Source organism: Micromonospora sp. DT48, from assembly GCF_049844495.1.
Lineage (GTDB): Bacteria > Actinomycetota > Actinomycetes > Mycobacteriales > Micromonosporaceae > Micromonospora.
This window is the reverse complement of record NZ_JBNCLE010000009.1, coordinates 255,793-307,752: the sequence shown is the minus strand read 5'-3', so window position 1 is coordinate 307,752 and position 51,960 is coordinate 255,793. Positions and strand designations below refer to the sequence as shown.

At 69.9% G+C, this 51,960-nt stretch carries 38 protein-coding genes, 2 tRNA genes and 1 pseudogene (1 of these 41 only partly in view); 25 read left to right on the top strand and 16 right to left on the bottom strand.

Features of this window, described 5'->3' with window-relative positions:
- Nucleotides 1-245 precede the first annotated feature (245 nt).
- The 4 genes from ACLQ2S_RS13430 to ACLQ2S_RS13415 are packed head-to-tail and all read left to right on the top strand — an operon-like array spanning nt 246 to nt 8,296.
- A complete protein-coding gene (locus ACLQ2S_RS13430; protein WP_425701781.1) occupies nt 246-1,298 on the top strand; it encodes a hypothetical protein in 1,053 nt (350 codons plus the stop codon).
- On the top strand, nt 1,261-2,448 hold the full coding sequence (locus ACLQ2S_RS13425) for a hypothetical protein (protein ID WP_425701780.1): 1,188 nt from the start codon (nt 1,261-1,263) through the stop codon (nt 2,446-2,448). The genes ACLQ2S_RS13430 and ACLQ2S_RS13425 overlap by 38 nt, the downstream gene beginning before the upstream one ends.
- A complete protein-coding gene (locus tag ACLQ2S_RS13420) occupies nt 2,445-5,717 on the top strand; it encodes a hypothetical protein (protein WP_425701779.1) in 3,273 nt (1,090 codons plus the stop codon). The genes ACLQ2S_RS13425 and ACLQ2S_RS13420 overlap by 4 nt, the downstream gene beginning before the upstream one ends.
- 14 nt (nt 5,718-5,731) lie before the next feature.
- Entirely contained in the window at nt 5,732-8,296 is a 2,565-nt protein-coding gene (locus tag ACLQ2S_RS13415; RefSeq protein ID WP_425701778.1) for an RNaseH domain-containing protein, read from the top strand.
- A 65-nt stretch (nt 8,297-8,361) separates the two neighbouring features.
- On the opposite strand, the gene ACLQ2S_RS13410 is transcribed toward ACLQ2S_RS13415, so the two are convergent.
- Nucleotides 8,362-9,657 (bottom strand): protein NO VEIN domain-containing protein, encoded by a 1,296-nt coding sequence (locus ACLQ2S_RS13410; protein WP_425701777.1) that lies wholly within the window; start codon nt 9,655-9,657, stop codon nt 8,362-8,364.
- A gap of 461 nt (nt 9,658-10,118) precedes the next feature.
- Here ACLQ2S_RS13410 and ACLQ2S_RS13405 point away from each other — a divergent pair, with 461 nt between their 5' ends.
- Together ACLQ2S_RS13405 and ACLQ2S_RS13400 are read left to right on the top strand one after the other, a co-directional pair.
- Nucleotides 10,119-10,277, top strand: a complete 159-nt coding sequence (locus tag ACLQ2S_RS13405) for a hypothetical protein (RefSeq protein ID WP_425701776.1) — start codon at nt 10,119-10,121, stop codon at nt 10,275-10,277.
- Between the two features lie 59 nt (nt 10,278-10,336).
- Entirely contained in the window at nt 10,337-12,541 is a 2,205-nt protein-coding gene (locus ACLQ2S_RS13400) for an N-6 DNA methylase (protein WP_425701775.1), read from the top strand.
- A 221-nt stretch (nt 12,542-12,762) separates the two neighbouring features.
- On the opposite strand, the gene ACLQ2S_RS13395 is transcribed toward ACLQ2S_RS13400, so the two are convergent.
- The gene (locus ACLQ2S_RS13395; RefSeq protein ID WP_425701774.1) at nt 12,763-13,002 is read right to left on the bottom strand and encodes a hypothetical protein; all 240 of its coding nucleotides are present in this window, start codon (nt 13,000-13,002) and stop codon (nt 12,763-12,765) included.
- A 1,126-nt stretch (nt 13,003-14,128) separates the two neighbouring features.
- Nucleotides 14,129-14,734: pseudogene (locus ACLQ2S_RS13390) on the bottom strand (tyrosine-type recombinase/integrase); the annotation flags it as partial.
- Nucleotides 14,735-14,910: 176 nt separating this feature from the next.
- On the opposite strand from ACLQ2S_RS13390, the gene ACLQ2S_RS13385 reads away from it, so the two are divergent.
- Nucleotides 14,911-15,558: a hypothetical protein gene (locus tag ACLQ2S_RS13385; protein WP_425701773.1), complete on the top strand. Its 648-nt coding sequence runs from the start codon at nt 14,911-14,913 to the stop codon at nt 15,556-15,558.
- 76 nt (nt 15,559-15,634) lie between these two features.
- Here the strand turns inward: ACLQ2S_RS13385 and ACLQ2S_RS13380 are convergent, their stop codons facing one another.
- The 7 genes from ACLQ2S_RS13380 to ACLQ2S_RS13350 form a co-directional block, all read right to left on the bottom strand.
- Nucleotides 15,635-15,796: a hypothetical protein gene (locus ACLQ2S_RS13380; RefSeq protein WP_425701772.1), complete on the bottom strand. Its 162-nt coding sequence runs from the start codon at nt 15,794-15,796 to the stop codon at nt 15,635-15,637.
- The gene (locus ACLQ2S_RS13375; RefSeq protein WP_425701771.1) at nt 15,796-16,584 is read right to left on the bottom strand and encodes a DUF1152 domain-containing protein; all 789 of its coding nucleotides are present in this window, start codon (nt 16,582-16,584) and stop codon (nt 15,796-15,798) included. The genes ACLQ2S_RS13380 and ACLQ2S_RS13375 overlap by 1 nt, the downstream gene beginning before the upstream one ends.
- Nucleotides 16,585-16,811: 227 nt before the next feature.
- Nucleotides 16,812-18,179 carry an SDR family NAD(P)-dependent oxidoreductase gene (locus ACLQ2S_RS13370; protein ID WP_425701770.1) on the bottom strand — a complete coding sequence of 456 codons (1,368 nt, stop codon included), beginning with the start codon at nt 18,177-18,179 and terminating at the stop codon, nt 16,812-16,814.
- A 21-nt stretch (nt 18,180-18,200) separates the two neighbouring features.
- Nucleotides 18,201-18,273: transfer RNA gene (locus tag ACLQ2S_RS13365), tRNA-Ser, on the bottom strand.
- 12 nt (nt 18,274-18,285) lie between these two features.
- Nucleotides 18,286-18,358, bottom strand: a tRNA-Ala gene (locus tag ACLQ2S_RS13360).
- Nucleotides 18,359-18,517: 159 nt separating this feature from the next.
- Nucleotides 18,518-18,784: a hypothetical protein gene (locus tag ACLQ2S_RS13355; RefSeq protein WP_155221980.1), complete on the bottom strand. Its 267-nt coding sequence runs from the start codon at nt 18,782-18,784 to the stop codon at nt 18,518-18,520.
- A 468-nt stretch (nt 18,785-19,252) separates the two neighbouring features.
- A complete protein-coding gene (locus ACLQ2S_RS13350) occupies nt 19,253-19,489 on the bottom strand; it encodes a hypothetical protein (protein ID WP_155221981.1) in 237 nt (78 codons plus the stop codon).
- A 132-nt stretch (nt 19,490-19,621) separates the two neighbouring features.
- Here ACLQ2S_RS13350 and ACLQ2S_RS13345 point away from each other — a divergent pair, with 132 nt between their 5' ends.
- The 6 genes from ACLQ2S_RS13345 (at nt 19,622) to ACLQ2S_RS13320 (ending at nt 27,409) form a co-directional block, all read left to right on the top strand.
- Nucleotides 19,622-19,987: a hypothetical protein gene (locus ACLQ2S_RS13345; protein WP_196222638.1), complete on the top strand. Its 366-nt coding sequence runs from the start codon at nt 19,622-19,624 to the stop codon at nt 19,985-19,987.
- 208 nt (nt 19,988-20,195) lie between these two features.
- A complete protein-coding gene (locus ACLQ2S_RS13340) occupies nt 20,196-21,368 on the top strand; it encodes an ABC transporter ATP-binding protein (RefSeq protein WP_309223882.1) in 1,173 nt (390 codons plus the stop codon).
- Nucleotides 21,365-23,182, top strand: coding sequence for an ABC transporter permease subunit (locus tag ACLQ2S_RS13335; protein WP_155221983.1), 1,818 nt, complete (start codon nt 21,365-21,367; stop codon nt 23,180-23,182). The genes ACLQ2S_RS13340 and ACLQ2S_RS13335 overlap by 4 nt, the downstream gene beginning before the upstream one ends.
- On the top strand, nt 23,179-24,585 hold the full coding sequence (locus ACLQ2S_RS13330) for an aldehyde dehydrogenase family protein (RefSeq protein WP_309223883.1): 1,407 nt from the start codon (nt 23,179-23,181) through the stop codon (nt 24,583-24,585). The genes ACLQ2S_RS13335 and ACLQ2S_RS13330 overlap by 4 nt, the downstream gene beginning before the upstream one ends.
- A gap of 152 nt (nt 24,586-24,737) precedes the next feature.
- Nucleotides 24,738-25,877 (top strand): ABC transporter substrate-binding protein, encoded by a 1,140-nt coding sequence (locus ACLQ2S_RS13325; protein ID WP_196222639.1) that lies wholly within the window; start codon nt 24,738-24,740, stop codon nt 25,875-25,877.
- A gap of 218 nt (nt 25,878-26,095) precedes the next feature.
- Nucleotides 26,096-27,409 (top strand): aspartate aminotransferase family protein, encoded by a 1,314-nt coding sequence (locus ACLQ2S_RS13320; RefSeq protein ID WP_309223884.1) that lies wholly within the window; start codon nt 26,096-26,098, stop codon nt 27,407-27,409.
- Nucleotides 27,410-27,481: 72 nt separating this feature from the next.
- Here ACLQ2S_RS13320 and ACLQ2S_RS13315 read toward each other — a convergent pair whose 3' ends face one another.
- Nucleotides 27,482-28,549 carry a LacI family DNA-binding transcriptional regulator gene (locus ACLQ2S_RS13315; RefSeq protein WP_196222640.1) on the bottom strand — a complete coding sequence of 356 codons (1,068 nt, stop codon included), beginning with the start codon at nt 28,547-28,549 and terminating at the stop codon, nt 27,482-27,484.
- 177 nt (nt 28,550-28,726) lie between these two features.
- Here ACLQ2S_RS13315 and ACLQ2S_RS13310 point away from each other — a divergent pair, with 177 nt between their 5' ends.
- Genes ACLQ2S_RS13310 through ACLQ2S_RS13295 form a run of 4 tightly spaced genes read left to right on the top strand, consistent with a single transcriptional unit; the run spans nt 28,727 to nt 33,717 of the window.
- Nucleotides 28,727-30,325 (top strand): 5-guanidino-2-oxopentanoate decarboxylase, encoded by a 1,599-nt coding sequence (locus ACLQ2S_RS13310; protein ID WP_425701769.1) that lies wholly within the window; start codon nt 28,727-28,729, stop codon nt 30,323-30,325.
- Nucleotides 30,322-31,830 (top strand): aldehyde dehydrogenase family protein, encoded by a 1,509-nt coding sequence (locus tag ACLQ2S_RS13305; RefSeq protein WP_425701768.1) that lies wholly within the window; start codon nt 30,322-30,324, stop codon nt 31,828-31,830. The genes ACLQ2S_RS13310 and ACLQ2S_RS13305 overlap by 4 nt, the downstream gene beginning before the upstream one ends.
- Complete coding sequence (locus tag ACLQ2S_RS13300; protein WP_425701767.1) at nt 31,823-32,974, top strand: aminotransferase class V-fold PLP-dependent enzyme; 1,152 nt, start codon at nt 31,823-31,825, stop codon at nt 32,972-32,974. The genes ACLQ2S_RS13305 and ACLQ2S_RS13300 overlap by 8 nt, the downstream gene beginning before the upstream one ends.
- Complete coding sequence (locus ACLQ2S_RS13295) at nt 32,950-33,717, top strand: SDR family NAD(P)-dependent oxidoreductase (protein WP_425701766.1); 768 nt, start codon at nt 32,950-32,952, stop codon at nt 33,715-33,717. The genes ACLQ2S_RS13300 and ACLQ2S_RS13295 overlap by 25 nt, the downstream gene beginning before the upstream one ends.
- A gap of 25 nt (nt 33,718-33,742) precedes the next feature.
- Here the strand turns inward: ACLQ2S_RS13295 and ACLQ2S_RS13290 are convergent, their stop codons facing one another.
- Nucleotides 33,743-34,681 (bottom strand): phosphotriesterase family protein, encoded by a 939-nt coding sequence (locus ACLQ2S_RS13290; RefSeq protein ID WP_204002905.1) that lies wholly within the window; start codon nt 34,679-34,681, stop codon nt 33,743-33,745.
- Nucleotides 34,678-35,868, bottom strand: coding sequence for an aspartate aminotransferase family protein (locus ACLQ2S_RS13285; protein ID WP_196222641.1), 1,191 nt, complete (start codon nt 35,866-35,868; stop codon nt 34,678-34,680). The genes ACLQ2S_RS13290 and ACLQ2S_RS13285 overlap by 4 nt, the downstream gene beginning before the upstream one ends.
- 258 nt (nt 35,869-36,126) lie before the next feature.
- On the opposite strand from ACLQ2S_RS13285, the gene ACLQ2S_RS13280 reads away from it, so the two are divergent.
- From ACLQ2S_RS13280 to ACLQ2S_RS13260, 5 genes are all read left to right on the top strand, one after another.
- Nucleotides 36,127-37,260 (top strand): alanine racemase, encoded by a 1,134-nt coding sequence (locus ACLQ2S_RS13280; RefSeq protein WP_155221992.1) that lies wholly within the window; start codon nt 36,127-36,129, stop codon nt 37,258-37,260.
- Nucleotides 37,257-38,846, top strand: coding sequence for an N-acyl-D-amino-acid deacylase family protein (locus ACLQ2S_RS13275; RefSeq protein WP_196222642.1), 1,590 nt, complete (start codon nt 37,257-37,259; stop codon nt 38,844-38,846). Before ACLQ2S_RS13280 ends, ACLQ2S_RS13275 begins: the two co-directional genes overlap by 4 nt.
- On the top strand, nt 38,843-40,243 hold the full coding sequence (locus ACLQ2S_RS13270) for an aldehyde dehydrogenase family protein (protein WP_425701765.1): 1,401 nt from the start codon (nt 38,843-38,845) through the stop codon (nt 40,241-40,243). Before ACLQ2S_RS13275 ends, ACLQ2S_RS13270 begins: the two co-directional genes overlap by 4 nt.
- Nucleotides 40,236-41,657, top strand: coding sequence for an amidohydrolase family protein (locus tag ACLQ2S_RS13265; protein ID WP_425701764.1), 1,422 nt, complete (start codon nt 40,236-40,238; stop codon nt 41,655-41,657). Before ACLQ2S_RS13270 ends, ACLQ2S_RS13265 begins: the two co-directional genes overlap by 8 nt.
- Nucleotides 41,658-41,828: 171 nt before the next feature.
- Nucleotides 41,829-44,195: a transketolase-like TK C-terminal-containing protein gene (locus ACLQ2S_RS13260; RefSeq protein WP_425701784.1), complete on the top strand. Its 2,367-nt coding sequence runs from the start codon at nt 41,829-41,831 to the stop codon at nt 44,193-44,195.
- A 160-nt stretch (nt 44,196-44,355) separates the two neighbouring features.
- Here the strand turns inward: ACLQ2S_RS13260 and ACLQ2S_RS13255 are convergent, their stop codons facing one another.
- The gene (locus ACLQ2S_RS13255) at nt 44,356-45,486 is read right to left on the bottom strand and encodes a helix-turn-helix domain-containing protein (RefSeq protein ID WP_425701763.1); all 1,131 of its coding nucleotides are present in this window, start codon (nt 45,484-45,486) and stop codon (nt 44,356-44,358) included.
- Between the two features lie 126 nt (nt 45,487-45,612).
- Here ACLQ2S_RS13255 and ACLQ2S_RS13250 point away from each other — a divergent pair, with 126 nt between their 5' ends.
- The 3 genes from ACLQ2S_RS13250 to ACLQ2S_RS13240 are packed head-to-tail and all read left to right on the top strand — an operon-like array spanning nt 45,613 to nt 49,120.
- On the top strand, nt 45,613-46,956 hold the full coding sequence (locus ACLQ2S_RS13250; protein ID WP_155221998.1) for a flavin-containing monooxygenase: 1,344 nt from the start codon (nt 45,613-45,615) through the stop codon (nt 46,954-46,956).
- Nucleotides 46,957-46,976: 20 nt separating this feature from the next.
- Entirely contained in the window at nt 46,977-47,780 is an 804-nt protein-coding gene (locus ACLQ2S_RS13245; protein WP_425701762.1) for an SDR family NAD(P)-dependent oxidoreductase, read from the top strand.
- On the top strand, nt 47,777-49,120 hold the full coding sequence (locus ACLQ2S_RS13240; protein WP_155222000.1) for an MFS transporter: 1,344 nt from the start codon (nt 47,777-47,779) through the stop codon (nt 49,118-49,120). Before ACLQ2S_RS13245 ends, ACLQ2S_RS13240 begins: the two co-directional genes overlap by 4 nt.
- A gap of 128 nt (nt 49,121-49,248) precedes the next feature.
- Here the strand turns inward: ACLQ2S_RS13240 and ACLQ2S_RS13235 are convergent, their stop codons facing one another.
- Nucleotides 49,249-50,676 carry an MFS transporter gene (locus ACLQ2S_RS13235; RefSeq protein WP_309223886.1) on the bottom strand — a complete coding sequence of 476 codons (1,428 nt, stop codon included), beginning with the start codon at nt 50,674-50,676 and terminating at the stop codon, nt 49,249-49,251.
- A gap of 449 nt (nt 50,677-51,125) precedes the next feature.
- A protein-coding gene (locus tag ACLQ2S_RS13230; RefSeq protein WP_309223887.1) for a protein-L-isoaspartate O-methyltransferase family protein crosses the window boundary here: on the bottom strand, nt 51,126-51,960 show its 3' portion. 203 nt of this gene lie beyond the right edge of the window; 835 of the gene's 1,038 nt are visible here — the last part of the coding sequence; its start codon lies beyond the right edge, outside the window; it ends in the stop codon at nt 51,126-51,128.

Here is a 51,960-nt window from a genome sequence, read left to right as displayed (position 1 = left end):
CACCGAAACCACCCCAACCTGGCGAGACGACTAAACCACAACACACGCAAAATACGTGAATCAGACGTCCTCTTAGACCCGCGAAAGAGCTCCTCCTGCCGGCTCCGCCGAGAACCAGCGAAGCTGATCTAAAGGGGTGCGCTTCAATGATGCGCGAACGGCGGCGCTGCGCCAGATGATGTAAAGGCCTCCGACACGCATGGGTGCAGCTGGATTGTCGGTGGTGGCTCCTACCCTCAGGACTCGTGAGCCTGACGTCGGTCATCGCTGATGATGATCACCCGTTGACTCGCTGGCTGGGTGTACACCTTCGGCGTACGGCGGCGGTTCGTGCCAGTTACACCGCTGCGTTACCCGTGCGGCGGGTTCAACGACCAGTGGCGGCGGGTCGCACCGTCGTGCGGTGGGATCTGTTGGGCGTAGCGGTGGATTTCCGCCTGCGCTGCGCATTCGTGCTGCAGGCGCCGCCATCGGCCGTCGCGGGCGTAGCCTTGGCCGGCGCGGTCGGCGGGCCCGGAGCACGGCGTGTCGGCGAAGCCCTAGTCGACGAGTACCTAAAGCACCTGCGCACTTTCGAGCCCCACATGCGCGGGCGCCGCTGGCTACTGGAGCGAGAGGCTGAGGCGCGCCTGGACCGGATGTGTTTTGCTCTGGCCTGGTTCGACCGGGTCTTCCGAGATGGCGCAGTCGCCCCCGGGCCGCTGGCTGGGATGGCTGGCGACGGCGACTTGGACGCGTTGCTGGCATGCGTTCCGGACTACGCGGTCATGGACCTGCAGGTGCAGGTGAGGCTGGCCGAGCGTGCTCTCGGAGGGCTGCGGGATGCTGCGGAAGTGGCGGTCTGCCGGGCTGCGCCGACGTTCGCGGGCAGTGGAGATGTTGGTGGCGCCGATGCGGATCTGGTCGTCGGTAGGCGCCTGATAGAGATCAAGTCGATCTCCCGACCGGAGGTGCTTACGGACAAGGCGATCTGGCAGTTGGCGGGGTACGTACTGCTGGACTACGACGACGAGTATCGGTTCGACGAACTGGCGTTCTACATGTCGCGAGTCGGCTGGTTGGCGACCTGGAGGGTCGATGAGTTCTTCGGGTTGCTGGGCGCGCGATCGCCGCTGCACCAGTTGCGCGATGAGTTCGCCCAGCGGTGTGCGGCCGCTGGTCCGGCGAGGGTCACTGGCGTTGACGGACACGGTGTGCGTCGTGACCGAGGCCGAGAGATGGATCTTGTTGTGCACGATCGCCAGAAGGGGCGGAATCGAGATGACGACACGGGGTGGGCTCGACGCCAGCGTGCTTGATCGTCGTGCCCGGATCACCTCGGCCGCCCTGCGGGCGGCATACGCCTGGTCTGTGCGCGGCCGCGAGCCGCGGGCGTTCGAGGAGGTTGCACGCATGACCGGGGTCGTGATGTTCGAGTTGGGGCCCGGTCGGGATCCGGTGACGCCGCTGGACCTGGTGCGTTGTCTTCGTCGGCCATTGGGCGCGTTGCTGCCCCCGATTCCAAATGACGATGACGGCCGGTACGGCGACGGCGTTGACGAGGTGGTGTTGCTCGACGACAGTGATGCGCTGGCCGACGCTGCGTACGAGATCGGGTCCGACTACGTCCGTGAGGTAATCAGCGGACTCGACCCGGGGCGGGACTGGCTGCCATCGTGGTCATGGATGCGGGCCAACGACGTCGAGAACGAGCTGTTCGCAAGGCTCATCGCCACCGCCGACGAGGCCGCGTACCGTACGGCCCGGCAGTTCGTGGTCGAGCGTCCCGCCGGTCCTGAGCAATTGCTGGTGGAGGAGTGCAACCGGCGGCAGGCGCACAGAGTGGCCCGCTACGTGCCGGTGACCGACGGACAGTCCCACCACAGCGGTGAACGCCGATGGTGGTGGCCCTGCCGGGTTTGCGGATGGCCGATGGACGTGCGGGGGCGGCTGGTGCGCTGCCGCTATCCCCCCCACACGGCGACGTACCAGGTGACCGACCGGGGCAAGGGTGGCCCGGGGCTGATGGCCGTGGACCGGCGACTGCCCGCCGGTGTGGGGCGCGGGCTACCGGAACGGCACGACGCCGACGGTGCGGTGCAGGTGGAGGAGCCGGTCTGGCGGTTCGTCGTGGTTCCGGGGGCCACCGAGCTGCGGCTGGCTGGACTGCTCACTGGGGCCGGGGCGACGGTCCAGTTGTATCCGGGCTGCGACCGCTACGACCTGGACATCGCGGTGGGTGGCCGACGCTGGGACGTCGACGTGAAGGAACACGCGACCGTGGAAGGGCTGCTGCGGCACATCAGGGAGAACCCACCATCGGCGCGGCACGTCGTCCTGCCCGACACCCACGCGGGGCAGATCCACGCGCTGCGGGAGGCGTTGCCCACTTACACGATCCTCACCGAGGGGCAGTTGGTGAGCCAGGTCAAGGGCGCGGTGCGGCGCCAGAAGCGGAGCGCGTCGTGATTCGCCAGCGGCAGGACGGGGGTCTGGAGCAGAACAGCCTGCTGCTGCTCCGCGCGGCGGTCGGGCTGGCCGCAGCGCATTTTCCGCTCAAGGCGGACGCAGGCACAATCCTCGTGTCCAGCCGGGACGTAGCGTTTCTGCTCGACGGGCACGTCGACGTGTGGCCCGCCTGGCGCACCCTGAGCGGGGATGACACGCAGCGGATCGTGCGCTTGCTGCGGATGCGGCGGGCGGAGCACGCCGACGGCGAATGGGTGCGCCGTGCGCTGCGGCAGGGCCTGGACGAGGACGCGCTGCCCGCCTGCCGGTTGGTCACCGACGCTGACGACGCGCTAACCGTGGCCTGCGCGCCGGGGATGTCGCTGCGTGACTACGTAGACGGAGCGCTGCGTGAATTGGAGCGGCGCAGCGCGGTCGGCCGGGGAAACACCCCGGTGGCTAGCCCCGGCAGGTACCACACCACCGTCCGAGTTGCGGCCGGTAGTGGCGCGGCCCAGGTCGTGGACCAGCGATACGTCCTGCCGGCCTACCCCTCCACGGCGGAACCGGCGGCTCCAGTGGTGCGCACCTCCCCGCCGGTGAGCGAGATCATGATTCCCGCGCATGAACTCGTCGAGCTAGCTGGCAAGATCGACGCCGCGCGTGGTGGTGCCGGCTACCGCGCCCGCTATGTGACGAAGCTGTGCCAGCGACTCCGGACCGCCGACGGGACGGTGTCAATCGACGGAATCCTCGGGCTGCCCGCCGGCGAGACCCGATTGCTCAACGCGCCGACCGGCATCGGCAAGAGTGTGATCATGGGAGTGGTCGCCTGCTGGATGGCCGCCCACGAGATGGTCGTCACCATCGTGGTGCCCACGAATGCGGACGTGCTCAAGCTCGCCCGAGCCGTGGAACAAGACCTTGAGTCCCTGGGCCTGGATGCCACGGCTACTGCGTTGATGTCGCCATCGGCAACGTTCGAGGTGGCCCAGAAGGTGGTCCGCACGCGCCCCACCTGGGACCCCGACGGCGAGTGGACGTTGGACCGACTCGGCTACGGGTGTGCGCTGGCCGCGGCTGCGGAGATCGAAGGACTAGTCGACGGTTGGACGCCTGGGGCGGAACCGTGCACCAGCCTGCAGCCAACTGGCGAGGAGACCACGACCCGTCGGGCCTGTCCGTGGCGGACGACGTGCGGGAAGTTCCGCCTCGCTCGCGCCGCGGTCAACGCCGCGGTGATCCTGACCAGTCACGCCAACTTCCACAGCGGCCGGCTGCACCTTCCGGTCCGCGACGAGCATGGACTGACCGACCGAATGACCGTCGAGGAGTTGGTGTTCCGCCGTAGCCACCTAGTCGTGATAGACGAGATCGACGCCTTCCAGAGCAATGTGGTGTCGCAGGCCGCCCGCGGGCTGGTCCTGGACCGCCGGGGCAGCACCCGCACTCCGCTGCATGAGCTGGAGGCCGAGTACGTGCGGGCAGCCGGCCGGATTAACCGGGAGGTCGAGTCCAGCGTCCGGGACATGGTGCACCACTCGAAATTCCTGGCCTCGTTGTACACCGCCGCGTTGTACTTCGGCACCATCGGCGTCGAGGGCACCGCAGGAGCTGCGACTGGCCGGTACTGGCTGGTGCCCCGCCGCTGGGACGGCGCCCTCACCGCGCAGCTATACGACCTGGCCGAGCACGAACCGCTGACACCGGACATGGTCAGCGGGTTCCGGTCGCTGTTCCCAGGAGAGGAACCGCCACAGGCCGACGAACCCGCCGAGTTCGCCGCAGTGCGGCAGATCCTGGCCACCGTGACCGAGGTCGGCAGTGGCGCGACCAGGCTGCAGGACAGCCGGGAACAGCTCGACGAGCTGCTGATCGAGCGCATCCGCGACGAGCAGGACAGGGCCAAGGCCATCAACCGGCTGCTGCAACGTGCCATCCTTGACCGGCTGCGCCAGCACCTGCGCCAGTTCGTCTTCGACGCTCCGCATCTGGCCGCCGCGGGTGTCCCAGCCGCCCGGGAGATTGCCGAGACGTTCGGTCCCTATAGCCGTTGGCGCGCACTGCCCAACGGCCCGCTCGGTCGGCTGCTGTTCGCTTTCAGCCACCACATCGACCCAACCGGGCGCCTGCCCATCCGGCTCAACGCGGCCGCATTCGGCGGAGACCCGCACGTCTACACCACCACCCTCGCCGACATCACCGCGCTGTGCCGAGCCGGGACGCGCCGAGCAGTGCTGGGACTGTCTGCCACGGCGTTCTTCCCGCAGGCGCCGCACCACCACGTCCACCTCGAACCACACTGGTGGGTCACCGACGACGATCCGCAAGGTGTCCAGATCCTGCCCGCCTACGTCAACGAGCAGATCGGCAACGAGCAGGTGCTGGTGCGGGTGTCGGGCACCGAGGGAGCGCGGCGTCAGGAGGCACTGCGCCGCCTCGCCGAACTGCTGTGGCGCACCCGCCTGGAACCGGAACTGCGACGCCTAGCGGATGAGGACCCGGATCGGCGTCTGGTGCTGCTGGCCACCACCTCGTACGACGGGGCGCGGGCGGCCGCGGAAGGTCTGGTCCGGGCTGGTGCCGACCCCCGCCGCATCTGCCTTGCGGTCCGCCCTCAAGAGGCACCGGACATTGGCGACACCGGCGACGACCGGCCCGACCAGGCCGGGTGGCGTGAACTGGCCGCCGACCGACTCGAAGAGGCTCCCGGCCTGGGCGTGGACGTCCTCATCGCCCCGCTGGCCCGGGTTCAGCGCGGCGTCAACATCATCGGCGCCGGCGATCGGTCCGCGCTGGGCTCGATCTGGCTGCTGGTACGCCCGGTGCCGATCATCGACGAGCCCACCGAGCTCGTCGCCCACGTCAACGCCCACCCGCTCGCCCCGGATGCCAACGACGGCGTCCTGCGCGACCTGGAGCACCGGCCCGCGGACGTCCTCGACGCCCGTAAGCAGGTCGCCGGCCACTACTTCGAACAGATCGTGACCAGCTTGCCCTACTTCCGTACCATGCCCCGTGAGGTCCAGCTCTCGGTCACTGCGGAGATCATGAACGGCATCGTGCAGCTCGTCGGTCGCGCCCGGCGCGGCGGCACGCCGGCCACGATCTACCTCGCCGACGGCGCCATGCTGGACCCCAGCGGCGGGCCGACGTTCGGCACGCTCGTCCGCAGGCTACGCGACCACTGGGAGCAGACCGGCCAGCTGCCCCGAATGCGGGAGCTCTACGGCACCACGCTGGCCGAGTTCTTCCGCTACGCCGACGACGAAGCCAAGCTCCTCGCCTGACGGAAAGGAACACCATGCTCGCCACCCTGGGATACCGCATCCCGGCCGAGCACGTCACCGACCTCCTCGGACAGGTCACCGTCTATCCGTGGGGCGACGACTTCGCCAGCGCCTGGCAGCGCCTGCCCCGCACGCCGCGCCGTGGCGGCGCACCCGCCACCCCGCCTTACCGGCAACTGCTCACCGGATTGACCGCCGTCCACGGCCAGCCAGTACGCATCATCGACGACTGGCAGCTATCCGACGACGACCGCGCCGCCGGTATCAAGGGCATGATCCTCACCACCGATCCGATCAACTCCTTCCGCCTGGCCACCTGCCTACGCACCTTCGAGCGGCAGCTCCGCAAGGGCGAGGACCTCAACACCCTCGCCCCTGCACTGCCGTTGGCCGACACCACCCGGACATTCCGCGACCACATCACCGTCGCGGAGTCTGGCACCGCCACCGCCCCCGGCTGGCTGTTCGACTCCGCCATTTGGGCGATCATGGCCCGGGTCGGCTCACGGAAGCTGCCCTTGGACGACAACGGGCCGCACCTCACGCTCCGCATGGACACCGATGGGTCACTGCTCGCCTGGGACGAACTCGTCAGCAACCAGTGGGGCACCGACTACACGGGCTACGCGATGCTGCGCGTCACCGCCCGCATCATCACCCTGCCTCGCGTGTCAGACCTTGCCGTCGTCTTCGACGCCCACCTGTCCAGGATCAACAACCAATGGCGCGGATCCAAAAACGCCTGGATCGACCGCGACAAGCCAGACCTGCCGGTCCTGCGGGTGCCCGTCAAGAACGTGCCACCCAAAACGGACGGCGGCCGGTGGATCACAGAAGTCGCCAACCACGCCGCCGCGATCGCGCAGGCGTGCGGAATGGAGCGACTCGACCTCGACCAAGACCTCCCACCACGGCCCGGACGCACCCGGCCGCTGGTCCCCGGACCTCGCGTCCACCCCGTCGGCAAGGGTCCCGGCGCGCGACTCATGCTGCGCCTAGCCGAACACATCACCAGAACCTGCCCACAGCTCGAACCGCTGGAGTGGGCCAAGGACAAGCACACCAAGGTCAAGACGCCTCGACGCCAGGTCCTCACCGACCCCAAGGACAGGGGCACCGAGACCACCCTGCGGGTAACACCCGACGTCATCACCGGCGCAGTGGCGGCTGCGGGATCGCACCGGCTCCGCCTGCTGTGCCTGTACGCGACGTCCGCGGCCCGCCACCGCATGGCCACCCAACTGGCCGCCGTCGCACCGGCAGCGGCAGTAGCCCTCGACGATCAAGCCGTCGATGTGCATCCCGGCCTCGTCGTCTCCTTCCACCGGGTCACCGAACTGCTTGAACATGGCAACCGCGACCGCGTCGCACTGGCGAGCGACATCGAGGTGATCGCGAAACAGGAGACCGGCACGGTCGTTGCATGGGCTGAGACCGAGTACGACCCGAAGACCGGCAAGGCCACCGACGACGCCAAGAACCCGGTACGCCGTCTCCTGTCCCGCCTCGACATAACCGTCCAGTTCCTCGCCACACCCCCACCACCAGCCACCCCTGACCCCCCAGGTCGCCACGCAGGCAAGACCACGACGGCGACCACTGCCAAGGCCGACCATCCCGCAATGGCGGCCGCAGCTGACCTGCTGCTGCGCAGCGCCGGCGTTCTGCATCCGGACCTAGCTCGCGACATCCTCCACGACTTCCTTGATGGCACCGGACACTCGTCGGTACACCTGGTGGGGCTGCACTCCCGCCTGCAGCACTCCGCCGGTGACGGCGCGGCCCCGAAATTCGTGACTACCGCAACCGCGATCCACGCCCACCAGGACCCGCAACGGTTCTGGCAGGTACGCATGTGGAGCGGCACCGCCAACCGGTGGGTACCGCAACCTGCCGGCATCGCGCATTTCCACGCCGGACCGATCGGCTCGGCCCAGCACGGCCGCCGCGGCGCCAAGGCCGTCCAAGCCCGTCTCCACATCGAGTCGATCCTCGATGCGCTACCTGCCGGCCCCGTAGTCATCATGGTCGACGCGACGGCGTTGCGATCCATCTACCCCGGACTGCAGAACCACCACTTCGGCGTCGGCGTGCTGCCTGCAGTCAGCCTTACCGCTCAGCGTGATGTCGCGATCGTTCGATGCAACACGAGCCGTGAGGTGCCCCGGCCGGTCCACCGCCACGGCGGCCACCAGCCCGGTGATCCCCGTCAACCGGCCGCCCCCGATCGATACGTGTATCAGCTAGCCGACAGTAACGTCTGGCTGTTCCCCAAATCGTCGCGGATTTATCGCGCCAAAGGCGGCAGCATCGGCGCCAGATACACGCCTTGGACTCTTCCCGAGAACCTCAGACACCTGGTCAGGGACGACTGGCACGCCTATACCGGTACCGAGATTGCCGTTCCGCAGACCGGCATCTGGACCGAGCGGTCCCTCGTCCTGCTCACCGCCCGCCTATGCGACCACACGCTGACCTGGGACGACCGCACCCTTGCACCCATGCCGCTGCACCTGGCCATCCGCGCCGACCTCACACACCCCGACTACAGGACCGAGGACGAGGAGACGAACACGTAACGAGCCCCTGCTTGGCATCGCAGCAGCGCGCCACCGCCACCGTAGGCGGACGCCAGCAGCCCGCATCAGTCCTGTCGGTCGTCCTCCGCCGGCGTGAAGTCGTAGTCACGAGCCGAGAGCGCGCCGCCGTCCGGGTTCCAGGTGAAGACCCGGAACGTCCCGCTCGCCGGGTCGACTTCGCCGTCCGGCCTAAACACGACATCGGACAGGATGCCGAGCACGCAGTCTCCGTCGTGTTCCCGCGCCCACTGCACCTCGCGCCGTGAGACGATCACAGCCGCACCCTTGGTCTCGGTGCCCTTGGCTTCAAGCCACAGCGTCCGGCCGTTCCTGGTGGCGATGGCGTCGTAGGGATTGCCGAACCGGACGTCCCGCACAATCCAGCCACGGTCACGAAAGTGCGCCATCAGCCGGTCCTGGGCGGCATCTTCGACTTTCCGGCGCCGCGCGGGATCCAGCTGCCAGCCCTGCCGAGGCGAACCGCGAGTCGGCAGGGGAGCCGGATGGCCGAGGTGGTCCGCCCAGAGCTTTTCGAGCTTTGCTGCGACGCGCGGCGGCAGTACCCATCCGCTGCTCTGCGGTCGCCACGCGCCGCCCTCCGGAATGTGGTTGACCAAAAGTGCGTGCGGCAGCCCGTCCTCCGGCAGCACGAGCGTGTCCCAGTCGATCAGTACGTAGTTGGCGTCCTGTTCCGCGCGCTTGTCGTCCCACTGCTCAGCAGAGAAGATTCGGCTGGCGGCAGTGCCGCTGCCGATGATGCCCCGGGGCTCTGGTCCCTGTCGCAGGAAGAAGATGCGGTCGCCCGGTTCGATGCCGGCCTTGCGATTCCCGGTGGCCCATCGATCTCGCAGGAGCCGGCCCGGCTCGACCGCTTCGACGTCACGGGGGTAGACGTTCTCCGCCCAGCCGTCCGGGTTCCACCGCTCGGGGTTCCACGTCACCACCATTGTGGTCCGCTCGCGCCCATCAATGCTGGCGCGTTCGGCCGCCGAGAGCATATCCAGCCTTGCGGTGTCGAAGTAGCTCACTGGATTGCGGTACCGCGGCGCCGGCGCGCCCTTCAACGCATCATGGACTGGGTCGCCGGGGCGCAGCACGCGCCCGACCAGCGCCCACTTCGTCACGCCGTCAACATCGTGGCGGGTTCGACCGTCAATCTCCGCGACGACCTGCACACGGCCATCAAACGATAGCGTGGCGATTCGCTCACCGTCTACGCGGCTCCCGAGACTCCACAGACCGCGGTTGACCTCCCAAAGTTCGTCGTCGGTCGCGGTCGCCTTCCATCCCACCCAGCTGCGCGCGAGCGAGTCACCGGGCGGCAGATCGCGCACCCCGGTGAGGACGAAGTTTACGGCCATCCGCGCATCTTGTCGCGCTGGTCGGCTGGACGCCAGAGCCGGATGGGCAACTGCAATCAGCGTAGGCGCGCTGGCTGCTGTCCAGGTGCGCCGCTGCTTACCCTCGCCGTCGGCTCAGCGCTCCGGCGAGGCTCCGATCAGTCGGTACGGCGAGCAGCCAGGTGGCATCATCCACTGCGGCGACCACCCCGAGCATCATCCTCAGGGATCTCGCCAACCCCTAACCGAGCAGTTCGCCGAGCCACACCAAGCTGCCTTTGGAGACGTCAGAGGTGGCCCTGACGACGCAGGGTCGGCGACCTACACGGACGTCTCCCTGGGAGGAACAACGCTTCCACCTCGACTACCGCAGTCCGCCTGTTCCTACGAAACAAAACCGGCCTTCTTTGTATCCGCGTGCGTCACGATGCCCTACGTGGACTTACGGTCAAACCCAACGGACCGCAGGGAGGAGGTCAGCTATGGACTGGCTGGCATGGTTGATCGAGGGTTGGCCAAGGCTCTACTTGTTCATGGCCATCGGGGTACTGGTGGTGTTCGTCGGCTGGGTGATCACGAGTGAGCGGCGCACGCGGCATTTGGTCCAGTTGATCCGCGCATGGCGGACCGGCCGGCGATGACCGGACGACCCAGCGTCAGAGCCGGTGATGACAGGAACGTAGTCACGGAGCGGCGGTGGATGACCCGCGCGGAGGTGGCGCAGGCGGCTGGGGTGGAGGAGCAAGCAGTCAGCCTCTGGGCCAGCCGGCACCCCCAGTCCTTCCCCCACCCGATCAGGGAGGGTCGCTGGCTGCGTTACCAGGTCGATGCGGTGGCTGAATGGTTGGACGGGCGCAAGATCCATCAGAGGGCTCGGCGCGCGGACGATCCTCGTGACATCACTTACGGGCAGCGCTTCCGCTCGGCGGCCGGGCTGGCCGCCGCGCCCAATGTCCGATATGGGGTGAACCGGTCGCCGGTCGAGCCGGTGCAGCGGTTGCGGGCCTGGGCGGATCAGCTGCCAGTGGCCACGGACCCGGCAACCTTTGAGACGGTTGTGTTGTCGCTCCTGTGCGTGCGAGAGGTAGATCCTGTCGGTTGGACTCAACTACAACGAGCATCGTGCGCAGGCATCCAGGCCAAGATCATCGAGGTGACGCAGCGGCTTCCGCAACCGCTGACGGCGGCGACCGAGAAGCTGCGCGGCTTGCCGGCTGACTGGTGGCCGGGCCAGTTATCGAGATTGGTCCAGGAGCTTTCGGCGGCTCCAATGCCGGCCGCCGACGCGTTCGACGTTCTGTTGGACCAGTTCGCCCGTCGCCGGCATAGCAGCCCGGACGAATACTTGGTACCCGCCGCCTTGGCTCGATTGATGGTGCGCCTTGTCGATCCCCGGCCAGGGCAGCGAGTACATGATCCGTGCTGCGGTCCCGGGACGTTGGTTGTGGAGGCCGGCCGCCACCTGGCCAGGATCGATGAGTCGGCCGTGGGTGGCGAATCGATTGTGCTGACCGGTCGGGCGACAACCGAACGGACTTGGCAGTTGGCCACCCTCAACACCGCGATCCACGGCGTGCGATGTGATCTGGGCGATGGGCCGCCAGCCGACGCCAACGAGGTGGACGCTGGGCTGGGCGAGTATGACGTTGTGCTGCTGAATCCGCCCTTCGGCAAGGCGGAGTGGAGTGTTCCGGCATCGCGCCGCGGGGAGAGGTGGTTGTGTGGTCGACCGGCACCGTATGACACCGCCTCAGCCTGGTTGCAGGCGGTGGCAGCGGCGCTGGGGCCGCGGGGTCGGGCCGCGGTGATCATGCCGAGCCCGTTCGCGTCCGGCCTCAGCAGCCAGGGGGCAGCGGTGCGCAGGGGTTTGGTCGAGCGCGGTTTCGTGCGGTGCGTGATCACGTTACCCAGGAACCTGTTCCGCGAGACCGCGCTTCCGGTCACGGTGTGGATCCTGGCGCACCCCGGACAGGCGCCGCGCGAGGACATTCTGCTGATCGACGCCCGGAAGGCGACGCGGGATGACCGGAGCTACCGGATGCTGACCGAAGCCGGGTGCGCCGCCATTCTCCACGCCCACCGGCGATGGTTGGCCGGCTCGGCTGCCCTATCCCAGGGCGGTTCGCTGGTCACCGCGATCGCGGTCACTCGGGACGAGGCTCGCGACCATGAGTACGCCCTACACCCCGGCACCTATCAGCCTCGGCGTCCGCATTTGGCGGCATCGGCGCTGGCCAACCAACGGGCGTCGGCCGAAGTCCTCGATCTCCGCGGACCAGCACCGACCGGAGACCGCCCCGACTACCAACCGGCACCCGGGGCGGAAACAACCTGGGACAGTCTCATCGGTGCCGTGCCTGCTGACTGGTGGGTAGGCCCACTGTGGCAGCGATGTGAGATCCAACCAGGCCCATCGACTACCCGGTTTCGCGACTCGGACTACCTGCCGGACGGTGTTCCGGTGGTCATGGCCGGAGGCATCCGCGACGGTGGCATCGAACCAAACCTGAAGAAGCGGGTGAGCGACCAGGCCGTCCGGCGGCTGCAGCAGCTATACCAGCTGCGGCGCGGAGACATCCTGCTGGTCCGGGTCGGTGATACCAAACGGTTCGGCACCGTCACCGAAAAAGAAGCCGGCTGGCTGATGGGCGACACCTGCATACGGGTGCGCCCTGGTTCCGGGGTCATGCCGGAGTACCTGGCCTGGTACCTCGGCCGACCTCAGGTGCAGGGATGGCTAGAGGCCAACACCTTGCACGGATCCCGATCCAGCATCAGCAAGAAGAGCCTCAGCCGATTGCCGCTCGCGCTACCACCCACCGCGACCCAACAGAGCCTCGTCGTAGCCGGAAACCGAATCGACATGTGGGCGCCAGTTGTAGTTCGTCGTGACCGACAATCATGACTTGATGGTCAGTGTCGGCGTACGGGTTCCAATGCAGAACCAGGCACGCCAAATGTGCAGAGGTTCTGGGCGGGAAGCCCTCTGGGCGCAGCGACGACGGCCAGCCGAGCAGGCCTTATCCGACACTCACGCCTAGTAGTTGACGAGCGTGAGGCTGGGTGCTCGGCTCGCGGCTGAGCCATGAGCGGGCGCCCAGGCCGCCCCTCACCGTCTCTGCCGGGTCACATAACGGCACGGCACTCGGGGCAGGTCACGCTACCCTCGTCCGTGCTTGCCCCGTCGCTACCGTTGTCGGTGTCTTCGCCGCAGCCGATCCTGTCCCGTCGCGATCCAAGGATAAGCAGGTGAACGACCACGTCCTCGTCGAGGTCGCCCTCGTCATCCCCCGAGAAGTGGCCGTGCGGGTCGATTTCGTCGGCGTCGGCCTCTTCGCCGCAGATGGGGCAGGACTCGCTTGCCATAGGTTCGCCCTCTCTCGTTCGGAACTTGTTGCCGGGTCGCAATGGTCCCACCTTTGAGCCATACGACGGTTACCGCCCACGGTGGTGTGGTGGTGCACCGACGGCGAGGCGTTCGGCACGCTTCCCAGGGCCGTCTCATACATCGGCAGATCCGGGCGCATGGGAAGTCGGCGCCGATCACTATGTGTAGCGGCGACGACTCTGGCGCCTCGGAAGCCTGCTCGCCGCTCGGCCTTACGGATGTCGATAGCTGCTGTTTACTCGATGGCGTATACGGCTCTGCACTGCGACTCGTACGCCGACAGCCGGCACCTGTCCTCTGACATGAACCGCTACGGCAGCGGGATACGCGGCGCTGGCAGCACCTGACCAAGCCGACGCTGACGGACTGGTATCGGCTGATGCAGCGTGGGTGTGCCTCGTCATCCTGCACTCCGTCAAGGACGAGCTGTGGTGGACCGCGGCCCAGCCTGAGGTTCGTGGTGGTGGATCTCTGCTTATGCGTCGAGGACTGGGTCGCCGAGGCGGCGTTGTTCGCGCTCGCCGCTGACGTACCGAGAACCGGCCCTGCGGAAGGGGGTACAACAGCTCGGCTGAAGGTGGCGGTGGCTGGGAATCGGTTGGTCACGATTGAGCAGTCGCTGGTGCAGCTGATGCTCGTCACGCCCTGCTTAGCGGGGCAGGGCTCTTCGGCGGCAACCAAGGCCAGCTCGGCCGCAGCGTTTGGGAGCGTGCTGACGCAAAGAGCGCCCGGTGGAGTTTGAGCAGTTCTATCCTAGGACGCACTACAAGTAGTGTTTCTCGTCATCCGTGCAGCTGTACGGGACGGCAGGGCGGGTCCTTGACCGTTCGCCGTAACGAACCCGGTAACGGTGACGGCCCACCAGGGGAGGAGTGGCCGACATGAGATGGCATTGAGACGTGACGCCTGCTGCCGTTCTGTCCGGGTATGCGGACGTATCGAGCTGTTCCGACATGGCGTGACAGAATCGTTGTAAAACTGGGGGTCAAGGGGTCGTCGGTTCGAATCCGGCCGTCCCGACAGCACGAAAAGAGGCCGTCAACCAGGGTAAAAGCCCTGGTCAACGGCCTCTAATCTGTATGTGGATAGTAGGGATTTGCTGATCTAGACGGCGCGTAGCTGGGGACCACCTGGGGACCGACGGGCCTTCAGGTGAGCGCTGAGCGCGGTTCCCGCATCGGTGATCGATTGCCGGTCGGGGTGTAGGTACCGCTGGGTGGTGGTCAGCGACCCGTGTCCGGCAATCTTGCGGAGGACGTGAACGGGTACGCCAGCATCGGCCATCCACGTGAGGCCGGTGTGCCGCAGGTCGTGTCGGCGTAGGTGTTCGTATCCGAGCGTGGTGACCACCTCATCCCAATGCGTTGCGTCGCGCAGCACGGCGGTGCTGATCCGGCCACCGCGTGGACCGGTGAACAGCCGGGAACCGGGCTTGGTCGCGGCGTCCAGGCGGTGAGCGACGATCGGCCGTACCTCTTCGATCAGTGGTACGGTCCGGGCGCGTTTTCCCTTGGTGCCCTTGTCGATGAGGCCACCGGGGCTGGGTGCGGTCTGGCGGCGTACCGTCCACATCCAGGTTTCCCGGTCGATGTCCTCGGCCCGTACGCCGGAAACCTCGCCGATTCGAGCGGCGGTACAGGCGGCGAATATCACCACGTCGGCCCACCCGGTGAAGTGATTCGCGGACCGGTCGACCAGTGCAGCGGCGAGAGCTGATGCCACTACGCGACCCTCGCACACCCGCCCTCGAACCCATCCGGATCTGCCGCTTCGGCGCGTAGGCAGGCCGCGTAGCCGTCGCCGCCGGTAGCCGAGACTCGCTGGGCGCGGAGGTTCGGCTCTGCGGAGGAGGATGGGTCGATCTGGAGGTCGTTACGCTGCTGTGGGTGAGCTACGACCTGTACTTCTGGCCGTCCGGGGCAGCAGAGTATCCCCGCCGGTTGGCTGATCGGCTCGCCGACGAGCGGGCCGATGCTCTGGTAGCGGATGAGCGCGTTCTGGCTTTCCGCGCCGAGTTGCTACGCCGCTGGCCGGACCTTGTCGACATGATTGCTCCGTGGCACCACGATCTGGGCGGCCGGCAGCCATGGGGTCGCGCTGACCTCGCCGATCGATTTGTCGGGGTGACTCTGCCCTACGGTTGGGAAGGCACCAGCGCACTGCCGTTTCTGGCCGGTGCCTACGGGCTCGACTCGTACGACCCGCAATCGGAACAGTTGCTGACGGCACGGTCGCTGTCCCCGGACGGCACGGTCCGGGGCGAGGTTGTGGCGCAGGTCTGCGGATGGGTGGCCGAGGAACACGTCGTGCAGCTGCTCCGGCAAATCAGCTCCTACATCGGCTACGCGTATGACGACCTGGACGAGGCAGCGCTGACCGGTGCGCTCGATGACACGAAGCGGCCGACGGCTGGTTCGAATACCCGCTGGCAGGCACGCCCCCGCTGGTCATCCGGCTGGCGCAGCCACCGGGTGGTGCAGTGGTCAGTGTCCGCGTCGAAGGCACCATGGATCTGGTGCTGGCCACCCGGATAGAGACTCTGCTGGACCTGCTGTAACGACTTGCGGAGCAACAAGCCGTACATGTCCGGGTCTGCCGGAGTCGGGGTGTTCAGTGGGGACATGCGCGGGGGACGCGGGCGCTGAGGAGTTCGTCGCGGAACGTTTGGATGCGCGTGATGACCTGTCGCCTGCCGACGGTGTTCTCGATGCGGTCGAGGTACAGGCATCGGGCGGCGAGTTTGTCGAGGCTGACGGTGAAGTAGATCGCCATCAGCGGGTTGACGAACAGGTGGCCGCCGCCGGTGCGCCGGGTGAAGCGGACGTCTCCGAACGCGCCGCTGGTGGCGGCGGCGATCTGTCCTTGGACGATGCTGGGCCGGTCCGGGTGGCGGCCTGGGCGTCGGCGACAGCATCGCGGTACAGCGTCGCCTCCCGGCTCGATCCGGGGATGGACAGGGCACCGAGGTAGCCGCCGTCACGGTCGAGTGCGGCGAGGTTTTCCAGCACCTGAACGTGGTTGACGCCGTCGTAGGCGTCGATACCGAAACCGAGACTGGTCACCAGCTTGACCGGCACGTCCAGCGCGGCCACGGCGGCCAGACTGGTGATGTCCTCCACCGGGGTGCCGAGGTCGCCCTCGTCGCCGCGCAGCAGGACATCGGTGCCGCCGTCGACCAGCACGACCGCATCGATGTTGAGTTGGTCGACCAGGTACCGGTACGCCGCCCGTAACGGCTGGACACCGAGCGGTGGAAAGGCGTACACGGTCGACGGCAGTTCCTGAGCCGCCAGCCACCGGGCGAGCGTCCGTTCGGGGAAGTACCAGTCCGGGCTGGTGGTGTCCGGCTGCACTGCCGCGACGTGCTCCGCTATCCACGCGTCACGGTCGATCAACTCGAGCTGGGAGAAGGACAGGCTGGCCAGATGTACCTGCGCGCCGCGGGGCCACAGGGCGAACCCCCAGGGCCGGCCGGCGTACACGTCGAACCCGCCGCCCGCTCCGGCGATGAGGATGCTCCGCGCCGGAGCCAGGGTGGCAAACAGCGGCGGAACGGCCAATCAGACCACGACCCGCTACCACCGCCGGCCAGTCAGGTCGAACAACTCCGGGCGCAGGGCCTGATGCCCGAACCAGATTGACCCGAACACGGCAGGCATTCGGCGGCAGGTACGCCGTACGCCCGCCGGGACCGCAGGCGGCACCCGTCACGCCCTGCGGCCCGCCTGCCGTGACGGTTGACGACCGCAACCCGACGTCGAGGTCGGCCCTGTCGTTGACCTTGCTGCTACCAGGGGACGACGGTGTAGTTCTTGAGTAGGACGCCGTGTAGGGGTGTGCCGTTTTCGCCGCTGATGATGGGGTGGTAGATGCGGGCTGCGGCGTCGGTGACGTCCAGTGGTGGTTGCCAGCCGGTGGCGGCGCGGTGGGCTTTGATGGTGGTGGGGTTCTCGTCGGTGATCCAGCCGGTGTCGACGGCGCTCATGTGGACGTGGTGTCGGGCGAGGTCGGTGGCGCCGACGCGGGTGAGCATGTTGAGGGCGGCCTTGCTGATGCTGGTGTGGGGGTGTCGGGTGGGGCCGGTGCTGTCTTCGGAGAACCAGCCTTCGCGGCCGGTCACGTTGATCACGTACCGGTTGTCGGGGCCGGGTGCGGTCAGGGCGGGGCGGAGCCGGTCGAGCAGGAGGAACGGTGCGACGACGTTGACGAGTTGCACTTCCAGTAGTTCGACGGGGTCGATCTGGCCGATGGTTGCGGTCCAGGAGTTCGTGGTGCCGGGGACGATGAGGGCGCCGGTGGCGTCGATGATGGAGGTCAGCTCCTGGCGGGGGGCTTCCGGAAGCGTGGACAGGCGGGCGCTCCAGTCGGGTGGTGCGGCGCCCGGTCGGAAACCGGCTGCGGATTCGATGGCGACGCCGTGGGGTGCGGCGTGTAGTTCTGCGGCGATGAGGGGTTGGTAGGCCCAGTCCGGTCGGCGTACGGTCTGGGCGGCGTTGTTGATGAGGATGTCGAGTCGGGGTGCGTCGTCGGCCAGCCGTTGTGCGACGTCGAGGACCTGGCAGGGGTCGCGTAGGTCCGCGCCGATGACGCGCAGCGAGGCGAGCCAGTCGGCGGCGTCTGGTTGGTGTGCGTAGCGGCGGGCGGCGTCGGCGGGGAACCGCGTCACGACGGTGACGGTGGCCCCGTCGCGGAGTAGTTTCAGCGCCGTCTGGAAGCCGATTTTGACCCGGCCTCCGGTGACCACGGCGCGGCGGCCGGTCAGGTCGGTGCGGGCGTGCCGGTGGCGCCGGTGCAGGTCCGCGCAGGCGGGGCAGAGCGCGTGGTAGAAGGCGTCGACGGTGCGGAACCGGTCGCGACAGGCGTAGCAGCGGCGGTCCCGCCGAGTTCGTCCGACCCCCACCGTGCCGGTGACGACTGCGGGATCTGCGACCGGTACGCCTTCGGGGCGGTCGGCGGCTGCCGTGGCGGCGTCGGCGATCACGGCCCGGTCGGCAGCGGCGGTCCTGCGCCGTCGATCCGCGCGGCGTTGGCGCTGCGCGTCCTTGAGCAGCCCGTCGACGGCGCGTTGGACTCGTTGCCGGATCGGGTCGTCGACGGGCAAGGCGCGGATCTCGCCGAGCACCCGCAGAACTTGCTCGACCTCGGCGCTGTCCATCATTCCTCCCAACCCGTCGGCGTGGTCGGACCGGATTCGAACCGGCGTCCTCCGCACGAGCAGTGCGGCGCGTCGACCTCTGCGCTACCGACCAGGCGACGGGGGTGGGACCCGACCGGACTCGAACCGGCATCCTCCGCCACGCTATGGCGGCGCGACTACCTCTGCGCTACAGGCCCCACCACGACGCATCGTAGCGACGCCGATCACCTTGCCGCCAACCGTTTACGCCTGCAGGGCGTTGACGCCGACCGGCGCGGCCCGTGCGTCGACGTGCCGCGATTCCGTGACCGAGGACCGCCCTGCGGTGTCCGAGAGCTCGAGGACGGCGAGGGTGATTAGGATCCCGGTAGGCGACGGGGAAACCCGTCGGTGACGGCGCGGATCTCGGCGACGGCGTCGCGCCAGTGCATCGACTGGCGTTCGGTGCCGAAATGGAGGTGTTCGGCGCAGAACCAGTAGGCGTTCTCCGGGTGCCCGACCCAACCGACGGCTGCTCGTGCTTCGAGTCCTGCTCGCTCCTGGTCGTTGACGGCGAAGTTCACCACGGTGAATTGGGTAGCGCTGTCGGTTGATCCGCAGACGAGGCACAGCGGCGGCTTCATGAAAGCAAGTGTCGCAGCTTCGATCCGCATCACTGCACCAGGTTTCCCAGGGATAGGCGCTCTACTGGTGTAGGTCCGCACCAGCGTTGCCGCTGGCGGTTGCCCTGATCAGGGACGGCGTGATCGGTTTTCGCGGTCACGTCGCTGGGTCCTTCTCAAGATTGCGTCGCTTACCGCGTCTTCCGGCCCGGACAGCATCGATCGGCGACGAGCTTGTTGCATCGGAGCATGTAAAGCCGCTGCTGGACGCGGGATACCGGGAATGGTCGGGTCGGCGTAGGCAGCCACGGCAGCGCGGCGATCCGACGGCTGCCAGGAACGAAGCAACAGGTCGCGTGGATCTCAGGCTGCGCCAGCGCCGCCATTGGGCTCGCCCTATGGCGGCCGGCGGACGGCACATGGCTCGGCCGTTGCTGCTCTGGACGACATCACCACCGAGAGGGCCTCGTTCCGCATTCCGGGGTGGGTCTATTCGCCGGGCCATGCCCTCAGCGTGGTCCGATGGACGGGTTTGGCGGGATGTGGCCGTAGCCGCACGTGGGCGAGTTCGCCCTTGCGGATGGCGTTGATCAGGCGTTTTTCGGCTTGGTCGCGCCAGTGTGAGGCGAGTTGGCCGTGGATGCCGCAGCGGGCGGCGGCGATCTGGACGGTGACGCCTTCGAGTCGGGTTTCGGCGATGATGTTCGCGTCGTCGGCGTCGATCACTCCGATGGAGAGTGAGTGGTGGGTGTTCGGGTACGGGCGTGTTGGGTGCAGGTCGGGGCCTTGACCGCCCGACAGTCCGGCGCAGGCCACGAACGGCCGGAGTTCAAGCGAGTGGACAGCGGTCGACTATTGGTGCAGCTCAAGGCTCTGTTGGCTGTTGTTGGCCAAGTTCTTGGCCAACAACGGCAGCAAGCCGGGTTTCTGCTGTCTCGCCGGGTGCAGATGACCGACCCAGCGTTCGCCTCGGCGGACACCACCGCCTGCGCGAACGTCTTCATCATCGCCTGCAACACGTCCGGCGACGCGCCCGCGACCTGCTCGCACAGCAGGTCAACAGGGGTTCACATCTCAGATGTGGCCATCGCGCATCACTCTCCTTCACCGGACTTAGCCGTCTCGAAGGATCGCGCGGTGGCCGTCTCCTATCTACGCAACACGCCCATCACGGGCAAGTCGTACACCACTTCCCTGGACGTAACCCTTGTAGCGCGTCGCTGAACCGCCCGAGCTGGCTAGCTATGCACGCGGAACGCGTGAGAGCCTCGCCGCCCGTGAGGGGGCGGCGGATCGCCACGTTCTGGCCCTGAGCTGCATGGTGCCCGATCGCCGATGGAGCCGAATCACTTGCTGATCGGATCTTTCGCTGCTGGTAGTTCACATGCTACGAATACGTATGCACACTCGTCGCCAGCACAGAGGAGCAGCAGTGTCGAGCCGGGCCCAGCTTGGTGGTGCTGCCACCGCACCCGAAACGAACGGATCACCGGCCGCACTGCGTACGCCTGTGGAGGCGGGCGGCTCGGACGGCCGGCAGCTGCGGTTCACCGGGGTGACGAAGCGCTACCAGGACTTCGAGGCGGTGCGCGGGTTCGACCTCGACGTACGCGGAGGCGAGTTCCTCACCCTGCTGGGCCCCTCCGGCAGCGGTAAAACGACCGTTTTGTCGATGGTCGCCGGCTTCCAGTCACCGACGGCGGGGAGCATCCACCTGGGTGGGCAGCGCCTCGATCGGCTACCGCCGGAGCGGCGCGACATCGGCATGGTGTTCCAGAGCTACGCGCTCTTCCCGCACATGACGGTGCAGCGCAATGTCGCGTTCCCGCTGCGCATGCGCGGCATCCGCGGCGCGGAGTTGGCCCGCCGGGTATCCCACGCCATCGACCTGGTGCAGCTGGGCGCGCACTCGCACAAGTACCCCACTCAGCTCAGCGGCGGCCAGCAGCAGCGTGCGGCGCTGGCCCGCGCGATCGTGTTCGAGCCGCCGGTGCTGCTGATGGACGAACCGCTCGGTGCGCTGGACCGCAGGTTGCGCGAGGCGGTGCAGTTCGAGCTGGTCAACCTGCACCGCCAGATCGCTTCGACGATCATCTACGTCACCCATGACCAGGACGAGGCGCTCACCATGAGTGACCGCATCGTGATCATGAATGAGGGGCGGATCGAGCAGGTCGGCACCCCGCGCGAGATCTACGCGAGCCCGGCGAACGCCTTCGTCGCCACCTTCATGGGTGAGTCCGTCGAGTTCCGGGGCCGTGTCGAACGGATCGCCGACGGCATCTGCACGTTGCGGAGCGCCGACGGCGTCCACGTCCAGGGCCGCAACGGCCCGGGCTTGGCCGTGGGTGACGAGGCGGTCGTGGTGGTGCGGCCCGAGCGGATTACCCTGGCGCCGGCCGCGGACGGCACGGAGGCGGCCGGCGTGTCCGGGCAGATCACCGAGGTGCTGTACATGGGGCAACGGAGCCGCTACACGGTGCAGATCGACGGCGGCTCGGTGCTGCACCTGATCCGGGAGAACACCGTCGGGGTGGCCAGCTACGCGGCCGGCGACGACATCGTCCTGCGGTGGGCCGCCGACGAAGCGGTGGTGTTGCGGTGACCAGCGTCCCCGTCCGAGCCCCGGATCCACAGGCCGGCGCCACCCTGGCACCGCAGGAGAAGCCGGCGTCCTCCTCGCCGCCACCCGCCCGCAGATCGCCGATCGACCGGCTGGCCTGGCTGCTCGTGCCGGTGCTGGCCTTCTACGCCTTGACGCTCGCCTACCCTGTCGTCAGGTTAGCCGCCCAGAGCGTTCCCGACGGCGACCCGTTGCGCCACTATCGCACCCTGCTCACCGAGCCGCTCTACCTGGAAGCGCTCGGCCGCACCTTCATCTATGCCTCGGTGGCGATGCTCGGCGCGCTCATCATCGGCTATCCGCTGGCCTATCTGATGTCGCACGGACCTCGGCTGGCCCGGGCCGTGGTCACCACCCTCATCGTCATCCCGTTCTTCGTCGCGCTGCTGGTGCGGACCTTCGGGTGGATGACCATTTTCGCCCGCAACGGGCCCATCAACAAGCTGCTGCTGGGCCTCGGCGTGGTCGATGAGCCAGTGCAGCTGATGTACACCCAGCAGGCGGTGCTGCTCGGCATGATCGCCGTTCTGCTGCCGTACATGGTGCTGCCGCTCTACACCGTCATGCGCCGCATCGATCCGCGTCTGACGCAGGCGGCGAACGGGCTCGGTGCCGGTGGTCCGGCCGCCTTCGCCTTCGTCTTCCTGCCGCTGAGCATCCCCGGTGTGCTCGCCGGCTGCGTGCTGGTGTTCATGCTCGGCCTGGGCTTCTTCATCACTCCGGACCTGCTCGGCGGCTCAGGTGAACAGGTCTACCCGGTCCTGCTCAACCGGACCCTCACCACCGCCGTCGGCGAACCCGCGTTCGCCTCCGCCATGTCGATGGTGCTGCTGGTGGCCTCCTTCATCGTGTTGCTGGCCGTGTCGCGGGTGGTGCCCCTCAGCGCGATCTGGCGCCCGGAGAGCGCCGCCGTGTCCCGCCGCTCCGGCCGTGCCCTGGACGCGGGCTGGCGCCGCGTGAACCTGCTGATGCGCATCAGCCGGCTACCGTCGATCGTCTACCGCGCCCCCGGCCACGTGCTGGCCGGCGTCGGGTTGGCGCTGTGTCTGGTACCGATGCTCGCCGCCGTGCTGATGTCCTTCCAACGCTCGACCTTCGCCGAGTTCCCGTCGACCGATCTGACCACCGACTGGTATCGGGAGTTCCTGGCCGACCCGAGGTGGGTGGACGCCTTCCTCACCAGCATCCGGCTGGGTGTCGTGGTGGCGCTCGTCGTCACCACCCTCAGCACTCTCGCGGCGCTGGCGCTGGTTCGGGGGACCTTTCCCGGCAAGGATCTGATCATGGGGGTGATCGCCACCCCGCTGATCATCCCGAGTGTGGCACTCGCCTTCGGGCTCTATCTGGTGCTGTTCAATCTGCGGCTGGACGGGACCTTCGCCGGGCTGGTCATCGGGCACGCCATTCCTGCGGTGCCGCTGGTCACCCTGATCCTCGTGGCCAACCTGCGCGCCTTCGACTACCGCCTGGAGCAGGCCGCCCGCGGTCTTGGCGCGTCCCCGCTGCGGGCCTTCCTCACGGTCACCCTCCCGGTGCTGCGTCCGGGCTTCCTCGTCGCCGCCTTCTTCGGGTTCCTGACCAGTTTCGACGAGCTCGTCTTCACGATCAGTCTCGCCGGCACCGGGCTGCGGACCCTCCCGTTGCGGCTCTGGGAGGACCTGCATGTGCGCTTCTCGCCGATCCTCGCCGTCGTCTCCGTCGCCGAGATGCTCGTGGTGATCACCGTGCTCGGCGTGGTCGCGCTGATGATGCGCCTGCGCCAGCGTCGTACCGGTATGAAGGGATCGATCCTGTGAACCGTGACTACCTGAGCATCGACCCCCGCAGCGGCGAACCGATCGCCGGCACCCCGACCCTGACCCCCGACGAGACCTCCCGCACCATCGACGGGGCCGCCCGCGCTCAGCGGCACTGGCGTGAGCGTCCCACGGCGCAGCGCGTCGAGGCGCTACGTGCCCTCTCCGACGCCCTCGGCGACGCCCGGGACGAACTGGCGGGTCTGCTCGTACGCGAGATCGGCAAACCGATCGCGCAGTCGGCGGCCGAGGTCGACAAGTGCCGGGCACTGTGCGACGGGTTCGCCGACCAGGCCGAGACCCTGCTCGCCGACCGGCGCCCCCTGGCCGGGGACCTGCCGGCGCGCATCCGGCTGCGTCCCACCGGAGTCATCCTCGGCGTCATGCCGTGGAACTTCCCGTACTGGCAGACGCTGCGCTTCGCGGTGCCGAACCTGTTGCTCGGCAACGCCTGTCTGATCAAACCCGCGCCGAACGCCGCGCTGTCCACACTCGCCCTCGGCGACGTCGTCGCGCGGGCCGGGCTGCCGGCCGGGACGCTGTCGCCGCTGCTCGTCGCCGAGTCGGCCGTGGCCGACGTGATCGCGCATCCGGCCGTCGCCGGCGTCTCGGTCACCGGCAGCGTCACCGCGGGTGCGGCAGTCGCGGCCGTGGCGGGTGCGGCGGTCAAGAAGGTCGTGCTTGAACTCGGCGGGTCCGACCCGTTCATCGTGCTGGCCGACGCGGACGTCGACGCCGCCGCGTCCGCTGCCGCCCGGTCCCGGCTGGGCAACGGCGGGCAGAGTTGTGTGGCGGCCAAGCGGTTCATCGTCGAGCGGCCGGTCGCCGAGGCATTCCTCGCCGCGTTGACCGAACAGTTCGCCGCACAGCGGGTCGGCGACCCCGCGGATCCCCGTACCACCGTCGGCCCGCTGGCCCGCGCCGACCTGCGCGACCTGCTGCACAGCCAGGTCCGGGAGTCCGTCCGCGCTGGGGCCCGGGTGCTCACCGGCGGCGAACCGGTCGCCGGGCCCGGCTTCTACTATCCGCCCACCATCCTCACCGACGTTCCCGTCGACGCACCCGTGTGGCGGGACGAGACCTTCGGGCCGGTGGCGCCGGTGTTGGTCGCCGACAGCGAGCAGGAACTGCTCCGGCTCGCCGACAGCGACGAGTACGGACTGGGGGCGAGCGTGTGGACGGCGTCGCCGGAACGCGCCGACCGTCTCGCCGGAGCTCTTGACGCCGGCATGGTCTTCGTCAACGAGATCGTGCAGAGCGACTGGCGGTTGCCCTTCGGCGGCGTCCGTCGTTCCGGTATCGGCCGTGAACTCGCCGCCGACGGGATCAGCGAGTTCGCCAACATCCAGACCCACTGGCACGGCCGCCCGTCCGGCCTGCCGTCGCCCACACCGCAGCAGTAGTCACGCATCAGAAGTCACGTCGCTACCAGACGAACCGGGCGGGCCAGTCACCTGGACTAACGCGCCCTAGCGATGAAGTGGAGCCGATCGAGATGACCCTACCTTTCGGACGATATTCACACCCCCGTCGGTCCGGCCGGACCGTACGCCAGTTGGCCGCCGCGGTGGCGGCGGTGACCGTACTGGCCGCGTGCGGCGGTGGCAACAGCGCGGACGGACCCGCCGCCGGTGACTTCGACGATCGCCCGTGGAACACCGGCGACCTGAGCGGGAAGATCACCAACGTCGGTTTCGGTGGCACCTTCTCCGACGCCGAGTTCACCCACGTCTGGAAACCCTTCACCGGGATCACCGGCGTCGAGGTGGTCGAGGTGCCGTGGTCGACCGACATCTACAACCGGATCGAGAGCCAGGTCGCCGCCGGTCGGGTCGACATCGACCAGTTCAGTGTGACCGCCGGCAACTACGAGCAGTTCGCGGAGTGCTGTCTGGAGGACATCGACTACTCGCTGTTCCCGAAGTCGGTGCTCGACTCGATGGACGACAAGTACAAGTTGCCCAAGGCGGTCGGGTACGCTGAGGCGTCGATCGTCCTGGCCTACAACCTCGACGCGTACCCGAATGCCGAGTCGCAGCCCAAGTCGTGGGCCGACTTCTGGGATGTCGGGCGGTTCCCCGGCAAGCGCTCGCTGCAGAACTTCGAGCCGGTCAAGGTGATCGAAGCAGCGCTGCTGGCCGACGGGGTCGAACCGGAGCAGATGTACCCGCTCGACTTCGACCGGGCGTTCCGCAAGCTGGAGCAGATCAAGCCGCACATCGTGAAGTGGTGGGGTTCCGGCACCGAGGCGCAGCAACTGCTCGCCACCGGTGAGGCCACCATGGTCGCCATGTCCAACGCTCGTATCGAGGATCTCATCGATCAGGGCGCCAAGGTCGCGTACACCCTGAACCAGGCCCTGGCCCACGTGGACTTCCTCGCCGTGCCGAAGGGCGCGCCGAACGCGAAGGCGTCGATGGCCAGCATCGCCTTCCGGTTCGAGCCGAGCATCGGCGCCCGGATCGGTGAGGCCTGGCGGCAGCCGATCCCCTCGACCGCCATCTACGACGCGGCCGACAAGAAGCTCGCCGACCGCTGGACGACATCCACCAACGACGTCCCCGAGCTGGGTGGCGTACCCAACGACATCACCTTCCGGATCGATTCCTTCTTCTGGTACAAGCCGTACGCGGGCACCGACCGCAGCAACTACGACGTGGTCAACGAACGGTTCCAGAGCTTCATCGCCGGCTGACCGTGGTCGGGGCGGTCGCAGGATGCGACCGCCCCGACGGACCACCCCTGCCACCACGCCATCCCACGCCGCGCCCCTCATCCCCACCTCCTCCGGTCGCTGCCCGTCGGAGCCGGCGCGCTCGCCCGCGCCTTTCGGCAGGTGCGCCGGTGCCGGTGTGGGCCACTTTGTCCGGAAGTGGGGTCAGCGCGGCGTCCGGGTCGACAAGGAGCTTGCCCGTGACCACGACATCGTCCAGCCGGATCTCACCGCCCGCCGCAGCCGACCGGCCGCCGGCCGCCTCCCGACTGTGGCATCCGTTCTCCAGCCTGGGTGGCACCCGCGCCAGCGAACTGACCCTTGTGGAGGGGAAGGGCGCGCAGGTGCGCGACAAGGACGGAAACTGGTACCTCGATGCCACCGCGGCGCTCTGGTACGCCAACGTCGGCCATGGTCAGGCCCCGATCGCCGACGCCATCGCCGAACAGGCCCGACGTCTCGCGGCCTACTCCACCTTCGGCGACATGTCCAATCCGGCGGCGGCGGCACTTGCCGAGCAACTCGCCGATCTCGCTCCGTCGGCGGACCCGATGGTCTTCTTCACCTCCGGTGGATCGGACGCGGTCGACACCGCCGTGAAAATGGTCCGGCGCTTCTGGACGCTGCGCGGCGAGATCGACCGGAGCGTCATCGTCTCCCGCAGCCTGTCCTACCACGGCATGCACGGGCACGGCACGTCCCTGGCCGGGATCGCCGCGAACAACGCCGGCTACGGCACGGCGCCCGACCCGGAGTTCGTGCGGGTGCCGCACGACGACGCCGGGGCACTGCGGCGCGTCATCGACGAACTGGGTTCGTCGCGGGTGGCGGCCTTCTTCGTGGAACCGATCATCGGCGCCGGTGGTGTGTACCCGCCACCACCCGGCTATCTGACCGAGGTGGCGCAGATCTGCCGGAGCGCCGGTGTGCTGCTGGTCGCCGACGAGGTCGTCACCGGCTTCGGTCGTACCGGCGACTGGTTCGCCTCGGCCAGCTACGGCATCGAACCGGACCTGTTGCTCTTCGCCAAGGGCGTCACCTCCGGCTACGTGCCGCTGGGCGGGGTGATCGCCGACCGTGGATTCTGGGAGGTGTTCGCCGACGCCACGGCGGGGGTCTTCCGCCACGGTTACACCTATTCGGGCCACGCGGTCGCCTGCGCGGCCGCGCTCGCCAACCTGCGGTTGCTGGTCGAGCAGGACCTTCTGGCCCGGGCGGCCGTGCTGGCTGAGGAGCTCGCCGTGCGACTGCCCCGCCTGGCCGAGCTGCCCGGGGTGCGTGAGGTTCGCTGCGCGGGACTGCTCGGCGCGATCGCCCTGGACACCGTCCGGGATCCCGCCCTGCCCGAACGCGTGGTAAGGCAGGCCCGCGCCGCAGGCGTGCTGACCCGGGTGATCAATGGCGACAGCGTGCAGCTGTCACCAGCCTTTGTGCTCACCGACGAGCAGCTCGGTCAGCTCGTCGACCGGCTCGCCGAGGCGATCACGGCGGCGGATTCGGTGCGGACCGGCTGACCGCCGACCGGACCGGTGCACCGCGCCGGGTCCGGTCGGCGGTCAGTGCTCACGCGCGGGCGGACGCAGAGCTCAACCGCGTCCGCCCGCGCGTGCCCCGCAGGTGTCGCGGATGACCAACTCGGCCGGGAGTACCTCGTCGACCGCCGGGCCCTGCCGGTCGTCGCCGATGCGGCGCATCAGCAGGTCGAAGGCGCGACGCCCCATCTCGGGCGCCGGTTGGCGCACAGTGGTCAGCCCGATTCCCTTCAACGCCGCCACCGGCACGTCGTCGAAGCCGACCACGGCGATGTCCTGCGGCACCCGGATCCGGCGGTCGTGCAGGGCGTCGATGCAGCCGAGCGCGATGACGTCGTCGGCGCAGACGATGGCCGAGGGCGGCTGGGCGGTGGTGACCAGCCGATGCGCCGTGATCCCTCCGCTGAGGTGGGTGAAGTCGCCGTGTACGACCAGATCGGGGTCGATGTCCAGGCCGGCCTCGATCATCGCCTGCTGGTATCCGTCGAATCTGAGTTGATTGGTCGAGGTGTCCGCCCGCCCGCCGGCGAAGGCGATCCGGCGGTGGCCGAGCCGGATCAGATGCTCCGTGGCGATCGCGCCGCCGCGCTGGTTGTCGATGTGGACGCTGTCGAGCGTACCGCCCGGCAGGGTCCGGTTGACCAGTACGACCGGTGTTCCCGCGCGGATCACCCGCTGCAGGTCGTCGGCGCCGCTCTGCAGCGCCGAGGTGAGGATCGCCCCATCGACCTGGTGCTCCACCAGCAGCTTGAGGTAGTCCATCTGTCGGCGCGGGCTCTCCTGGGTGTTGCCGAGCACGACGTTGTAGTCGTGCTCGGCGGCGGTGGCCACGATCGCCTCGATAAGCTGGGGATAGAACGGGTTGGTGATGTTGGAGACCACCAGGCCAATGAGCTGGCTACGGCCGGTTATCAGGGTCCGGGCCGCGGCGTTGGGCGTGTAACGCAGCTGTTCCATTGCGGCGAGAACCCGGTTGCGGGTGACCGCGGTGATCCGGGGATGGTTGTTCAGCACCCGGGAGACCGTCGACTGCGACACGCCCGCCAGCCTGGCGATGTCGTGGCTGCTCACCTTCCGGCGTTGTCCGGGTGGCGGGGCCGCGACATCGGGTCCACTAGTCATCTCGTCATCCATCGCATCAGTGGTCCGTGCGCTTGTATTGGCCGGTCAGGCCCGCGATGTCGCGGTGGGGTGGTCTTGACGACGGCCAACGCATCATAGCACCATGCATACGTATTCCGAGCCGCCTGGGCATGGCGGATTCAACCATGACCGTCGACCCCTGCGGCAGGAGTGGCGATGACCGTTCGAACAACCCTCGGCACCGCCGTGGTGCGTGCCCTGGCCGCCGGGGGAGTGGACCGTATCTTCGGCATCCCCGGCTCCCACACCCTCGGTCTCTACCGGGCGCTCGACACCGCTCGTGTCGAGCACGTCACCGCTCGACACGAGCAGGGGGCCGGGTTCATGGCCGACGGCGCAACCCGCGCGAGCGGACGGGTCGCGGTCTGCTCGGTCATCTGCGGTCCCGGGGTAGCCAATGTGGCCACCGCGATCGGGCAGGCGCACTCGGACGCGGTGCCGATGCTCGTGCTCGCCGGTGACCTGTCCCGGACGGAACGGGGCGGCCGCGGCGGACATGCCCACGAACTGCGTGACCAGGACGCCCTGCTCCGCGCCGTCACCGACCGGGTGACCCGGGCCAGCGAACCCGAGGACGTCCTGCAAGCGGTCCACGACGCGTTGACCCCACGCCGGTGGGGACGTCCCGGCCCGGCCGTGGTCCAGGTCCCGCAGGACCTCTGGGACGCCCCCGTCGACCCGCCCGGCCCCGGCGCGAGCGTCGCCCCGGCGCGCCGGCCGCTGCCGGCCGATCCCGGTGCCGTCGACGAGGCCGTGGCGATGCTCGCCGCCGCCCACCGGCCGGTGATCGTCGCCGGCGGGGGAGCCGCAGGTGCGGCCGAGGACCTGCGCGCCCTCGCCGAACGACTCGATGCCCCGGTGCTCACCACCCTCAACGGCAAGGGCACGATCGACGCCCGGCACCGGCTGCACGCCGGAATCGTCACCCAGCAGTACGGTGTTTCGCACGGTGCCGCGCAGGCCCTGCTCACCGGCGCGGACGTGGTGCTGGCGGTCGCCACCGAGCTCGGCCCGACCGACTTCTGGGCATCCCGTCCGCGGCTGACCGGTCGGCTGATCCACGTCGACGTGGACCCGGTGGCCATCGGTCGGCACCTGCCCGCCGACATCGCGGTCGCCGCGGATGTCGCCACCGTCCTCGCCGAGATGGCCGAACGGCTGCCGACGGCACACCGATCCGGCGTCGAGCGTGCCGCCGCCTGCCGCCAGCGGATCCTGGACGAGGCGGCGCCGCTCGCTGCGCCGTACGCCCCGTGGATCGCGGCGCTGCGCCGGAGCATGCCTGACGACGCCTGTCTCGCCGTCGACTCGACCAGCGCCAACTACTACGGGGCGACACCGCTGTTCCCGGTGCACCGCCCCCGTGGCTGGCTCAACCCGTCCGGGCTGGGCACCCTCGGCTACGCCGTGCCGGCGGCCATCGGTGCGGCGGTGGCCACCCCGGGACGGCCCACCGTGGCGCTGGTCGGCGACGGCGGGCTCATGTTCACCCTGACCGAGTTGCTGGTCGCCGCGGAACGGGACATCCCACTGGTCACCGTCGTCTGGCGCAACGGCGGCTTCGGCGAGATCGCCCGGTTGCTGGAGGAGCAGGGCGCCGGACCGGTCGGCTGTCAGCAGCGGGCGCCCGACTATCCGGCACTGGCCGCCGCTTTCGGTTGTCGGTACGCCGAGCCGCAGAGCCCGGCCGAGTTCGCCGCCGCCGTGGCCGGTGGACTCGATGCCAGCGGCCCGACCCTGGTGGTGGTGCCGTGACCGGCCTGCTCGCCCAAGCCACCGGGGCCTGGATCGACGGTTCCTGGCACCGCGGTGATGTCGTCGAGCCCGTCATCGACCCGGCACGCGGTCGGCTGCTGCGCCACCTGGCCGGGCCGGGACCGGCGGGCGTCGACCTCGCCGTCGAGGTCGCCCGCCAGCGGCACACTGGTGGCACCTGGCGTCGCGCCTCCCCCGCCGCCCGCGCCGCCGTACTGACCCGCCTCGCTGATCTGATCGAGGAGCATGGAACGGAACTGGCCCGCACCGAGACCGCGGAGACCGGTTCACCGTTGCGGCTGCGCCACGCGGTTGACGTTGCCGGCAGCGCCGCCGCCCTGCGCTGGTTCGCCAGCACCGCCCGCCACCTCGACGGCGTCGCCACCGCCGAGTACGTCCCCGGGCACACCAGCATGCTGCGCCGCGAACCGCTGGGTGTCGTGGCCGGCCTCGCGCCCTGGAACCATCCGCTGCTGATGGCGGCCTGGAAGGTCGGGCCCGCCCTGGCCGCCGGGAACTCCATCGTGCTCAAACCAGCACCGCAGACCCCGCTGACCGCGCTCGCCCTCGGGCCGCTGGCCGCCCGGGCCGGCCTGCCCGACGGGGTGCTCAACGTGGTGACCGGCGGGACCGAGGTGGGGCAGGCACTCGCGTCCCACCCCGACATCGACCTGGTCTCGGTCACCGGCGGCACGGCCACCGGGCGGCGGGTCCAGGCAGCGGCCGCGCAGCACGTCGCCCGTACCCATCTGGAACTGGGCGGCAACAGCCCGCTCGTGGTCTTCGCCGACGCCGACCTGGACCGCGCGCTGGAGGCCGCGGTCACGCTCGGATTCTTCAACGCCGGACAGGACTGCACCGCCGCCGCCCGGTTCCTGGTGCAGCGCTCGCGCTACGAGCAGTTCGCCGAGATGCTGGCCCGGCGGACCGCCCAGTTGACCGTCGGTGATCCGCTGCGCGAGGTCGACCTCGGGTCGCTCATCGACCGCGCCAACCGGGATCGGGTCGCGGCCCTGGTCGCGGAGGCCGTGGCGGCGGGCCACACGCCGCTGACCGGCGGCGGGGTCGTGCATCCGGACGGGCTGTCCGAGGGCGCGTTCTACGCGCCCACCGTCTTCGCCGGTGTCCCCGACGACGCGCCGATCGTCGCCGAGGAGATCTTCGGTCCGGTGGTCACCGTGCAACCCTTCGACGAGGAGGAGGAGGCGCTGCACAGGGCCAACAATTCACCGTACGGGCTGGCTGCCGCCGTCTACACGCGCGACGTCGGCCGGGCGATGCGGTTCGCCCGTGACCTCGACGCGGGGCAGGTCTGCATCAATTCCTTCGGCGTCGGTGCAGAAGAGATGCCGCACGGCGGGGTGAAGCAGTCCGGTCACGGCAGTGACCTGTCGCGGTACGGCTTCGAGGAGTACACCCGGCTCAAGCACGTCATCGTCCATCTCGGCGAGCCCGGGACGGCGGCGATGCCCGAGCGGCCACGGGAAGGCGGCACGGATGGCTGACCCGAGCGACGGCGGGCTCACCGCCCTGCGCGCCGCGATCCCGCTGCTGGCCACCAGGGCGTACCTGTTCAGCGGCGGGATAGCGCCGCTCGCCGAACCGGTTCGCGCTGAGCTGACCTCGTGGGTGGACCAGTGGGCGAGCGACCCGCTGGTCCACCGGGGCGACTACTTCAGCGGCTGGGACCGGTTGCGCGACGCATTCGCCCAGCTGGTGGGGGCGGCACCGGAGGAGGTCGCCATCACCGAGAACACCTCCCGGGCGACGAACCTGGCGTTGCGGCTGCTGGGCCTGCCGGCCGGATCCACGGTGCTGGTGGACGACACCACCTATCCGACGATGGCCTGGGCCGCGCTCCGGCACGGCCTGCGGGTCCGCCAGGTGCACCGCGCACCGGGCCAGCGGGCGGTCGACGCCTTCGCCGCTCACGCGGACCCGACCGTCAGCTGCCTGGCCGTCTGCCACGTGGCGGCGCTCGACGGGTACCGCCATGACCTCGCCGAGCTGGCCGGCCTGGCCGCCGAGCGGGGGATGCGGCTCTTCGTCGACGCCGCCCAGTCCACCGGCGTGATACCGGTGGACATGACCCGGGACGGCGTCGACGCCCTGGTGAGTACCGCGATGAAGTGGCTGCTCGGCCCGCCGGGCGTTGGCTTCCTCGCCGTCCGTGGGCAGGCCGCCAGCGGCGGGCCGCTGGACATCGGCTACGTCAGCGCCCGGATCGGGGACTCCTACCAGCTCACCGAGCTGCCCCAGGTGCCCGCCGGGGCGGCGGGCACCGAGGTGGGACTGGTCGCGTTGCCGCTGCTGTCAGCGGCTGCCGCCGGGATCCGGCTGGTCCGCGCCGCCGGCGTCGAGACGATCGCCGCGCGGGTGGCGCAGCTGGTGCAGCGGGTCGTCGACGGGCTGGCCGCTCGCGGCATCGCGGTCGTCACCCCGACGGACCCGCAGCGGCGCGCCGGCGTCGTCTCCTTCGCCGCTGACAGGGCCCCGGATCTGGCGGCCCACCTGCGCGAGTGTGGCGTGGACGTGTGGGGATACCCGTCCGGTCGGGTGCGGGTGGACCCGCACGGGTTCAACGACGACGACGACATCGACCGGTTACTGGAGGGCATCGACGTATGGCACAGGCAGCGCAGCCGGTGACCGTCGCCGGACGGGTCGCGCTGGTCACCGGCGCCGGTAGCGGCCTCGGCCGGGCGATCGCGGTGCGGCTCGGTGCCGCCGGCGTCCGGGTCGCGGTGCACTACGGCAGTTCGGCGCAGGGCGCGGCACAGACCGTGGCGGCGGTACGCGCGGCCGGTGGCGAGGCGATCGCCATCGCCGCCGACCTGACCGACCCGGCTGCCGCGCCACGGCTGGTCGAGGAGGTGACGGCGGCCCTCGGCCGCGTCGAAATCCTGGTCAACAATGCGGCCACCACCCGCTTCATCCCCTTCGAGGACCTGGACAGCGCCGATGACGAGGTCTGGACGGCGCTGCTACGGGTGAACCTGCTCGCCCCGGTCTCGCTGGCCCGGGCGACGTTTCCGGCGATGGCCCACGCCGGGTGGGGACGGGTGCTCAACGTGGCGTCGACGTCGGCGTTCGAACCGGCCGGCAGCAGCTTGCCGTACGCCGTGTCGAAGGCGGCGCTGGTCTCCTTCACCCGGGGACTGGCCGCCGTCGCCCCAGCCGGTGTCGCGGTCAGCGCCGTCGCCCCGGGCTGGATGGACACCCCGTGGACGGCCCGGCACACCGGCGGGACCGACGCTGCCGTGCCGGCCGAGGTCGACGTTGACGAGGTGGCGCGGGCGGCGGTGGAGCTGATCGGAGGCACCGCCGGCAACGGCACCGTGGTGGTGCTCGACGGCGGAGCCCGGTGGCGCCGCCTCCAGCAGGGCGGGTGACGGCGGCCGGCGGTGGGCGCCGGGATCAGCCCACCGCCGCCACGGTGAGCACCTCACGGGGGTTGCCCACCATCAGTTGGTGCAGCTGCGCGTCGGTGACTCCGCGTTCGCGCAGCGCGGGCAGCACGGTGCCGAGGACGTAGCGGTAGCCGTTGCCGCCGAACAGGGCGAACATGTCCCGCTTGCAGACGTCCTGGGAGAGCACGATGCGGTGGTGGCCTTCGCCGATCAGGGTGGCGATGGCGTCCAGCACCCGCTCCGTGTACGCCGGCGGGAACGCGCCCAGGTTGTCGAAGGACAGCCAGGCGCCCCGGCCCAGGGCGGTGCGGTAGAAGCCCAGGGACGGGTGGCTGTCGGCGTGGCCGATCACCACCCGGTCGGCCGCCACGCCCTCCTCCTGGAACAGGTCGAGCGCCCGCAGGCCGACGTCGCTGCCGACCGAGTGGGTGGTGATCGCCAGCCCGGTACGCAGGCTGGCCCGCGCCGCTGCCCGGTGGCAGCGTTCCTCCTGGGCCGAGATCCACGACTTGTCCGCGCCGATCTCGCCGATGATGCCGGGGCGTACGCCGGTGTCGTCGGCTCCGTCACGGATTTCGGTGACCAGGCGGTCGGCCAACTGGTCGACGCTGCGGCGGTCGATCTCCTCGGCGGCGGGGTAGTAGGGCTGCCGGTACCAGCCGCAGCCCATGACGATGTGCAGGCCGGTGCGCCGGGCCAGCGCGGCCAGGCGGGCCGGTTCCCGGCCGATGCCGGGCACGGTCAGCTCGACCAGTGCCTGCCCGCCCTGCTCGACGTAGCCGGCCAACTCCTCCACGAGCAGGTCGTCGTCGTCGGGCAGGCCGGCGAGGTCGTAGCGGCCGGCGATCTCCCACAGCCGGATGTAGAGGTGCTCGTGCATCAGGGTGGTGCCCAGTTCGGCGGGGTCGATGTCCCCCAGCACGGTGATGATCCGTCCCGCGCTCATCCGACCGGCACCTCCCGCAGCGCCGCCGCCGGCACCCGCAACGCGTCGTGGATGGCCGCGACCGCCTCGTCGATCTCGGCGTCGTCGATGACGGTGGGCAGCGCGAAGACCCCCCAGCCGCAGACCCCACGGTTGAGCAGGGCCAGTCGCATCGCGGCGTTCACCTCGGCCCACGCGGTCGGGGTCCGGTCGGTGGTGGCGACGCTGACCAGGGAGCCGACCTGGCGTACCGCCAGCGGCAGGTCCAGGTCGGTGAAGGCGTCGCGCAGCCCGTCGCCGAACAGCTTACCGACGCGCTCCAGCCGCTGGTACGCCTCGGCGTCGAGCAGCTCCAGGGTGGCCAGCCCGGCAGCGGCGGTCACCGGGTTGCCGTTGAAGGTGCCGGCGTGGGCCAGCCGAGGGCCGCCGGCCGGGTCGGTCACCGCCATCACGTCGGCCCGCCCGCCGTACGCGCCGACCGGCATACCGCCCCCGACCACCTTGCCGTACGCGGTCAGGTCGGGGGTGACGCCGTAGCGTTGCTGGGCGCCGCCGGGTGCCACCCGGAAGGCGATGACCTCGTCGAAGAGCAGCAGCACGTCGTGTGCGGCGGTCGCCGTCCGGATGGCTTCGAGGAAGCCGGGCGTCGGGGGGATCCAGGTGCCGATCGACGCCATCGGGGTGACGATAACGGCGGCGAGCCGGTCGGCGTACTGCTCGATCAGGGAGACCACGCCGTCGGTGTCGTTGAACGACCCGACGATCACGTTGTCGGCGAGGTTGGCCGGTACGCCGGCGGTGTAGGGCACGCCGCGTGCCGAGCCGGGCGCCGCCGCGTTGATCTCCATGCCGTCGAAGGTGCCGTGGTACGAGCCATCCATCTTCAACACGAGGTCGCGACCGGTGAAGGCGCGGGCGGTCTTGACCATCATCATGGTCGCCTCGGTGCCGGAGTTGGTGAACCGCAGCCGCTGCAGCGACGGCACCCGGGCGCAGAGCTGCTCGGCGAGCGCGACCTGTACCGCGTTGGGAGCGAGGACGGCGGTGGCGCGTCCGGCCTGCTCCCGGATGGCCTCGGTGATCCTCGGATGCACGTGCCCGTGGATCAACGAGGTGGCGTTGTAGATCAGGTCGAGCAGGCGGTTGCCGTCGGCGTCGTACAGCCGGGTGCCGCTGGCCTTCTCGACGTATGAGGGATACGGATGCATAGCCAGCGAGTAGCGTGTGTCGCCGCCGGGCATGACTCGGCAGGCGCGCTGGAAGAGCGCCGCCGATGCCGGGGTACGCTCTTCGAATGTGGACCTTTCGGTGGTGATCCAGTGCGCGATCGGACTCCCGGCGTCCATCCGTTGACAGCCTCCCGCCTCATCCCTACTGTGCATTCGTAGTCACAGTATCTGCCGTCACAGTAGGGCCTGGACGACCATCGGACAAGAGCCCGGACCGACGAGGGGAAGCCGATCAGCGTGAGCGCCGCGTCCCACACCCCTACCCGTGTCCCACGCCGCCTGGCCGACCTCGACACCCCGGTGACGCTGGTGGAGGTGCCCCGGCTCGCTGCCAACCTCCGCCGGGGTGCCGACGTCGCCGACCGGGACAGGCTGGCGCTGCGCCCCCATGCCAAGACCCACAAGACCGTGGAGATCGCTCGCCGTCAGCTCTCCACCGGCGCCGCCGGGCTGACCGTGTCCAAACTCGACGAACTCGACGCGCTGCGCCCCGCCGGCGCCACCAGCTACCTGCTGGCGTACCCGCTGGTCAGCACCGTGAAAACCGCGCGCCTGGTGGAGCTGGTGGCGGGCACGACGGCGCGGATCCTCGCCGCGCTGGACGGCCCGGCCGGAGCTGACGCACTCAGCGCGGCCGCCACCCGCGCCGGCATCACCCTTGACGTGCTCATCGAAATCGACAGCGGGCTCGGCCGCTGCGGCGTCGCCCCGAACGTCGCCGCCGACCTGGCGCAGATGGCCGCCAGCCGGCCCGGTCTGCGAATCGCCGGTGTCTTCACCCACGCCGGCCACGCCTACGGCGCCCGCGACACCGCCGAGCTGGCCCGCGCCGCCCAGCAGGAGGTCGACGCGGTACGACATGCCGCCCGGGACATCCGCGCCGCCGGCACCACCTGCGAGGTGGTCAGCATCGGCTCGACCCCGACGTTCTTGACCCGCGCCGATCGTCGCGGGGTCACCGAGACCCGACCCGGCAACTATGCCCTCCTCGACCGCACCCAGGTCGCCCTGGGCGTGGCCACCCTCGACCAGTGCGCGCTCTCCGTGCTCTGCACCGTGGTCAGCACCGGCCCGGGCCGTGCCGTGGTCGACGCCGGCTCCAAGGTCTTCGGCCTCGACCGCGGCGCGCACGGCGTCAGCCTCATCGACGGCTACGGCGAGGACCCGGAGCGGGGCGCGACGCTGACCTGGCTCTCCGAGGAACACGGTGTCGTCAGCGACCCGTCCGGGCGCTTCGCCCCCGGCGACCGCCTGCGCTTCGTGCCCAACCACGCCTGCGTCGCCGCCAACCTCACCCGCCAGCTGTACTTCGTCGACGGCGACGCCGTGCTGGACACCGTCGCTGTCGCCGCTGCCGGGGGTGGCCGGTGACCAGCCGCCGGCCGAGCACCGGACGGGCCGTGCTGCTGCGCGGGGGTACCGTCGTCGACGGCACCGGCCGCCGGCCGGTCGTCGCCGACGTGCAGGTCACCGCCGGCCGCATCAGCGCGGTAGGGACGGTCGGGCGGGCCCGGGACGTCGTGGAGGTCGACTGCCGTGGCCTGCACGTGCTGCCCGGCGCGATCGACGCGCACTCACACGCCGACTTCACCCTGCCCACCGCGCCGCACGCCACCGGGCTGCTGCGGCAGGCGGTCACCACCGTCGTCACCGGCAACTGCGGGTTCTCGCCGTTCCCGGTGCGTCGTGCGGGCGGGCCGCCCGCCAGCGGCGGTTTCCTCAACCCGCGCCTGCGCCGTGGTTGGTCCGACCTCGCCGACTATCGCGCTGCCCTCACCGCCACCGGAGTCCAGGTCAACGTCGCGCCGATGGTCGGGCACAGTTCGGTCAGGGCCGCCACGGCACGTCCCGACGGCGACGCCCCGGCACACGGCGACCGGATCCGGCGGGCCATCGCCCACGCCCTGGCCCAGGGCGCCGCCGGGGTCAGCCTCGGCCTCGCCTACCCGGACGGCCGCGATGCCGACCGGAACGAACTGGTCGACGTGGCGACCCTGACCGCCGCGGCCGACGCCGTCCTCGCCGTGCACCTGCGCGACGAACGCGCCGGCTGCGTCACCGCGGTCGAGGAGATCCTCGACCTGGCCGCACGCACCGGCGTCGCCACCCAGATCTCCCACCTCAAGGCGATGGGGCGGGCGAACTGGGGCTCCACCCGCACGACCCTGGCCCGCATCGACCAGGCCCGCACCGCCGGGCTCGACGTCACCGTCGACATGTACCCGTACACGATGGGCGCGACGACGTTGACCGCCGCGCTGCCCGGCTGGGCCGACACCGGCGGGGCCGAGGCGATCCGCCGACTGGTCACCGACCCGGCTGGCCGGTCCCGGCTGCTGACCGAACTCTCCGCCGGCGCCGGCTACGTCGGCCTCGACGAGGTCGTGGTCTCCCACGCCTCGCCCCGCTGGCAGCCGGTGATCGGCCGGCCCCTACCGCTGGCCGCCGCCGACCTCGCCACCACCCCGGCGGCGCTGCTGCTCGACATCCTCGCCGACGACGCGGCCGAGGCCACCATGCTCGTCGACGCGATGAGCGCCGCCGATGTCGAGCGGGTCCTCGCCCACCCCGCGGCGATGATCGGCTCCGACGGTTGGGTCATCGACCCCGTTCCCGGCGCCCACCCCCGCAACTTCGCCACCTTCGTGCGGACCCTGCGCGCCGCCGGGGACCAGCCGGAGCAGCTCGCCGACGCGGTACGCCGGCAGAGCGCCGCCGTCGCCGACCGGTTCCGGCTGACCGGGCGGGGCCGCATCGCTCCCGGGAACTGGGCCGACCTGGCCGTCGTCGACCTCGCCGCGCTGCACGACGGCGGTGACGACGCCACCGTCGCCCCCACCGGAGTCTGCCAGGTCTTCGTCAACGGGGTCGCCAGCCACGGGGAACTGCTCGCCAGCGCATCACCACCGGCCGGGCGTGTGCTGCGCCGGGATGCTGACCGTAGGAGGCCAACATGACCATCACCCCACTGCTCAGCCCGGCCACCGGGGAACGCATCGGCGCCTGGTCGGAAGCCGGCGCCGCCGGCGTGGACGACGCGGTGCGCGCCGCCACGGCCGCTCTGCCCCGGCTGGCCGCGTTGTCCCGGTGGCAGCGGTGCGACCTGCTGCAGGCCACCGCCGCGGCGCTGGCCGTCCGGCGAGAGCAGGTCGTCGACAGCCTGCTGGTGGAGCACGGCAAGGTCCGCCGGGAGGCCGAGGCCGAGGTGGAGACCGCGATCCACGCGCTGCGGATGACCGCCGAGTACGCGCGCCGCCTCGACGGCAGCATGCCCGCCATCTCCGACCCGGCCAAACGAGTCTTCGTCGACCGGATCCCGCTGGGCGTCATCGGTGTGATCACACCCTGGAACTTCCCGGTCAACATTCCGCTGGAGTACCTCGCCCCGGCACTGGCGATGGGCAACACGGTGGTGTGGAAGGGCGCCGAGAGCACCCCGGGCAGCAGCGCCCACGTCGCCGCCGCGATCGCCGAGGCCGGCTGGCCCGACGGTGCTGTCACCCTCGTCGAAGGCGGCCCGGCGACCGGCGCGGCGCTTGCCGCCCACCGGGGGCTCGCCGCCGTCGGGTTCACCGGCAGCAGCCCGGTGGGGCACCAGATCGCCGCCGTCGGCGGGATGCGCAAGCTGCTGCTGGAACTTGGCGGCAACGGGCCCACCGTGGTCTTCGACGACGCCGACCCGCAGCAGGTCGCCGAGGCCGTCGTCACCGCCGCCACCTTCTGCTCGGGGCAGAGCTGCGCCGCCACCGAGCGGGTCCTGGTGCAGGAGAGCCACTATCGGCAGGTTCTCGACGCGATCGCGGCGGTGGCGGCCGACCGCCGGGTTGGTGCCCCGCAGGACCCCGACGCCGATTTCGGCCCACTGCACCTGGCGCAGACCGGCGTCGTCATGCGGGATCACCTCGCCGACGCCACCGCCCGGGGCGCCCGCCTGGTGGCCGGTGGCGCCCCCCTGGCCGACGCGCCGACCGACCGGTATTGGCCGTTGACCGTCCTGGACGGCGTGGACCCGGCATCGATGGTGTTCACCGAGGAGACGTTCGGCCCGGTCATCCCGCTGACCCCGTTCCGCGACGAGGCCGCGCTCGCCGACCTGGTCGCCGCCAGCGAGTACGGCCTCAGCGGGGCCGTCTTCACCGCGGACCTGGATCGGGCGTTCCGGGTGGCCCAGGCACTGCCCTGCGGCAGCGTCATCATCAACGATCACTCCAACGTCTGGGAGACCCACCTGCCGGCCGGCGGGCACCCCGGCTCCAGCAGCGGCGTCGGGCGGGTCGGAATCCCGTACGCACTGCAGGAGCTGTCCACCATCCGCAGCACGATCCTGCATCTGGGCGGGACCGGCCATGGCTGAACCGGGGGAGAGCGTGCCGCAGCCGTCCGGCACCGCCCGGCCGCTGCCCGCCGATCTGGTGCTGCGCCACGGCCGCGTCATCACCATGGACCCGCAGCGGCGCATCCTCACCGACGGCACGGTCGTCGTGCACGGCGGCCGGATCAGCTGGGTGGGCCCGGACCGGCTCCGGCCGCCGACCAACGCCGCCGAGCGGGACCTGCGCGGCGCGGTGGTCCACCCAGGTCTGATCGACGCGCACGTGCACACCGGCACCGAGACCGTCCGTGGTCTGTCACCCAAGGGCGCCGGCGACTGGGACACCGTCGAGGAGGTCGCGTTCCGCGGCAAGACACCACTGGACGAGGAACTGGCCGCGACGCTGAGCGCGATGGACATGGTCTCCAGCGGCACCACCCTCTTCGCCGACACCGGCGGCTCGGTGCACCTGGAGGCCACCGCCCGAGGAATCGCGAGGGTCGGGATGCGCGGCATCCCCGGTCACTTCATCGTCGACGTGCCGCAGGACGGGGCGTTGGCGGAGGTGACCGCCGACACCGAGACCTGCCTGGCCCGACTGCGTGACCAACTGGACCGCTACCCCTGGCAGCCGACGGCCCGGATACGCGCCGCGGTGACCCTGGTCGGCATGGGCCTCAACAGCGATGCCCTGCTTCGCGCCGCCGGGCAGCTCGCCGACGACCGGGGCGTACCGCTGATCATGCACCAGTCGTGGAGCCGGGCCGAGGTCGACGCCAGCCTCGCCGCCCACGGCGTGCGGCCGGTCGCCCACCTGCACGACCTCGGTCTACTCGGCCCACGCACCACGCTCGTCCACATGATTCAGACCGACGACTCCGAACGTGACCTGGTCCGCCGCAGCGGCACCAACCTGGTGCACTGCCCGTCGGCGTCGCTGCGCCGGGCCAAGGGCGCACTTCGCGAGGGGCAGTTCCCCGAACTGGTCGCCGCCGGTGTCACCGTCGCACTCGGCTCCGACGGCCTGTCCGGCCCACGCGACCTGCCCCGTCAGGCGTACCTGGCGGCGATGGTCTTCCGTGAACTGCGCGACGAGCTGCCCACCCTCACCGCCGAACAGGTGCTGGAGATGTCCACCCTGCACGGCGCCCGTGCGCTCGGCATGTCCGACGAGGTCGGTTCGATCGAGGTGGGCAAGCGCGCCGACCTGGTGATCCATTCCACCCACCACCCCCAGTCCCTACCGGCCTTCGACGATCCGGTCGATTGGTTGATCTTCTACGCGGGCGCCCGCACGGTCGACACCGTTGTCGTCGACGGCGAGATCCTCTACGACCGCGGGCGGTTCACCCGGTTCGACGCGGACGAGATCCGCGCCGCCGTCGCCGACCAGGCACGCCGGCACGAAGGCGCCATCGGTCCGGACCGCTACGCCCACTGGCCCCTGATCCGCTGATCACCGGCGCGGCCCCCCACCGACGCCGCCTGATCGTCCACCACCGACCACACCCTGGGAGCCCCGATGCCGAGGACCATCCCCGCCCCGCCCCACCCAACGGCCGGTCAGGCCGCCGGGTACGAGGAACTCGACGAGATCCAGCGCCGGGTGCTGTGGCTGGCCGTACGGATGGTCGACGCCGCGAACCGGGAACGGCCCAACCACGACGGCGTGAAGGTCGGCGGCCACCAGGCGTCCAGCGCATCGCTGGTCTCGGCGATGACCGCGCTGTGGTTCGCCCATCTCGGCCCGGAGGACCGGGTCTCGGTCAAACCGCACGCCGCCCCGGTCTACCACGCGATCCAGTACCTGCTCGGCAACCTGGACCGGTCGTACCTGACCCGCCTGCGCGCCCGCGGCGGACTGCAGGCGTATCCGTCCCGGACCAAGGACCCCGACCATGTCGATTTCTCCACCGGCTCGGTCGGCCTCGGTGCCGCCGCGCCACTGTTCGCCGCCGCCACACGCCGTTACGTCGATGCCCACTTCGGTGCCCGGCCCCGGTCCCGCTTCGTCGCCATCCTCGGCGACGCCGAACTCGACGAGGGCAACATCTGGGAGGCCGTCGCGGACCCGGCGACCCGGGGCCTCGGCGAGGTGATGTGGCTGGTCGACTTCAACCGGCAGTCGCTGGACCGGGTGGTGCCCGGCGTGCGCATCGACCAGTGGCGGGGCCAGTTCGAAGCGGCGGGCTGGCATGTGCTGGAGGTCAAGTACGGCCGTCGGCTGCAGCAGGCGTTCGCCCGACCCGGCGGCCATCACCTGCGTGCCTGGCTGGACCGGATGCCCAACGAGCAGTACCAGTCGTTGTTCGGCCTCTCCCGTCAGCCGCTGCGCGAACGGCTGCTCGACGGCGCCCCGGCCGAGCTTGCTGACCATCTCGCCGAGGTGTCCGATGACGACCTCGGCCCGCTGGTGACCGACCTCGGCGGTCACGATCTCGACTCGCTGCTGTCGGCGTACCGGCAGTGCGACGCGGTCACCGACCGGCCCAGCGTGGTGTTCGCGTACACGGTCAAGGGGTGGGGACTGCCCACCGCTGGCGATCCCCGCAACCACTCAACCCTGCTCAGCGGGGAGCAGATCGACACGCTCCGCGAGCAGGTCGGCCTCACCGCGCAGACCGAATGGGATCGCCTCGACCCCGCGACCCGCGCGGGCGCGCTCGCCGCCGGCCGAGCCGAACAGTTGCGCCGCCGTACCGCCGAAACCTCGGCGCCGATCATCGTGCCGGCGCAGACCGGCGTCAGCGCCCGCCGGCCGATCTCCACTCAGGAGGCGTTCGGTCGCATCCTGACCAACCTCGCCCGCGTCGAGACCGTCGCCCCGTACCTGGTCACGACCGCGCCGGACGTGGCGACCTCCACCAACCTCGCCGGATTCATCAACCGCAGCGGCGTGTTCGCCCCGACGCCCCAGCGCACCTGGATCGAGGACGGCATCCTGCGGTGGAGCGAGGGACCCACTGGCCAGCACATCGAGCTCGGCATCTCTGAGATGAACCTCTTCCTCCTGCTGGGTCAACTCGGCCTCGCCGAGCCGCTGTCCGGACAGCGGCTGCTCCCGGTGGGCACGGTGTACGACCCGTTCGTGCTGCGCGGCCTGGACGCATTCATCTACGGCGCCTACTCAGGATCACGGTTCGTGGTGGCCGGCACCCCGTCCGGGGTGTCGCTGGCGGCCGAGGGCGGCGCGCACCAGTCCACGATGACCGCCTCGGTCGGGATGGAGCTACCGAATGTCACCTTCCTCGAGCCCGCCTACGCCGGTGCGCTCGACTGGCTGCTCTGCGACGCGTTGACGCGGATCGGCGCGGCGGCCGGTGGCGGCCAGGCGGACGCGTCGGGGTCGGACGCGTCGGCCGAGGCGGAGGGAAGCTACTACTTTCGGCTCACCACCCGCCCGATCGATCAGCAGCCGTACGAGGCCGCCCGCCGGCGCATCGGTGACGCGGCGCTGCGCCGGCAGGTGCTCGATGGCGCGTACCGGCTGTTCGACGCCTATGACAGGTATCCGCACCTGCGCCGCGACGGACTGGCGCCAGCGCCCGTGGTGCACCTGGTCAGCTGCGGGGCGGTGCTGCCCGAGGTGCTTGCGGCCGCCACCGAACTCGCCGAGGAGGGGGTCGCCGCGCACGTCGTCGACGTGACGAGCCTGGACCGGTTGTACCAGGCTTGGCAGCGGTCATTGCGCCGCTCGGTGCGTACCGCCGCACTGCCCGACCTGCCCGGGGTTTTCCACTGCGCGTTCGGCGAGCGGGCGCCGGTCGTCACCGTGCATGACGCGGCGTCACATGCGATGTCCTGGATCGGCTCGGCACTCGGTGTTCCGGCGGTGCCGCTGGGCGTCGATCGGTTCGGTGAGTCAGGCATGGTCACCGACCTCTACGAGCTACATGATCTGCTGCCCGGGAGTATCGTCAACGCCGCGCTGACCGGCCTTGCGCTTGCTGGCAGCCGGGTGGCTGAGCCTACGCTGCCGGGGAGCGGGCCGTAGGTATCGCCGATGTTCCCGCCTCGTCTGTAGCTGCCGAGGCTCAGGTGCCACCGAACTGAACTACCAGCTCACCGGCCTCGTCCGTGACCACCACGGCCGCCTGTGCATCCCCGTTGCACGGGATGCCAGGCCGCTTGGACGAACGCCGCACGGCGCGAGATCAGGTCGCGTCGCGCAGCCAGGTTCGGCAGAGCCACCAGGCGGTCATGGCGCCGAAGGTGCCCGCCGGGTCGATGCCGGTGACGGCGGCGAAGCGCCGGACCCGATTGCGAATCGTGTTGGGGTGCACGAAAAGGCTCGCCCCGGCGAGGTCGACATCGCGGTCGTTCTCCAGCCAGGCGAGCACGGCGTGCGCCACCGATTCGGCAGTCGGTCCGAGTGCCGCCCACGCGGGCGCGTACCGGTCGAGCAGCACCGTTGCCAGGTCTGCCCGCTCGGTCAACGCCGCCAGCCAGGCCACATCGGCAATGTGGATCAGCCCGGTGCGGCCGGTGGACTCGGCGGCGGTCAGAGCCGCGATGGCGAGCCGCTGCACCAGCGCGAGTTTCTCCGGTTCGGCCGGACCGGCGAGCCCCGCCACGGCCCCGGTCTCCTTCAGGCGGGCGGACGGAGCCCGGGACAGAACTCCGACCATCAGGTCGTCCACGGTTGCGCACAGCACCGGCGGGTGCTCGCGTACGGCTCGTTCGATGCCGGCGGCGGTCTCCCCGGGCCGGGCGACGAGCACCCACAGCCCGTCGGTGACCGGAAGGCCGGCCTCGGCGGCTGCCAGCGTGGCCGCCGAACCGCCCTGGAGCAGCCGCCGCAGCAGAGCCGTTTCCCGGCGCCCGGCAAGCGGATCCGTGCTGGCTCCGGTAGCCCGATGCGCGCTGATCAGCCGGGCCCGGACGGCCTCGGCCCAGTCGTCGTAAAGGTCCCGGGCGTCCAGCAGTTGCTCGGCGCTGACGCCTTGGTCCCGGGCGAGTTCCCGGGCTCGGGACCAGATCGCCCGCTCGGCGAAGTGGATCGCGCCCAGCACCGATTCGATCGGCACGCCCTGCCGGGCGCGGGTGACACCGAGGTCCGCGACGAACGACAGCTCAGCTTCGGTGGGGCCGCGCCGTGCGGCCAGTGCGCGGGTTGCGGCCACCAGCAGAGCGCGGGTGTGCGCGGCGATATCGGAGGTGGGCAGTGCGGAGACCTCCCGCACGGTGGTACGGACTCCGGCGACCACCGACGGCAGCAGTTCGTCATCGCCCACGACGCGTTCGATCAGGTCCACCACCGTCGTCCAGCCGTCCGGATGCGTCATCCTGTCATGCTCCTCCGCCGTTGTGGTGCGCTACAACAAGAACCCGAAACTGCGTGGTCCACGCCATGTATCCGCCCGGTGCCAGGCCCTACGGTTTGGCGGAAGCTACAACCGTCGAGGAGCACCATGGCCGTTTCTTCGAGTCGGGTGGCGGTGATCGGTGCGGGAGCAGCCGGTCTCGCCACGGTGAAGGCGCTGCTCGACGTCGGTTGTGCGGTGGTGGCCTACGAGAAGGGCGACCGGCCCGGTGGCCTGTGGGCCAGGGACAACAGCAGCGGCCTGTCTTCGGCGTACGCCTCCCTGCACTTGAACACCAGCAAGCGCCGCACCGAGTTCGCGGATTTTCCGATGCCCGCGGACTGGCCCGACTATCCGTCGGCCGGTCGCGTCGCCAGTTACCTCGCCGACTATGCGCAGTCGTTCGGGCTCGTTCCGCACATCCGGTTCGGGAGCACGGTCACCCGCGTCGAGCGTGACCGGCACTGGGCGGTGACGACCGAGTCCGGTGACACCGAGCGGTACGACGCCGTGGTGGTCGCGAACGGCCACAACTGGCATCCGCGCTATCCGGATCCGGCTTATCCGGGGACGTTCCACGGCACCCAGATGCACGCCCACGACTACCGCACTCCGGAGGTCTTCCGAGATCGGCGGGTGCTGATCGTCGGCATGGGCAACTCGGCCATGGACATCGCGGTGGACGCCTCGCACGTCGCTCGAGGGCCGGTCCTGCTCTCCGCCCGGCGCGGCGTCCACATCGTCCCCAAGTACCTGTTCGGCCGCCCGGCCGACGCGACCGGCGGCGCCCTCGCCGCCCTGCCGTGGCGGCTGCGGCAGCGCATCGCCGAGGCCTTGTTGCGGCTCGCCGTCGGGACCCCGCAGAGGTACGGCTTACCCGCCCCGGCCGGTGGGCTGTTCCAGAACCATCCGACGATCAGCGACACGATCCTGCACCGGCTCACCCACGGCGAGGTGACCCCACGGCCCGGCATCGAACGGCTGGACGGGGACCGGGTGATGTTCACCGACGGCAGCGCCGACCCGGTCGACGCGATCGTCTGGGCCACCGGGTACCGGGTGAGTATCCCGTTCCTGTCCCCGCAATGGCTGGGCCCCGACCCCGAGCAGCTACCGCTGTACCAGCGGGTCTTCCATCTCGACGACCCCAGCCTGGCATTCGTCGGTCTGATGCAGTCCACCGGTGCCGCGCTGCCGGTCGTGGAGGTCCAGGCCAAACTGGTCGCCGCGTATCTCTCCGGCGGCTACGCCCTGCCCGACATCGACGAACAGCAGCGCGCCGTGCAGCGAGCCCTGCGCGCCGCCATCGAGCGGTGGGGCACGAACGCGCGGCCGCACATGCGTATCGATTTCGACCGGTACGTCGCCGACCTGCCCCGGGAGATCGCGGCCGGCCGGAAGCGCCTCGCCCGAGGCGGACGCACCTACACCGCCGAGGAGAGTGTGGTTTGAGCGCCCGAAACCCCCGCGGCTTGCGTGTCCTCGTCACCGGAGCCTCCGGCACGTTCGGCCGGGCCATCTGTGCCCGGCTGGACGAACTGGGGGCCCAGGTCGTCGGGTTGGACCTGACCCCCCGTGCCGATGACCCGGTCCGGGTCCTGGCCTGCGACATCACCGACGACGACGCGGTGCCGACGGTGGTACGCGAAGCAATCGACCAACTCGGTGGGCTCGACCTGCTGATCAACAACGCCGGGATCGGTGGGCCTGCCCCGGCCGAACTGGCACCGGGCGCGGAAGTACGCCGCCAACTCGACATCAACCTGCTGGGCACCTGGCGGGTCACCGCCGCATGTGTGGACGCGCTGGTCGCCTCTCGCGGCCGGATAGTCATGCTCAGCTCGCGGATGGCCGTCATGCAGTTGCCGCTGGCCGCTGCGTACGGTGCCTCCAAGCGTGCCCTGGTCGCGTACGCGGACGCGCTGCGTCTGGAGCTCGGCACCCATGTCGGCGTCACCTGCGTGTACCCGTCGGCGGTACGAAGCCCGATCCACGACTCGACGGCCGCGGCCGGGCTCTCGCTGGAGGGCATGAGCCAGTACGAGCCGTTGGACGGGGTGGTCCGGACCGTGCTGCGGGCCGCGCTCAGCCGTCGTCCTCGCCGTGACCTGACCACCACCCGGCGGGGCGCGGTCGAGTTCTTCCTGGCCCGTCACCTGCCCGCGCTGACCGACCGGATCGTGGCGCGCATCCTCGCCGGCCGGGTCCGCTCCGGCGCGTTCCAGGGCGCCGAGCTGGCCGCAGGTGTGGTCGCACGGCACGAGGCGACCCGATGACGGCGCTGCGTGGGGCGGCGGGCGAGGTGCGGAGCAGGGCAGGTGACCTGATCGCGTACGCCACCGGTTCGGTCGGGATGGGCGTCTGGGTGACCGTTCCCGGCCTGCTGTTGCTCTATTTCCTCACCAATACGCTCGGTGTCTCACCGTTCCTGGCCGGTCTCACCCTGCTGCTGCCGAAGATCATCGACATCATCGTGCATCCGATGCTGGGCAGCCGATCCGATCGGGAGGCGCGCAGCAGCGGACACCGGCTCGGCATGCTGCGGGTCGGTCTGCTGCTTCCGGTGGCCATGGTGGCGATGTTCTCGGTGCCCGCCGGCTTCTCCGGCGCATCGGCGGCGCTCTGGGTGGGCGGCTGGTTCATCGCCGGCAACCTGCTCTTCGCGTGTTTCCAGGTGCCCTACCTGACGACCCCGTCCGATCTTCGAGTCGGGTACCACGAGCGCACCCGGGTCTTCATGTTCCGGATGCTCTTCCTCACCCTCGGGTTGCTTGGTGCCGGTGTGGCCGCACCGGCGCTGGTGGCGTCGGGACAGCGCGGCGACTACGGCCGGATGGCCCTGCTGCTCTCCGGCGTCATGGTGGTCTCCGGGCTGATCGCACTGACCGGGGTACGGCGTCTCACTGCCCACGCCGGTTTCCGGATGCCCGATCAGCAGGCGGCCCACTCGACCATCGGTGACATCGTGGTCGCCTGGCGGGACCCCGACTTCCGCGCGCTGGTGCTGTCCTACCTGTTCACCGGCACCACTACTCACCTGTTCCTCGCAGCGCTGCCGTTCTACACCACGTACGTCTTCGAGAACTCCGGGCTGACCGCCGTGTTCATGGGGGCGTTCCTCGGCCCAGCGGTCGTCGCCGGCCCGGTGTGGATGCAGGTGTCCCGGCGCATCGGCAAGCAGCGTGGCCTGCTGATCTGCCAGGCGGTCTTCGTGGCCGGTTCGCTGGCGCCGCTGCTCGGCTACGGCACCGGGCCGGCTGTCGCGGTGGTCGGCGTCCTGGGCGTCGCGTTCGCCGGGCTGCAGCTGTTCGCGTTCTCGATGGTCCCGGATGCGGTCGCGGCCGCCGAGCGACGTGGCACCGTCCGGGCTGGTGCCTACACCGGTGTCTGGACTGCCACCGAAGCCACCGGCACCGCAATCGGCCCGTACGTGTACTCGGCCGTGCTCGCCCTGGGCGGCTTCATCTCCACCACGGAGGGGCAGACCGTGACGCAGCCGGAGTCCGCCCACACCGCCCTGCTGGTCGGCTTCACCGTGGTCCCGGCGGTGCTGATGGCCGCGGCGCTGACATTCCAACTGCGCTGGAAGCTGGATCGGACTCGCCACACCGGTTGAAAATGAGGCTAGATCATCCGTTGCTGTCCGATACCTCGTTGCGCACGGCGCATGGATGGTTGCGCGGCGGCGAAGTTCAGGTGGGTTCCCGGGTTGGGCCGGTGTCGGCCCCCCGGGGGCGTCCGAGATCATCGGCTACCGATCCGGCGCACCCTGCTGTCGCCGCCAGGAAGCTTCGCGGGCTCCAGCGCCGTCGTCGAGCGAGGCCGCAGCAATACCGCGATCAGCAGGACCGTGACCGCAGCCAGAACCGACATGCCCCAGAGTGTGATGTGCAGCCCGCGGGTGTAGCCGGGATCGGCCAGCCGGCCACCGGTCGTGCTCGCGAGCACGGCGCCCAGGATGGCGATGGCGATGGTCTCGCTGGCGAGGCGGGCGGTGTTCAGCATGCCGGCGGCCGTACCGGCGCGGCGGGTCTCGACGCTCGCCAGCGCCACTCCGTCGATCATTCCGGTGGTCACCCCCATCCCCACGCCGATACTCAGCAGCGGACCGGCGAGCGCGAGCGTGCTGATGCCAGGCTTGATGATGGTGAGCCACGCCGCCCCCAGACCTACCAGGACGACCGCCGCGACGACCACCGCGGTCGGCGTTATCCACCGGGTGATCACACTGCCCACCATGGGTAGCACCAGGGCTGGCGAGGTGAGCAGGATCAGGGTCGCGCCGGCCTGGCCCGAGGTCATGCCGAGCACGCCGGTGAAGTACGACGGCAGGTAGATCAGTAGCGGAATCAGGATGCTGAGGATTGTCGCCGCCGCTGCGGAGAAGGCGAGAAAGCGCCGGCTGCGCAGCAGGCCGATGTCGAACATCGGAGTGTCCTGGCGTCGCTCGACGATGATGAAGCACACCAGCACGGCCGCCGAGGCGGCGAACGCACCGAGGACCAGCAGGCTCGCCCAACCCTGCCTTGGTCCCTCCATCACGGCGAGGATGAGCAGCAGCAGGAAGCCGGTGAATGTCAGGGTGCCCGGCAGGTCGACCCGCCGGCCGGTCGGATCCTTCGACTCGGGGATTCCTGGTGCCAGGGCCAGCACGACGAGCGCCACCAGGGCCGGAGCGGTAAAGGTGGCTCGCCATCCGAACGTGTCGACGAGCATCCCCGCGATGGTGGGCCCGAATGCGAGTCCGACCCCGAGCGTGGTGCCGAACAGCCCGAAGGCCCGGGTCCGTGCCGGTCCCTCGAACGACGCCGCCAGCAGTGCGGAGCCGCTTGCCGCCGCGGCGGCACCGCCGACGCCGGCGAGTGCACGAGCCACGTCGAGCAACACGATGTCGTTCGCTGCCGCACTGATCAACCCCGTCGCCGCGAAGAGTGCGACGCCGATGGCGTACATTCGTCGTCGGCCGACGATGTCGGCGATCGCACCGCAGGCGAGAATGAAGCTCGCAAAGGTGGCGTTGTAGCCGGTCACGACCCACTGTACGGAGGTCAGTTCGGCGTTGAGGTCGGCCGCGATGTCGGGCAGAGCGACGGATGCGCCGGTGAGGGTGATCGGCAGCGACACGGTCGACAGCAGGACGGCCGTGAGGATGAGCTTGGGATTACTGCGCACGGTTCTCCTGTTCGTTGAGTTCATCAGCGTTCTCGCCTTTCGCCGAGGTGCCCATCCGCTGTTGACTGCGCAGACCCGCGTCTTCGTCCGATGTCAGTTCCGCTCGAGCGTGCAACCTCAACGAAAGTTGAGGTCAAGTCCGTTCGGGATTCAGCGGTGACGGCAACGGCCCGGCCTGACGGGGACTCAGACCGGGCCGAGGGGTGTTCGGTCGGAATCCGGCCGTCCCCGACCAGGCCAGAGGGCCGACCTGGATATCAGGTCGGCCCTTTCGCCGTTCCGGGAACAAGATCAGTCAAAGTGGAGCGTGCCTGGCGCTGCTTGACCTCTGGTCAAGCCTGAAATGTCCAGCCGGATGAATGCCGGATGGTTTCGCTGTCTGGAGCGGCACGGCCCGCAAGAGAGCCGCGCCGGCCCGGCATCGGCCAGGCGCGACGGTCACGCTTGGGTCACCCGGAACTGGGGAGACCTCGGGGCGCTGTCCCGAACTGCTGGGCGGTGATTCGTAGGTCCCAGCCGGGAGGATCACCGTCGTTGTTGGGTACGAGTTCCGCGTTGTACCAGGTGGCGCAGGGCCGTCCCGCTTGTTCCCATCGTTGTAGCCAGGTCCGTAGTGCGGTCAGGGATGGTGAGTTCGCGTTGTCGGCGAGGATGGTGCCGTCGGTCAGGATCACGGCGGCGGAGGTTGCGGTGGTGTGTCCGATGCCGCGCTTGCCGCCGTCGAGGGCGGCGATGCTGCGTTGTGGGCCACCGACGATGACCGAGTAGGTCGTCCATGACAGCCAGTCCAAGGACGTGTGGGGGTAGGTCTCGGTGTGGCCGGGGTTGAGCAGCAGGGCGAGGGCTGTGCGGGCGCCGGTGCGTTGCGGGTCGTCGTGGTTGCGCCAGCCGATGGATATCCATACGGGTTGTGGCTGGTCGATGTGATGGTCCACCCATCGGCCGGGAATGGTCAGGGCGTCTTCCGCGGCGGTGGCGGTGCTTTGGGCGTAGCCGCCGAAGATGACCGTTTCGACGTGCGGTTGTCCCGCCGTGAGGGTGATGGTCGCGATCAGGGTGGTGGACGGCTGTGCGGCGATGGGTAGGCATGCCACGATCCGTCCGTCCGGGGTGAGTTGGTCGATCCATGCTCTGGGTAGCCGTGGGGGAGCGCACCAGGCCGCGATTCGCTGATACGGAGCGTGTGGTGGGTAGCCGGTCATGCCGTCGGCGACGTGGCAGGTGATTGTGGTGACGTCGCGCTGGTGGTGCAGCCGGTCAGCCCACGTGACGAGGTGGTCGCTG

Excerpts from the sequence above, each read along its gene's own strand:
- ACLQ2S_RS13425 (WP_425701780.1), top strand. The coding sequence starts at position 1,261 with ATGACGACACGGGGTGGGCTCGACGCCAGCGTGCTTGATCGTCGTGCC.
- ACLQ2S_RS13415 (WP_425701778.1), top strand. The coding sequence starts at position 5,732 with ATGCTCGCCACCCTGGGATACCGCATCCCGGCCGAGCACGTCACCGAC.
- ACLQ2S_RS13410 (WP_425701777.1), bottom strand. The coding sequence starts at position 9,657 with ATGGCCGTAAACTTCGTCCTCACCGGGGTGCGCGATCTGCCGCCCGGT.
- ACLQ2S_RS13405 (WP_425701776.1), top strand. The coding sequence starts at position 10,119 with ATGGACTGGCTGGCATGGTTGATCGAGGGTTGGCCAAGGCTCTACTTG.
- ACLQ2S_RS13400 (WP_425701775.1), top strand. The coding sequence starts at position 10,337 with ATGACCCGCGCGGAGGTGGCGCAGGCGGCTGGGGTGGAGGAGCAAGCA.
- ACLQ2S_RS13395 (WP_425701774.1), bottom strand. The coding sequence starts at position 13,002 with ATGGCAAGCGAGTCCTGCCCCATCTGCGGCGAAGAGGCCGACGCCGAC.
- ACLQ2S_RS13380 (WP_425701772.1), bottom strand. The coding sequence starts at position 15,796 with ATGGCGATCTACTTCACCGTCAGCCTCGACAAACTCGCCGCCCGATGC.
- ACLQ2S_RS13370 (WP_425701770.1), bottom strand. The coding sequence starts at position 18,179 with ATGGACAGCGCCGAGGTCGAGCAAGTTCTGCGGGTGCTCGGCGAGATC.
- ACLQ2S_RS13355 (WP_155221980.1), bottom strand. The coding sequence starts at position 18,784 with ATGAAGCCGCCGCTGTGCCTCGTCTGCGGATCAACCGACAGCGCTACC.
- ACLQ2S_RS13315 (WP_196222640.1), bottom strand. The coding sequence starts at position 28,549 with ATGACTAGTGGACCCGATGTCGCGGCCCCGCCACCCGGACAACGCCGG.
- ACLQ2S_RS13310 (WP_425701769.1), top strand. The coding sequence starts at position 28,727 with ATGACCGTTCGAACAACCCTCGGCACCGCCGTGGTGCGTGCCCTGGCC.
- ACLQ2S_RS13300 (WP_425701767.1), top strand. The coding sequence starts at position 31,823 with ATGGCTGACCCGAGCGACGGCGGGCTCACCGCCCTGCGCGCCGCGATC.
- ACLQ2S_RS13295 (WP_425701766.1), top strand. The coding sequence starts at position 32,950 with ATGGCACAGGCAGCGCAGCCGGTGACCGTCGCCGGACGGGTCGCGCTG.
- ACLQ2S_RS13290 (WP_204002905.1), bottom strand. The coding sequence starts at position 34,681 with ATGAGCGCGGGACGGATCATCACCGTGCTGGGGGACATCGACCCCGCC.
- ACLQ2S_RS13285 (WP_196222641.1), bottom strand. The coding sequence starts at position 35,868 with ATGCATCCGTATCCCTCATACGTCGAGAAGGCCAGCGGCACCCGGCTG.
- ACLQ2S_RS13270 (WP_425701765.1), top strand. The coding sequence starts at position 38,843 with ATGACCATCACCCCACTGCTCAGCCCGGCCACCGGGGAACGCATCGGC.
- ACLQ2S_RS13265 (WP_425701764.1), top strand. The coding sequence starts at position 40,236 with ATGGCTGAACCGGGGGAGAGCGTGCCGCAGCCGTCCGGCACCGCCCGG.
- ACLQ2S_RS13260 (WP_425701784.1), top strand. The coding sequence starts at position 41,829 with ATGGTCGACGCCGCGAACCGGGAACGGCCCAACCACGACGGCGTGAAG.
- ACLQ2S_RS13255 (WP_425701763.1), bottom strand. The coding sequence starts at position 45,486 with ATGACGCATCCGGACGGCTGGACGACGGTGGTGGACCTGATCGAACGC.
- ACLQ2S_RS13250 (WP_155221998.1), top strand. The coding sequence starts at position 45,613 with ATGGCCGTTTCTTCGAGTCGGGTGGCGGTGATCGGTGCGGGAGCAGCC.
- ACLQ2S_RS13240 (WP_155222000.1), top strand. The coding sequence starts at position 47,777 with ATGACGGCGCTGCGTGGGGCGGCGGGCGAGGTGCGGAGCAGGGCAGGT.